Below are 57,671 nucleotides of genomic sequence, written 5' to 3' on the forward strand. Positions count from 1 at the left end.
GCTCGTGAAACTGCAATGCGTGTTGCTGCAGGTGCAATTGCGAAGAAATACCTAAAACAAGAATTTGGTGTTGAAATCCAAGCTTACCTTTCTCAAATGGGTGATATCTCAATTGATAAAGTGGATTGGAACGAGATTGAAAACAACGCTTTCTTCTGTCCAGATGCCGACAAAGTACCAGAATTTGATCAACTGATTCGTGACTTGCTAAAAGAAGGCAACTCGATCGGTGCGAAGATTCAAGTGGTTGCGACTAAAGTGCCAGTAGGCCTTGGTGAGCCAATCTTTGATCGTCTAGATGCTGACATCGCGCACGCTCTAATGAGCATTAACGCTGTGAAAGGTGTTGAGATTGGTGATGGCTTCGATGTTGTTAATCAACGCGGTAGTGAACACCGTGACCCATTGACTCCAGAAGGTTTCAGCAGCAATCATGCTGGCGGTATCTTAGGTGGTATCTCTACTGGTCAAGATATTGTGGCAAGCATTGCGCTTAAACCAACATCAAGCATCACTGTACCTGGTGACACAATCACGAAAGATGGTGAAGCAACGCAGCTAATCACGAAAGGTCGTCACGATCCATGTGTTGGCATCCGTGCGGTACCTATTGCAGAAGCAATGCTGGCTATCGTGCTGCTTGACCACTTGCTACGTCATCGTGGTCAAAACTTTGGTGTGACAACTGAAACACCACAAATCTAATTCTGCTTCTTTTTATTTAGAATAGAATTGGTAGAAACAAAAAAGGGTTGCTTCGTAATGAAGTAACCCTTTTTCACATTAGCAGGATTATTCGTCCGGTTAGCGACTATCGTCATTAAAGACAGCTAGCAGCTTAAGGCTCTTAATCCATTAATGCACTGAACTTTCAGGATCAAGCTGGAACGAAGGCAAACTCCATTTGAATCTTACAGCCGCCATGCGCAGCAAGTAACCAACTACAAGCGTCACAATTGTCGCCGTGACGTCGTTGATGCCAAGCTCAAGCAAACCTAGGTACAAACCTGAAGCGACAAGTGCGACAGAGGCATACAGCTCTTCATGTAACACCAATGGTGTTTGACGACAGATAAGGTCACGTAACAAACCACCAAAGACACCTGTCACTAATGCCGATACCATGCAAATCATCGGGTGCAGACCTATGGTCATCGCTACTTTGGTACCAATGATACTGAATACGATTAGGCCTAAGGCATCCAAGCGAATAAACAAACCTTTTAGCTTGATAACCCATTTCGCCAACCCGGTTGTAATAACACCTGCTATACAGGTGATGGCTAGATACTGAGGGTTTTCAACCCAACCTAAAGGGTAATGGCCAAGTAAGATATCGCGTACTGTACCGCCGCCAATTGCCGTTGCGCTCGCAACCAACATTACACCAAACCAATCCATTTTTTGTTTGCCTGCACTGAGAGCGCCGGTCATGGCTTCTGCCGTGATGCCAATGATATACAAAACACTTAGTAGCATTGCTGTAGCTCTATAATTTAGGTCTATAAACTCGAGTCTTATAGGCCTTAGGGATATAAAATGAAGCGCGAGTGTAGTAGTAAAAATGCTTGTTGACGAATGAATATTTGTACCGTGAATGGGCGTTTCAGATTAGCTAAACTAATCATTCACCTTAAAGTGGTGTAATCTGGGAATGGCAATCGATTGTCACTGCAAAGTATAATGGCGAACCCGATGTCATTACGCTTGATAGGGCTTTACCGAGCGCTTAAAAAAAAGCAAAATGCCCCAGTTATTTTTACTTAAATTTGATTTTATGACACACCAATACTCAGACATTATCGATATCTTCAATCAGACCTTTTTTGAAAGCTTTAATACCAAACTAGAGCTAGGGGCTGATGAGCCGATCTATTTGCCTGCTGATGATACTATCCCACACCATCGAATCGTGTTCGCACGTGGCTTTTACGCCTCTGCACTCCATGAGATCGCACACTGGTGCGTTGCTGGGCCTGAGCGTCGTTTACTGGAAGATTTTGGCTATTGGTATGAGCCTGATGGTCGAACTGAGGCGGTTCAAGCTGAGTTTGAAAAAGTAGAAATTCGCCCACAAGCGTATGAATGGATAATTGCGATGAGTGCGGGCTTTCCTTTTAATGTCAGCTGTGACAATCTACACGGCGATTTTGAGCCAGATCGTTTGGCCTTTATGAATAAAGTACACAGTGAAGTCATGGGTATCTTTGACGCTGGTCTTCCGCCTCGAGTAAAAATGCTCTCTGAAGCATTGCGCAGCTTCTACGATGTAGAACCTTTATGTACTAGCCAATTTATTGTGAAATAAGAGAATATTATGATTATCGAATTTGAAGAAAAACTACTTGAAGTAATTGATGCTCGCATTGAAAACGCATCAGACGATGAACTGTTTGCTGGTGGTTACTTACGTGGTCATATTTCTCTTTCAGTGGCTTCATGTGAAGAAGAAGGCATTGAAGATGTGGCTGAAGTAAAAGCTCGTATTGAACAGAGCCTAGACGACGCTCGCTCTGAACTAACACCAGCAGACCGCACTATCGTTAATGACCTTTGGGTTGAGCTACAAAACCAAGCTTAATCTCGATGTATTAATACTATCCGCTCAGTCCCTTCCTTTCCCATTTTGCTGAGCGAACTGGTTTATTTGAGACTCGTTCGAAATTTTTGAATGAGTCCGTTCATTTCTTGTGATGGTTACATTTTCTTACTACGTTATTCTAATCCCACTTAACGGAATTACAGAAAGGTCACATCATGAAAGTTATCGCATTTGGCGCAAGCACAAGTTCTACCTCAATCAACAAAACACTAGCAACTTACGCAGCAAACTTGATTGAAGGTGCTGAAGTAAAAGTCCTAGACATCAACGATTACAATGTTCCTATGTTCAGTGAAGACACTGAAAAAGAGATTGGCCAAGCGGAAGGTGCTCAAGCATTCCTACGCGACCTAGCTGAAGCTGATGCGTTTGTTATCTCGTTCGCAGAACACAATGGTCACTACCCAGCAGCGTATAAAAACCTATTTGACTGGGCGACACGTATTGAGCGTTCAGTGTTTGGCGAGAAGCCGGCGGTTTACCTAGCGACTTCACCGGGCCCTGGTGGCGCACAAACGGTACTTGGTGCAGCGACAGGTTCTGCACCTTACTTCGGTGGCAACGTGCAAGCGTCAGTTTCAGTACCAAGCTTCTACGATAACTTTGATTTTGAGTCGGGCTCTATCAGCAACGAAGAGATTGCTCTACAGATTAAAGACGCGGTTGCTAAGCTGTAAATACTGCTCCATTTAGAACATCAGTTTAGATCAACACGAATAACAAAAAAACCGAGCGACTTAACTTAGTCACGTAGGGCTTTTTAGCTTTTAACTTATTAGTTTCAGATATTCAGAAATTTCAGATGTTCAAAATAGCTGAACTAGAAACTACGGCTTTGATTTAGAATGCTTGTCAGCAACCCATCCAGCCGTTAATGCCTTACCTTTACGCAGTCTGCGTACCCACATTCGACTTGGGTGAATCGCCTCAAGCACATCAACAGGCAAGGGCAGCGGATCGCCACAGATCTGTGATGCTAATACTTCAGCCAATAATGGTGCAGAGCTCAAACCACGTGAACCCAGTCCGATAAAGCAATAAAGGTTAGGGAAGCTTGTTACCGTTTCTACATCCTCAACCGAGTCACGCTGCGGGTTGAAGTTGTGGAGATCTTGGTACTGCTCCTTAATGGCTTCAAAGTCACCAACGTTTCCGACAAACGGAAGGTGGTCACGGCTTACGCTTCGGATACCTTGGCGCGCTAAGTTGTCACTGGTATCGACATCTTTTGTCCATGCTTGGTCTGGTAGTGACCCATGTAGGCGCTCGCCATTGTGCTGCTGAACCTCAATATCAAATTCTTGGTCGATATTGGTTTTGTCGTAGTTCGCACCAATACAGTGATGACCATTGTTGGGGTTCTGTGGCGTCAAATAGCCATCAAAGCACAACACGGTTTTTAGCTGGCTGAGATTTTCCGTGGTCGGAATATGGCTCACTTGGCCTTTAACCGGAGTCAGTGGTACTGGCTGAGTTTGTTCAAACTGAGTGAACTTGTGTCCGTTTGCGACAACTACTTGGTCGTGCTTGGTTTGAATCTCACCTTGAGGTGTATCCATCGTCAGTATCCATTGTTGTTCAGCTTCGAGCCACTCAAGTTGCGTTACTTGATGTTGATAGTGCGCGCTTACTTGGTTGTTCTCTTCTAACTTGCTAATCAAGCCTTGAGTCAGTTGCAGAGGGCTTAGCCAACCACCCAGCGGAAAGTAAACACTCTCTTTATCGACGGGTAAGCCAATCTTTTCGTTGGCTTGCTCTGGCGATAAACGCTGAATCAGGTCGGTGTGGAAGTTGCCTTCCAACATGCGGTTGAGCTTTTTAGTGGAGCCTTGATCCCACATCAAGATGTTCACGCCACACCAACTGTGATCAAATTGAATAGACTGAGCCGCTTGATTAATAAATTGACGAGCAAACAGTAATCCCGGGCCAAACACGCGAGACACGTTCGAGGTCGCTTCGCTTAATAGCGGGTAAATCGCACCTTGGTTGTTACCTGAGGCATTGCCCGCAGCTTGTGGATGTTCACAATAAAGGGTGATGTTTTTACCACGACGGCTTAGCGTTTTGGCTAATGCAGCACTGGCGACACCACCACCAATGATCGCAATGTCTTGGGATTCAGTGTGTTGAGCGAGGCCATACCAAGGTTTGATGTTGGTGTGAGCGTGCTTTTCGCCAAGTCGGCCGGCGATCATTTCTCGCTTAGTACCAAAGCCTTTGACCTTTTTCATTTCAAAGCCAGCTTCAATTAAGCCACGGCGAACAAAGCCAGCAGCGGTGAAGGTGGCGCAGCTACAATCTTGCTTAGCGAGCTTAGCCATGCCGTTGAATAGGTTTTGATTCCACATCTCTGGGTTCTTGCTCGGAGCAAAACCGTCTAAGAACCAAGCATCAACCAAACCTTCACGCGGGGTTGGTACGTTGGGCATGCAATCTTTAATATCGCCAAACCACAAATCAAGCGTGATTGCACCGTCGCCCAGCACAATGCGGTGACATTCAGGTAGAGCAATAGGGTAGTGTTCTTGGAGTTGCGTCGCATACTCGGCTAATTCTGGCCACGATTGGTGTGCTTTGATGAGATCCTCTTTATTTAAAGGATATTTTTCAAAACTGATGAAATGTAACTCTTTGGTCATCGCTTGTGGGTTATCTTTAAGAAAAGCATCGAACCATTGCCAAACTGCAAGAAAGTTCAAACCTGTGCCAAAGCCGGTTTCAGCAATCACAAAGCGGCGTTGTTCATGTTCAAGCCAACGCTCTGGAAGGTGGTTTTGCTTTAAAAAGACGTAGCGAGTTTCTTCTAAACCGTTAACATTGGAGAAGTAAACGTCGTCAAATTGGTCTGAAACTGGCGTGCCAGACTCATTCCATTCCAGTTCTGCATTAGTAATTGAAGTCATAAAATCTATCATTTTGTGATTTGAAGCGATATGTTGGTAGGGATTGTACGAATTTCTAGGAAAGCTGACCACTTTTGTTAGGCTTCTTAGTTATCATCTAGCTGAATTTAGAATTATAGGAATGTCACATGAAACGAGTCGTAATCACCGGTATGGGTATTGTTTCAAGTATCGGTAACAACGTCGAAGAAGTTTTAGCATCACTGAAAGAGGGTAAATCTGGTATTACCGCTTCAGAGCAGTTCAAGGAAAATGGCTTGCGCTCTCAAGTATGGGGTAACCTAAAAATGAACCCTGCTGACCATATCGATCGCAAAAAAATGCGCTTTATGGGTGATGCAGCGGCATTCGCTTATCTTTCAATGGAGCAAGCAATTGCTGATTCTGGCTTAACTGAAGATCAAGTATCTAATGACCGCACGGGTATCGTTGCGGGTTCAGGTGGTGCTTCATCTCTAAACCAAGTAAACGCGGTAGACATCATCCGTGAGAAAGGCGTGAAGCGCGTTGGTCCATACATGGTTCCACGTACAATGGCTTCTACGGTTTCTGCTTGTCTAGCAACTCCTTTCAAAATCCGTGGTGTGAACTACTCTATGAGCTCTGCATGTGCGACATCTGCACACTGTATTGGTCACGCAATGGAGCTTATCCAACTTGGTAAGCAAGACGTTGTATTCGCTGGTGGCGGTGAAGAACTGGATTGGTCTCTGACTATGATGTTCGACGCAATGGGCGCACTTTCTACTAAGTACAACGATACGCCAGAGCTGGCTTCTCGTACCTACGATGCAGACCGTGATGGTTTCGTTATCTCTGGTGGCGGCGGCATGTTAGTTATCGAAGAGCTTGAGCACGCTGTTGCTCGTGGCGCAAAAATCTACGGTGAAATCGTAGGCTACGGCGCAACTTCAGATGGCTACGACATGGTTGCTCCTTCTGGTGAAGGTGCGGTTCGTTGTATGAAGATGGCGATGCAAAACGTTGATGGCGTTGATTACGTGAACACTCACGGTACTTCAACTCCAGTTGGTGACGTTAAAGAACTTGGCGCTATCCAAGAAGTTTTCTCTCAAGGCAATGGCGGTGGCAACAGCCCAGCAATTTCTGCAACTAAAGCGATGACAGGTCACGCTCTAGGTGCTGCTGGCGTACACGAAGCTATTTACTCAACGCTAATGCTAGATAACGGCTTTATCGCTCCAAGCATTAACGTTTCGAACCTAGACGAAGCTGCTGCTGGCCTAGACATCGTAACTGAAGCTCGTGATCAAGAGCTAACTACAGTTATGTCTAACAGTTTTGGTTTCGGCGGTACGAACGCAACGCTAGTAATCAAAAAGTACCAAGCTTAACTTAAGCTTGAGTTACAGAGACAAGGTTAATCGTTAAAGGGTTGCGCTAGTGCCGATTCAACACGCACAGGTCACCCAGTAATAATGACCATCAGAACAAAGTTTTTAGACGCAGGTTGGTAAACGTGTTTTTTGAACATAGTTTTTAAATCTGGGTTTAGAGATTGAAAGGTTTCCAGAGCTTGACCAGTACTGACTTTGGTTAGTACTGGTTGAACAGACGCAAGACTCTGTCTCCTGGAGAGCGAGATAGGATCCTTTTGTTCTGGATGTTTGCCCGATTGTTTATTCAATCGGGCATTTTTCGTTTTAGCCGTTTGAGATTTGGGTATGGAATCTTATGCCTGTTGTTTGTGCAGACTCAGTGATTCAGCCCTTTATTTATAATGTATTCCAATTGCTACTCGACACCGTGTGTGGAATTTTGCACAATCATTTCAATTCACATTTAGGTCGATAGACCCCAACAAAAGTACTCGCCAAATGAAAATCTTAATCGACGAAAATATGCCTTACGCTGAAGCGCTTTTTAGCCAGCTAGGGGAAGTGACAATGAAGTCTGGTCGCACATTAACAGCTGACGACCTAGTTGACGTAGACGCATTGATGATTCGCTCTGTTACCAAGGTAAACGAGTCATTGATCAGCAAAGCCAATAAGCTGAAGTTTGTTGGTACTGCGACGGCTGGCATGGATCACGTTGACCAAGAGTTGATGAAAGAGCGTGGTATTTTCTTTACTGCGGCACCTGGTTGTAACAAGGTGGGTGTTGCTGAGTACGCGTTCAGTGCGATGATGGTGCTTGCGCAGCAACAAGGCTTTTCTGTTTTTGATAAAACGGTTGGTATTATCGGCTGTGGTCAAGTGGGCAGTTACTTAGCGAAGTGCCTTGAAGGTATTGGTATCAAAGTTCTGCTGAACGACCCTCTAAAACAGCAAGAGGGTGATACTCGCGAATTTACTGAGTTAGAGACTTTGCTTGAACAATCAGACGTTATTACATTACACACGCCAATCACTAAGACGGGTGAGTATCCAACGCATCACTTGATCAGTGAGCAAGTGCTGAACAACTTACGTGCTGATCAAATCCTGATTAATGCAGCTCGCGGTCCTGTGGTTGATAACCAAGCGCTAAAAGCTCGCCTGCAAAAAGCCGATGGTTTCACTGCAGTGCTTGATGTGTTTGAGTTTGAACCTGAAGTCGACTTTGAGCTTCTTCCGTTACTCGCTTTTGCAACGCCTCACGTAGCGGGCTACGGTTTAGAAGGTAAAGCGCGTGGTACCACGATGATCTTCAACAGTTATTGTGAATTTTTAGGTACTGAACAGCGTGCGTATGCAAGCGACTTATTGCCGACAGCGCCTGTACCTCAAATGAAATTAGATAGAGCTTGGGATGAAGCAACACTGCACAATTTGACTCAGTTGATCTATGATGTGCGCAAAGACGACGCCTTATTCCGTCGCAATATCGTTACGCCGGGTTCTTTTGACAAGATGCGTAAAGAATATTGGGACCGCAGAGAGTACAGTGCAGTCGAGTTAACGGGCGACGAATCTTGTAATTTAACGCCGTTATCTAAACTCGGTTTTATGGTAAAGCCAACTTTATAAAAGAGAGAAACAATGAGCCAAGAATTTAATATTGCTATTTTAGGTGCGACTGGTGCGGTTGGTGAAACCATTCTTGAAGTACTTAAAGAGCGTAAATTCCCTGTCGGTGAAATGCACTTACTAGCAAGTGAACGTAGTGAAGGCAAAACTTCCCGTTTTAACGGCAAAACAATACAAGTACAAAACGTAGAAGACTTCGATTGGTCTCAAGTACATATTGCGTTTTTCTCTGCAGGTAGCGAGCTTTCAGAGCGTTGGGCTCCAATTGCGGCTGATGAAGGTGTGGTTGTCATCGATAACACATCACGCTTCCGTTACGAATACGATGTTCCTCTGGTTGTGCCTGAAGTGAACCCTGAAGCGATTGCTGAGTTCCGTAACCGTAACATCATCGCGAACCCTAACTGCTCGACTATCCAAATGGTAGTAGCGCTAAAACCAATTCACGATGAAGTGGGCCTTGAGCGTATTAACGTTTCAACTTACCAATCTGTGTCTGGTGCAGGTAAGCCGGGTATCGATGAGCTAGCAGGTCAAACGGCTAAGCTTCTTAACGGCATGCCAGCTGACAAGTCAGCATTCTCACAGCAGATCGCGTTCAACTGTATTCCTCAGATTGATGAATTTACAGAGAACGGCTACACACGTGAAGAAATGAAGATGGTTTGGGAAACTCAGAAAATCTTTGCTGATTCGTCAATCACGGTGAACCCGACTTGTGTTCGTGTTCCTGTGTTCTACGGCCACGCTGAATCTCTACATGTTGAAACTCGCGCGCCAATCGGTGCAGAGCAAGTTATTCAGCTTCTAGAGAACACGGAAGGCGTTGAAGTATTCCAAGCGCTAGACTTCCCAACTCAAGTTCGTGATGCAGGTGGTAAAGACCACGTAATGGTTGGTCGTATTCGTAACGACATCAGCCATCACAGTGGCGTAAACATGTGGGTTGTCGCTGATAACGTTCGTAAAGGCGCAGCAACAAACGCAGTTCAAATCGCTGAAGTTCTGATTCGCGATTACTTCTAAGCTTTATTGCTTTGATAAAAAAGCCTCACTCTTTAGTGGGGCTTTTTTAATCGATTAAAAATATTGTTAGTCAAATTGTGTGAAATTGCTGCGAATATTGTTGCTGCAACACATTTTTTGTTTTCATCTCTATAGTTTTACGTCATTTATCCGATATATTTAATAGATCATCACTTTTCCGAATTTAAGCACCTAGCTGAGCCTTTTATGTTTCAAATTTTCAAGCCGTGGTTAATGCCTTTTGCCTTTATCATTGCGACTCAGATTTCCGTTGTTCGTGCAGATTCCATTCGAGTTGTAGGGCCTAATGGCCAGATACAATCAGCGCCTACGTTTTCAGAACCACTTCAAAGAGCGCAATCAAATAGCGCTGAGCCTTCACGTTTCTATGGTCCAACTCGCGGCTCAGAAACATTGTGGTCTATTGCCTCAAAGTTACGCCCTGATAACTCCGTTTCAGTCCAACAAACTCTGTTGGCTATTTATCGCTTAAACCCACAAGCGTTTGAAAACCAGAATATCCATAGCCTGCTGCCTGCGAGCAATCTACGCGTGCCTTCTTTAGAGCAAGCACGTGCAAGCTCGACGCAGCAAGCTATCAACATCATGAACTCACATCTTGCTAAGCTTGATGCTCCTGCAAGTAAGCCTGTCGCTTCAAAACCCAAAGCGCCGAGTTCTGATGCAAAAAATGTTACTCCTGCTAAGCAAGTAAGCACTACTGAAACTGCTAAAAAGCCATTGTCTCCAACTCAATCATCTCTAGCTCAATCTGCACCAACCCAAGAGATGAACAAGTTAGAGAAGCAGCTAGAGCTTTCAGAAACTGAACTGCTGTCACTTGAAGAGAAAAATCACCAACTTCGTTTGATGTTATCGAATGTTCAATCGGAAGTGGATGAGCTAAAAACAGAGCTCAGTGATGAAGACCGCATTCGTAGCGAAGTGGAAAAGCTGCTTGATGAAGAGCGCAGAAAGAACGCCGAAATTGAAAAGATGGCACCAAGTGTCATGGACGAACTGTTATCGAATGCTTGGTTAGTGGCGGCTCTTGCGATTATTCCAGGTCTGCTCATTGGTTTGATCGTTGTGATGCTGTTAGGCCGTCGTTCTAAAAATGATGAGCAACAGCAGACGACTCAAGAACAACCGCTCCAGCCAGAACCAAGTACCGTTGCACCTATTACATTGGGCGACGAGATGGACGACCTTAACGAGCTGTCTTTAGATGATGACTTGTTTGGTACGGAAGATGACGCCAACAAGCTGTTTGACGATCAAGCGCTAGCCGAAGAGGATGATGTCTTTGCTGGTTTAGATGAATCTGATCTCGATTTCAATCTAGATGGTGAAGACGATGACCCATTTGCTAGCATTGGCGAAAACGGTGATTTAGACACCAACTTCGACGATCTAGATTTAGACAGCAGCAACGGCATTAGTGTTAATGGCGAAGAGAAAGCGCTTGGCCTTGAAGAGATGGAACGTGCGCTAGACAAAACAGCGGAAAGCGCCGTCGATACTGATGATGTCGACTTTGATCTTTCTGATGATAACGCAATGTCTGCTGATGACATTGAAGCTTTACTATCTCAAGAGTCTGAAACTGAAGATCTCGGTTCCAACGAGCTAGACCAATCTTTATTAGATGATCTGTTTGCTCTTGATGACGAAGATGACGACAGCTTCGATATTGATGCTCTGATTTCGGAAGAGCAAAGTAATTCGCCGTCTAACACTGAAGCACCAGCAAGCGATGATTTTGACATCGATGCGCTTATCTCTGAGCAACAAAGTGAGACTAAGCCTGTTGATTTGAGCAATGACGATTTTGATATTGATGCTCTAATCTCTGAACAACAGTCCCCTGAGCCAGCTTCACCGACAGCGAATGATGATATTGATGACATCTTTGCCCAAGTTGCTGCTCAGAACGATCAAGCGAATGACCCTTTCAACCTCGATAGCGACGATGAGATTGCCACTAACCTAAACAGTGGTTTGGCGTCTGATGATGATATCGAAAACATTCTGTCTCAGTTCGATAAGCCCATCGTAAATGAAGAACCTCAAGACAGCGTTGATCTGCTTGATGAGCAACTGGCAGGCGATGACGTAGACCTAAGTAACTCGACAGACCTTCTTGATGAGATGCTAGGGGACGATTCGGATGATGAGTCTGAAAGCGAACCTCTTGGCTTTGATTCTCTGTCTGAGCTTGAAGAGCTTTCTGGTTTATCGACCGATGATGACCTCAACATCGCAGAAGACAGCACGGAAACCTTGGATGAATTAATAGGTGACTCTGACGAGGATGATTTCGAACTCGACGCCGAAAGTACCGACTTATTGGATGATTTCCTTGATAGTGAATTGTCAGATGATGAGCTTTTAGCGGATGCATCAAAATCAGAATCTCTAGACCCATTTGATGACTTACTGACAAGTGGCATTGAAGACGAGCTTGAATCTGAAGATAAGACGTTTGATAAAGAGTTAGACGCAGCCTTTGGTTTGGACAACGCCAATGAGGAGCCTGAAAAGGACTCAGACGTTGAGCTTACTCCGTTAACCTCTGAAGGTGAGCCTGAGCAAGATCCGGACATTAGTGAAACACCACAACCTGAAGTCGTTACTGATGAATCGTTAGATTCTGAAATGACTCAAGAAAGTTCTGACATTAAGCCAGAAAATGATGAAGCCTTTAATCGTGATGGTTTTATCGATGATTTGTTCGGTGTCGCACCGGCAACGGATGCTTTGCTTGATGACTCGCTAGAAACAACAGACGAAGCGTTGATTGATGAGTTAATGACTTCTGATGACAATGATTTGTTGCCAGCAATAGAAGAGCCTGTTGAACCATCAATTGACAATACGGTTGAACCAGAGCAAGCGTCTCTTTTAGACAGCGACGAAGTATCAGCGCAAGAAACCGCATCATCGGTTGAAGATGATGAACTGGATATCGACTCGCTGTTATCTGAGAATTCTGATTTTGACAAACCAGATTTTGAAGAGCGAGTTAAAGAAGAAACCGCACAACAAGAACCAGAGCCGAAAGAAGCCGACGTACAAGAGCAAGCTTCGCCATCGTCTTTGAACGATATCTCTGAAGATGAAGAAGAAACGGTTGAAGACTGGTTAGCTGAAGCCATCGACGATGTAGAGTCGCCAGCGAACATTGACTCTGATTTTGACTTTGAACCGAAAATCCAAGGTAGCGATCAGCTTGAAGATGTCGTTGAATCCTTGCCAGAGCCAGAGCCAGAGCCAGAGCCAGAGCCAGTTCGTGCTGCAAACATGCCAGAGATCATTCCAAATGAATTTGGTGTGCCAGAAGACGATGATTGGCTGATTGAAGATGAGGCGTCTGAACCAGAAGCATTAGCGGAAACTGACGTAACACCAGAGCTAGTGACACCTGTCGCTGAACCGAAAGTTGAAGCTACACCACAAGCGGAAGTAGCAGAACAAGCTGAAGTTCTAGGACAAGAAGGCGAAGAAGAATTCTCGTTTGATGACTTCGAATTGCCAGAGTTTAATGAAGAAGATGCACTAGCGGAAGCTGATGCTGAATCACCATCGGAATCAGTAGTACCTGCTGTTGAGACTCAAGCTGAAGCTGAAGCTAAGGGTCAAGACGACGAAGAGTTCTCGTTTGATGATTTCGACTTACCAGAGTTTAGTGAAGAAGACGCACTAGCGGAAGCTGATGCTGAATCAACAACAGAGCCAGCAACGCCTGCTATAGACTCTCAATCAAGTGTTGAATCGCAACCTACCGCTGAGCCTCAGTTAGATGCTGCACCACAAGTTGAAACTGCGAAACCAGAAAGCGAAGAAGAATTCTCGCTTGATGACTTCGAACTACCAGAGTTTGGTGAAGACGATGCGTTAGCGGAAGTGGTGAGTGAACCAGATGAAGCACAGTTAGAGCAAGACTTAGCGCCTGACACAGAGAAGTTCGAGTTCGATGACCTTGATCTTCCGGAGTACGATGAAGAAAGCGCAAAAGCAGACTCTGTTTTAGATGATATTGAGCAAAGCAATGCCGAGCCGGTGGCGGAAGCCCAAGGCGTAGAGTTCGATGAGTTTGATTTACCGGAATATGGTGAAGATGAAGCCATCTCTGATGCGTTTGCTGAGAAGCCAACACCACTGACTTCTTTCAGCCCACAAGGCGAAGAGCAAGATGCGTTGCATGATCTGTTCTCAAATCCGCAGAGCTATAGTCAGGCTGATGATTTCTCGAATGCTGAAGACTCTGAACCGGCTGGTTTTGCACAGCCAGAACAATCACTGAGCGCGGCTTCAGAGCCAAACTCAACGCCTGCAGCGGTTCAAGACGAGCCACTAGAAGGCTTTGATGACTTTGATGAGACAGCATTAGCTGAGTTGCTTTCTGAAGATGTTCAAGACTCTGTCGACAACATGTTCGATAAGCCATTGGACGCAACTTCGATTGATAGCGCAGGGTTAGATATTGACGCCATGCTTGAAGTCGGCGGCGAAGACTGGAAAGGCTTTAACCTAGCGCCAGAACAACAATCGAGCATGCATAATGATGTGCCTGATGACCAACAAGAGATTTGGGCATCGGCTGAACAGCAAGCTGAACCGAAAATCAAAGAAGAGAATTGGGCTGAACAAGACAATCTAACCGAATCAGGCAACAGTCGTGATAAGCAGTACATGACGATTGATGAGCTAATGGCTCAAGTCGAGCAAGAAGGTGAAGAAGTCATTAATCCAGACGATGAAGAGCTTAAACTGGATGTGGGTCTTAACGAATTCCCTGATGTTATCGGTGATATTGGCAATTATGATGTCGACAGCAATGCAGAAGCTGCGGGTAAGCTTGATTTGGCCAAAATCTACATCGAGATGAGTGACTCGCAAGGGGCAATTAAGCTTCTAGAAGAGGCAATCGTTGACGGCAGCGATGATATTCGTCGAGAGGCAAAAAATCTTATCGATACGTTAAACGGTCGATAAATTTACAAATCAGAAAGGGTAGCGTTGGCTACCCTTTATTTTAAGGCGATACAGAGCGCTATCGTTTCATTTGGTTTTTCAACAGCATCGTCTCGGTCGATGCTGATTGTTTATTGAAGTTTTAGCCCCATCCTATTTGGGCTAGCACTGATTTCCGTATATAATTCTCGCCCATTTTCAAAGAGAACAAGAACATGAAAATTGCTTTAGGTATTGAATATAACGGTACCCACTACTTTGGTTGGCAGCGCCAACGAGACGTGAAAAGTGTCCAAGAAGAATTGGAAAAGGCTCTTTCAGTTGTCGCGAATCACCCTGTAGAAGTTATGTGCGCAGGTCGTACAGATGCCGGTGTTCACGGTACGGGACAAGTCGTTCACTTTGAAACTAATGTTGATCGTAAAATGGTGGCATGGACAATGGGCGCGAATGCCAACATGCCAAAAGATATTGCGGTTCGTTGGGCGACAGAAGTGAATGAGGATTTCCATGCTCGTTTCTCGGCTACTGCCCGCCGTTATCGCTACATTATCTTTAACCATGCACTACGCCCAGGCATTTTGAATTCAGGTGTGAGCCATTATCATGGTCATCTTGATGAGAAAAAAATGCATGAAGCGGGTCAGTACTTACTTGGTGAGAATGACTTCACTTCGTTCAGGGCAACACACTGTCAATCTCGTAGCCCATGGAGAAACATGATTCACTTGAACGTGACTCGTCATGGACACTACATTGTGATCGATATTAAAGCGAATGCGTTTGTTCACCACATGGTGAGGAATATTACGGGTAGCCTTATTGCCGTAGGTAAAGGTGAGCAGAAACCAGAGTGGATCCAGTGGCTTTTAGAAGCTAAAGATCGAAAAGTAGCCGGCGCAACTGCAAAAGCGGAAGGTTTGTATCTGGTGGATGTTGATTATCCTGAACATTTTGAGCTACCACGAGAGCCAATTGGTCCTCTATTTTTACCGGATAATTTGAACTAAATGTGAGACTTAGGTTCAAAAATTATTACGGTTTAGTGCGTAAGATAGTTCCAGAAAATAGGTACAACCAGTTTTTTATCTACAGTCGCTGTTTTATGTGCTTTAATTCCCACGCATAATTCCCAAATTTATTTCTTTCGCAATCAAGCGGAAGAATCGAAACAAAAAGGTCTTCCATGAGTTGGCTTGAAAAGATTTTAGAAAAAAGCAACATCGTAACATCTCGTAAAGCGTCTATCCCTGAGGGTGTTTGGACGAAATGTACTTCTTGTGAGCAGGTTCTGTACCATGCTGAACTAGAGCGTAACCTAGAAGTATGTCCAAAATGTGACCATCACATGCGCATGAAAGCACGTCGTCGTCTGGATACATTCCTAGACAAAGGTGAGCGTGTTGAACTAGGTGCTGATCTTGAGCCACAAGACAAGCTGAAGTTTAAAGACTCTAAGCGTTACAAAGAACGTATCTCTGCTGCTCAAAAGAACAGTGGTGAAACAGACGCATTAGTTGCAATGAAAGGCGAACTATTGGGTTTACCTATCGTAGCGTGTGCTTTTGAATTCTCATTCATGGGCGGCTCAATGGGTTCTGTTGTTGGTGCTCGTTTCGTGAAAGCGGTAGATGCTGCTATCGAGAACAACTGTGGTTTAGTGTGTTTCTCTGCAAGTGGTGGTGCTCGTATGCAAGAGGCATTGATGTCTCTAATGCAAATGGCGAAAACCAGTGCTGCGCTTGAGCGTTTATCTGCGAAAGGCCTACCGTTTGTTTCAGTTATGACTGATCCAACAATGGGTGGTGTTTCTGCAAGTTTGGCAATGCTTGGCGATATCAATATTGGTGAACCAAAAGCACTGATCGGTTTTGCTGGACGTCGTGTAATCGAACAAACGGTACGTGAAGACCTTCCTGAAGGTTTCCAACGCAGTGAGTTCCTACTAGACCACGGTGCTATCGACATGATTGTTGACCGTCGTGAGATGCGTCAGCGCGTTGCAAGCCTTGTTGCTAAAATGACCAACCAGCCTTCACCATTAGTAGTTTCTGTGAACGATTCACCGAATGAAGCTACTTATGAAGTACCAGAAGCGCCAGAAAAAGGGTAAAGTACCTTCTAACAAACCAACTTAATTATGGTTATGAGTTAGATGAGTCAACAACCTATTCCTCAAGCCACATCCTCTTTGGAGATGTGGCTTGATTATTTATCAAACATCCACACAAGCGCTATTGATCTTGGATTAGACCGAGTTCAGGCCGTCGCCTCTAAGGCAAACCTCACCAAACCTGCTCAACATGTTATTACTGTTGCCGGAACCAATGGCAAAGGCTCAACATGTGCACTGATGGAAGCGATTCTATTGGACGCTGGTTACTCAGTTGGTGTCTACAGCTCTCCTCACTTAATTCGCTATAACGAACGTGTTCGTATCAACGGCCAAGATCTATCTGATGAAAAGATGGTTCAGTCTTTCGATTTCATTGAGAAAGAGCGTGGCGAAATCAGCCTGAGTTTTTTCGAATATGGCACTTTAGCGGCGTTACGTGCATTTCAAACTGAAGCGGTTGATGTTGTGCTTTTAGAAGTGGGTTTAGGCGGGCGTTTAGACGCGACCAATATCGTTGAGCATGATGTTTCTGTGATTACTAGTTTGGCTGTCGACCATGTTGACTGGCTAGGTGATGACATCAATGTGATTGGTTTTGAGAAAGCGGGCATTTATCGTAGCGGTAAACCCGCTATCTGTGGTCAACCCAAGCCACCGGCTACGGTTGCAGCGCACGCTGATGACATTAAGGCTGAGTTCTACCAAGTCGGTATTCAATACACTTATGATGTTGACGGTGATACGTGGAACTGGCGCAGTGGTGCATTCCAACTAGAATCGCTACCTATTCCAAGCCTGCCGTTACCTAACGCTGCAACAGCGTTGATGGCATTGGGCACATCAGAGCTTAGTATTAGCGACGTGAACGTGGTTAACGGCATGAAGAATGCGCAGCTTCCTGGGCGTATGCAGCAAATTAGCGAACAACCGGTGATTGTGCTTGATGTAGCACACAACCCGCATTCTGCTGAGTACTTTGCGCAGCAAGTCGCGAAGAAGTATGCAGGCAAAAATTTACACGTTGTAGTCGCCATGCTTCATGACAAAGATATCCCCGCGACATTGGAAGTATTAGCTCCAATAACAACACATTGGTACCCAGCTTCGCTGAACGGCCCACGAGCCGCAACAGCCGCTGAATTGTGTCAAAGCTTACCTGAAGGTGTAGAGCGGTATTCAAACCCTGTTGTAGCGTTTGAAGCGGCTTTAGCTTCTGTTAAAGGTGACGATGTTGTGTTGGTTGTCGGTTCTTTCCATACAGTGGGTGAAGTGTTGGAGCATTGGCAGAAAAAAGGAAACTAAATGGCAAGTAAATTCCAAAGCCGGTTAGTCGGCACCATCATTTTAGTGGCCATTGGCGTGATTGTATTGCCCGATGTACTAGATGGTAAGAAGCTCCACTACAAAGAAGAGTTTGCAAGCATTCCAATTAAGCCTGAGCTTGATAGTAATGTTGAAGTGTTTGAAGTACTCGATCCCGTTGAAGATCAGATAGCGCTACCGGATTCTCCGGTTGAGCAAGTGGTTGAAAGTGGTCGTACTGATAATTCAAACACGCAAACCGCGTCTTCTTCTAATGATAAAGAAGCAGACAAAGTGGCAGTTGTGGTTAAGCCGGTACCTGAAAAAAATGAATACCAAGACAGTGCTTGGATTATTCAATTGATGGCTTTGAAGAATGCTGACAACGCAAAAAACGTTGTTAAGGATCTGCAAAAGCGCGGTTATCAGGCTCACACCAAGCAAGAAAAAACTTTTACGCGAGTAATTATTGGCCCGGATGTCTCTAAATCCAAACTTGAGCGACAAATTAAGGAATTAGAAAAAATTACGGGTTCAAAAGGCCAGTTGCTCAAATTTAAACCGTTAAATCCATAAGAAAACGTTTGCGTCTGCATTTTTTCTGTTAAAATGCGCGCCAACTTAAGATGAAGAATTCATGAATTGGTTAGATTTTGTCATTTTAGGCGTGATCGGCTTCTCTGCCGTGATCAGTTTAGTTCGTGGTTTCGCTAAAGAAGCCTTGTCACTCGTTATTTGGTTTGGAGCATTTTTTATTGCTAGCCAGTACTACGCTAAATTAGCGATGTACTTCACCAATATCGAAGATGAGATGTTTCGAAACGGAACTGCGATAGCAGCATTGTTTGTTGCAACGTTAGTTGTGGGTGCCTTAGTTAACTATGTCATCGGTCAACTAGTTCAGAAAACAGGCCTGTCAGGTACAGACAGAATCCTCGGTGTCGTCTTTGGTGGCTTACGTGGTGTTTTGATTGTTTCTGCAGTGTTGTTTTTCATGGATGCGTTTACTGCATTCCCAAGTTCTGAGTGGTGGAAGAATTCGCAATTGGTTCCAGAATTTAGTCGAATCATTGCGCCGTTCTTCGAGCATTTACAAGCAACATCTAGTTTCTTATCTGGCGCGCTCTAGCGCCAGTTAATGTCGAAAAATCGAGGATTAGGACATGTGTGGTATTGTTGGAATCGTGGGTTCAACACCTGTAAACCAGTCTATTTATGACGCTTTAACGGTATTGCAGCATCGTGGCCAAGATGCCGCTGGTATTTGTACCATAGAAAGCAATCGTTTCCGTCTGCGTAAGGCGAACGGTTTAGTAAAAGATGTTTTTGAAGCAAAACACATGCAGCGCCTACAAGGTGAAGTTGGTATTGGCCATGTTCGTTATCCTACTGCGGGTAGTTCAAGTGCGTCTGAAGCTCAGCCTTTCTACGTAAACTCTCCTTTTGGCATTACGTTGGCGCACAACGGTAACCTGACGAACGCAAACGAAGTTCGTGAGAAGTTGTTCGAAAAAGACCGTCGTCATGTAAACACAACCTCTGACTCTGAAGTTCTACTGAACGTATTAGCTCATGAGATCGATACTGTTAAAGGTAACGTAACTTCAGATGATGTTTTCCGTGCTGTGGCAAACGTGCACCGTACAATTCGTGGTGCTTACGCCGTAACTGCGATGATCATCGGCCACGGTATGATCGCATTCCGTGACCCACATGGTATTCGTCCACTGTGTCTTGGTAAGCGTGAAGTTCAAGGTAAAACAGAGTACATGGTTGCGTCTGAATCGGTAGCACTCGATGCTGTTGGTTTCGATTTCATGCGCGACGTAGCGCCAGGTGAAGCTATCTACGCAACGTTCGACGGTGAGCTTTTCACTAAGCAATGCGCAGACAACCCACAACTGAACCCATGTATCTTTGAGTTTGTATACTTTGCACGCCCAGATTCATTCATCGACAAAATCTCGGTTTACAGCGCACGCGTTGAGATGGGTGAGATGCTTGGTAAGCGTATTAAAGAAGAGTACGCAGACTTAGACATTGATGTGGTTATCCCAATCCCTGAAACATCAAACGATATTGCGCTAAGAATCGCTCAAGCGATCAATAAGCCATACCGTCAAGGTTTCGTGAAAAATCGCTATGTTGGTCGCACGTTCATCATGCCAGGTCAGCAACAGCGTAAGAAGTCGGTTCGCCGTAAGCTCAACGCAATTCGCTCTGAGTTTAAAGGTAAGAACGTTCTTCTGGTTGACGATTCTATCGTTCGCGGCACAACATCAGAGCAGATCATTGAGATGGCTCGTGATTCTGGCGCAAATAAGGTCTTCATGGTTTCAGCTGCTCCAGAGGTTCGCTTCCCTAACGTTTACGGCATTGATATGCCGAGCGCGACAGAGTTGATTGCTCATGGTCGTGATAACGAAACGATTTGTAAGCAGATTGGCGCAGACGCCTTGATTTTCCAAACGCTACCAGATCTGATTTCTGCAGTGGGCATGGGCAATCAAGACATCTCTCGTTTTGATACTTCTGTATTTAACGGCGAGTATGTAACGGGCGATATCGACCAAGTGTACCTAGATTTCCTAGACTCTTTGCGTAATGACGACTCAAAGGTTCAGCGTGAGATTCAACAAGATCTTGCTAACTTAGAGTTACACAACGAAGGCGCTTAACTAGCGTTTCGTTAGTCATACAGAGTTTCGCTAGCGATACAGAAAATAAAAAACCAGAGCATCGGCTCTGGTTTTTTGTTTATAGAGAAGGGGATTGACCTTAATGAATGTGGTATGCGATCACAAAATCAATAAACAATCTCACTTTCTCTGGTAGATGGTCTTTGTGGTTATAAAGCATGTAAATATCACGAGGGTTAGCGCTCCAGTCTTCTAAGACTTGCACTAAGCTGCCATCTTCAATGTATTCACGAATCATCACGTCAGGCATCAGGGTGATACCTAGGCCTTCTGAGCACGCTTGTCTCACGACATTAAGCGCATTGGCGTTGAAACGGCCTTTCTCGCTATTCACCACCGTCTCTTCATTCGAATTACTCAGCTGCCACTTAATCAGCGGGTAGCCTTTGAGTAGCGAATGGTTCGCTAGCTCTTCAGCATGGCTTGGAGCTGGGTTCTTCGCTAAGTACTCAGGGCTCGCGATAAGAATATCTTTGACTTCACTGATTTTTCGAGCGATTAGGCTTGAATCACGCTGAGGGCCGACTCGGAAAATTACGTCCCACTCCGTTGGATCCAGCTGATCCGCTTGGTTGTTCATCATCAGCTCAATATTGATATCAGGGTATTGAATCATGAATTCACTGAACATTGGCATCATCATGCGCTTGGTCAGGTTTGAGGGTGCCGTAATACGAATCTTACCGGAAGCGCCTTTGCACACGTCAGTTAACTCTTCTGCAGTAGAAGAGAGACGTTGCAACAGCGGAGAGCATTCATTGAAGAAACGTTCGCCTGCCTCTGTTAAAGAAAGTTTACGCGCGTGTCTATTGAGAAGCCTAAGGTTCAAAGAATCTTCTAAGGCTTGGATGCGTCGTGTGATGGTCGCAACCGGAATCATAGTCTTGCGCGATGTTGCGGTGTAGCTCCCATTTTCAACGACGAGTCGAAAGAGGTTTAAATCATCTAATTTCATAAATCCAGACACATTTGTTTACAATCTCATCTAATTTATACGTAACAGTGAGATCAATGTTTGCGTTACGTCAACTCGTTGCACTATTTACAAGTATTCCAACCCTCGTCACGAATTACCAGTAAAGAGTGCAAATTTGTGTATTTAGCATTTTATTACTAAGTTTTATATTAGTTCTTAGAACAGATAACAATAATAATTCGACTTAGTTTTGTGAGGTTATAGATTATGTACAAAACTCACAGTCAGCCAGTAATGACCTCGGCTCAGGAAGTAATTAACCAAAAATGCGTGATGTTGGTTGATGATGATCCTATTTTTCGCCGTATAACCAGCGCTTACCTAGACAAGGTCGGTTATAAAGTGGTTGAGGCTGAAAATGGACTGGACGCTTTGCAGAAACTTAGAGACTCAACGCCAGATTTAATTGTGTGTGACTTATCAATGCCAATACTTGATGGCATAGAGCTTGTGGAAGAGCTCAGTTTAGAGTACCCGTCACTGCCTATGATCGTTGTGTCTGGCACTGATGATATGTCTGACGTGGCGAAAGCCTTGCGATTTGGTATTAAAGACTTCTTGGCGAAGCCGTTAGAGGATCACCGTCACCTAGGAAGTGCGATTGCGAATACATTGACAGATTCGTTCGATAACATTTCAGACCAACGAGATTTTTCGAGCCAATGGTTCTGTGTGGATGATGGGGGAGAGATCCCTGAAGACCAAGAACTGCATTGGCACCTGAATTACCTTCAAGATAACCCAAGCGCAGCAAAAGACTTACTGCATGCGCTGCTTCCAGAGAAAGATACGCGACAAGGCTCATGGCGTTGCAGTTACCGGTTACTGCAATCAACAGAGATGATGCCACTTGTGTTTGACTATGCGTGGATGATGAACGGGCAGTTTGCTTTTTACCTCGTCGATTCATCGTCGTCTGATAATGGCGGCTCCGCGACAACATTGTTAGTGAGAGCGCTGTTCCACGATTACATAAGAAACAGAAAAGATTTTAATGTTGATCTCAAAGATATTGCTGAAATCTTAGAGAAGGGGATTCGTTGCTCTAAATGCTCCACCCCAGTGAATGCCTTGTTTGGTGTTGCTGACCTTGCCGAGGGAACCATCTCCATTTTGCCTGCGGGTCTAGACGGGCAATGGTCGAATGGTGAATTGAATCAATATATTGCAGCAGGTGAGCGCTTGGGTGAGAACTGCAAGAAGAACTTTATTACGCGGGACCTTCCGATCGAACAGGGCTGCCAACTGTCGTTGAGCCTACTTGGAGCGGCAAGTTTTAGTTTAGACATACACCAAGGGTCTACTGATTAACCCTATATTTCCTCGGTTTTTGTGAATAATTGATTAAGGTATAGTTGCGCAAATGGTGTGGCTATGCCTTTTTTGTTAAATGTCGATTTGGCAAAGCGGGTTTGGTTCGCCGGATACTTACCTTCACTAACAAAAACAAGAAGCAATCATGGCAGATAACAAAGACTTTCAAGACCCGTTTAATGTATTCTACTTTTTAGGATTTTTAGCCGCATTTTTAATGATTCCATTGCTACCAGCAACACTTACGTTGATCCGTGTATTCAATGGTTACGCAACATTCTAGTTAAGCTGTCGTCGCCGATTGGTGATAGCTAACTCAAGGAGGCCACAATTAGCGTTCGAGTTTTAAGCCTCAATATTGCTGGTGGCCTTTGTATATTTCTCGCAGTTCTAGGGATAGTTTTGCCCGTTCTGCCAACCACTCCTTTTCTCCTTCTTGCCAGCGCATGCTTCATGCGAAGCAATCCGAAAGTTCATAAATGGATGCATGAGCACAAAACGCTGGGTCCTTTGCTGAACAATTGGTATCAACACGGTGCCGTCACCAAACAAGTTAAAACGCGTGGCGTATTCTTTATCTTGTTGAGTTTTGCGTTATCCATCTACTTTGCCCCTATCATTTGGGTCAAGGCTTTCCTAATTTGTGTACTTGTTATTCTTCTCACATGGTTTATGCGACTTCCAACCCATGAGTTGGTTGCTGACAGCAAAGAAAATCACTACCATTAAGCCAGTGTGCCTGCTTGTATAGCGGGCGTTTATTATTTCAGCAATCAGAGTTATGACTCTCGTTGCAATGAATACCAATCGTACCTTTCCTTAATTCCGAGCGTTGATGTTTGATTCGTTAACGAGAGTTTGGAAAGCGGCCTAATGAAGTGCATAAGATTATGAACACAGAAAAAATCTCTCTGATCAAAGCAAGCATCAAAAGCATTCCTGATTACCCTAAAGCGGGTATTTTGTTCCGTGACGTAACAAGCTTGATGGAAGATCCAGTAGCTTACAAAGCGACTATCGACCTGCTAGCGGAAACATACAAGGACATGGGCTTTACTAAGATCGTTGGTACTGAAGCTCGTGGTTTCCTATTTGGTGCGCCTTTGGCACTTGAGCTAGGTGTTGGCTTCATTCCTGTTCGTAAGCCGGGCAAGCTGCCTCGTCAAACTGTGGCACAATCTTATGAGCTTGAGTACGGCACCGACACTCTAGAAATCCATACTGATGCTATCGTTGAAGGCGATAAAGTGCTTATGGTTGATGACTTGCTAGCAACGGGCGGTACGATTGAAGCAACAACAAAGTTGATTCGTCAGCTTGGTGGTGTGGTAGAACACGCTGCATTTGTTATTAACCTTCCAGAAATCGGTGGTGACAAGCGCTTACAAGGCTTAGGTCTAGAAGTGTTTAGCATCTGCGAATTCGACGGTCATTAATCCTTTTCGGAATTATTCATGAGCTATCTTGCGTTAGCGCGAAAATGGCGACCAACCAAATTCAAAGAAGTGGTTGGTCAAGCCCATGTTTTAACAGCATTAGAGAATGCCCTTAGCCAGAATAGGTTGCACCACGCATACCTGTTCAGCGGTACACGAGGTGTTGGTAAAACAACCATCGGTCGTTTGTTTGCTAAGGGACTCAACTGTGAAGCAGGCATTACCTCAACACCTTGTGGTGAATGTGCAACCTGTAAAGAAATCGATGAAGGTCGCTTTGTTGACCTGCTCGAGATCGATGCGGCATCACGAACTAAGGTAGAAGATACCCGCGAGCTTCTGGACAATGTTCAGTACAAGCCTGCACGTGGTCGCTTCAAGGTTTACCTAATCGATGAAGTTCACATGCTTTCTAGGCACAGCTTTAATGCGCTTCTAAAGACCTTAGAAGAGCCGCCTGAGTATGTGAAATTCTTGCTCGCAACAACGGATCCACAGAAGCTTCCAGTAACGATCTTGTCGCGTTGTTTGCAGTTCCATCTTAAGCCGATCAGCGTTGATAATATTCACGAGCAGCTCGATCATATTCTTGAACAAGAAGATGTGACGTCTGAATCTCGTGCGCTTGGAATGATTGCTCATGCTGCTGATGGCAGTATGCGTGATGCGCTAAGCCTTACAGACCAAGCTATCGCATTGGGTAACGGCAATGTCGTAACAGATACTGTTGCTCACATGCTCGGAACACTGGATACCGACCAAGCTATCCACTTGCTTGAAGCGATTAGCAGTAAGCAGCCACAGCAAGCGATGGCGTGTATCCAAAGCCTTGCTGAGAACGGTGTTGAGTGGGATGGTTTGCTGAATCAGCTTGCGGCCCAACTGCATCGTCTTGCGATGTTCCAAGCTTTGCCATCTACATTAGATAAGGCACAGCCTGACGCTGAGAAGCTTGAACTACTGAGCAAAGCGCTTAGCCCACAAGACATTCAACTCTACTACCAGATCGTGTTGAAAGGTCGTGAAGACTTACCGTTATCGCCAACTGCTCGTGTTGGTATTGAGATGGTAGTTTTACGCATGTTGGCCTTTAGACCTGCTGAACAAGCGGTTGCTACTGCAATCTCGACTCAGTCGGCAAGCCCAGCGCCAGTTCCAGCAGCTCAAGCTCAGAACGTTGCTCAGTCAGTGAGTCAACCTGCGCCAATGGCAGCTCCGAGACAGCCTCAGATGCAACAACAGGCGCCTCAACAGCAAGCTATGCAGCAGCAACCGGTGCAACAGGCTCCGCAGCAGAATCCAGCACAGTATTCAGATTCGCAAGGTTACGCTGATCATTCAGGTAACCAAGGTTATCCAGAACAGGATTACCCGCATAGCCAGTATGACGCGCCTCCTGCTTATGATGAGCGTCCAAGCTACGGTGCAGATCAGCCTCAGCAGCAACAAACGAATTATCAAAACCAGAGCCCGGTTCAACAGCCAAGCGCTGCACCTTCTGCTCCGCAAGAGCAGCCAGCGCGTGCAACTTCGCCTATGAGTGGTTTACGCCACCAATTACGTTCTCAACGTAGAGGCAGTTCGGCAACAGAAAACAAAGGCTCGGCGCCAAAAAAGGCTAAAGCGACACCAGCTAAAACTTCAGTTCTTGATCGAGTTGCTCAGCAACACGGTGGTTCTGAGCGGGTGTCGCCAGCTTCTTTATCAGCCTCTTCGACAGAAAATGTGACCAACGATAATGAACCTTATCGCTGGAAACCGTCTAAACCTGTAGTGAAAGAGGTGAGCAAAGAGCTTACACCTACTCAGATCAAACGTGCGTTGGAGCATATTAAGACACCAGAAATGGTCGATAAATTGCTTCAAGAGTCGATTGCTCAAGATGAATGGTCAGCCACGATTCAAAAGCTAGAGACAGCCAAGCTTGTTGAACAGTTAGCATTGAACTCAGTGTTTGCTAAAAACGACACATCAATCACTTTAACGTTAAGAGCGAGCCAAGCTCATTTGAATACCGACCGTGCGCAGAGTGAGCTATTGCAGTCTCTCAATACTGTGCTTGGAGAAGAGTGTCATTTGAGTGTTGAAATCGGTGATGGTGGAGAAACGCCGCTAGAATTACGAGAACGACTGTATCAAGGTAAGTTGAAAGACGCGTTTACCGCTTTAGAAAACGATGCCAACGTACAGTTCATTGAAAGACGTTTTGCCGCTGAACTCGACAGAGACAGCGTTCGTCCTATCTAGAACGTTTTCTTGTTTAGTGACCGGCATATCATCCCAGATAAGCAAATCTGAGAACTGAACATCGAGGGGTTGAATCACACTGTTTTAACCCCCATTTAAGCTCGTATAGCTTAATTAATTTTAATAAACCAATTAGACCAGAGAGTATTAACATGTTTGGTAAAGGCGGTATGGGCAACATGATGAAGCAAGCCCAGCAAATGCAAGAGCGCATGCAAAAGCTTCAAGAAGAAATCGCAAATATGGAAGTTACAGGTGAGTCAGGTGCTGGCCTTGTAAAAGTAACGATCACTGGTAGCCACAGCGTTCGCCGTGTTGATATCGATGAAAGCCTAATGGAAGACGATAAAGAGATGCTTGAAGATCTTATCGCTGCTGCTTTCAACGATGCGGCTCGTCGCGTTGAAGAAACTCAAAAAGAGAAAATGGCTAGCGTAACTGGCGGAATGCAACTTCCACCAGGTATGAAGATGCCTTTCTAAGTAACTTATTCTTAAAGGTTAATTCAGGTGGTGGTTTGTGTTGAACAGGCTATTACCTGAACATTAGAACGGTTAAATATGCGTACCAGTCATATGCTGGAGCATTTGATGGAGGCCTTACGTTGTCTACCTGGGGTTGGCCCCAAGTCGGCGCAGCGTATGGCCTTTCATTTGTTACAGCGCGATAGAAAAGGCGGCCTACAGTTGGCTGAAGCTCTTAGCCAAGCAATGACCGAAATTGGTCACTGTAATGAGTGCCGTACTTTTACTGAAGAAGATACTTGCCACATTTGTACCAATCCTAAACGTCAGGAAAATGGTCAAATCTGTGTAGTAGAGAGCCCTGCAGACATTGCAGCTATCGAAGCAACTGGCCAATATTCAGGTCGTTACTTTGTATTGATGGGTCATCTTTCACCACTTGATGGTATTGGTCCAAGTGACATCGGTCTCGATGTTTTGGACTACCGCCTGCGTCGTGGTGATATCTCGGAAGTAATCCTAGCGACTAACCCAACAGTTGAAGGGGAAGCGACAGCGCATTACATTGCTGAGCTATGTAATGCCCATGAAGTGAACGCAAGCCGTATCGCTCATGGTGTTCCCGTTGGTGGTGAGCTAGAGCTGGTGGATGGCACCACGCTTTCGCACTCCTTACTCGGTCGTCATAAGATCTAAAAAAGCCGCTTGGTGAAGTATCACTAAGCGGCTTTTTCTTTTATTGCTTTAGACGTTTTTCAGCGCTTAATCTGAACCTCTTACCGCTTTGTATATCATCGCGCCAATTACAGCACCAATAATCGGTGCAACCCAGAATAGCCACAATTGCGAAACGGCCCAATCACCGACAAATACAGCCACGCCGGTACTTCGAGCAGGGTTCACAGAAGTATTGGTTACGGGAATACTGATAAGGTGAATCAAGGTCAAACAGAGACCAATTGCGATCGGTGCAAACCCAGCAGGGGCTTTTGAATCGGTTGCGCCCATGATCACGAATAGAAACACCATGGTCATGACCACTTCACAGACCAGTGCAGCAGTTAGTGAGTAGCCGCCCGGTGAGTGTTCACCGTAACCATTTGAAGCAAAGCCAGATGCCGCAGCGTCAAAACCTGCTTGGCCTGAAGCAATCACAAATAACACTCCACCCGCGATAATACCGCCAATGACCTGGGCAATAATGTAAGGTGCGACGTCTTTGGCATCAAAGCGGCCACCGCTCCAAAGACCAATTGTAACAGCAGGGTTGAGATGACAGCCGGATATATGGCCAATAGCAAAAGCCATGGTGAGTACGGTTAAACCAAACGCGAGGGAAACCCCGAGTAAGCCGATACCTACATCGGGAAAAGCAGCGGCTAAGACGGCACTACCACAACCACCTAACACCAACCAAAATGTACCGAACATTTCTGCGATATACTTATTCATAACTATCCTTATTAATCTTTACCAGTATCAATAAGATAGTTTAGTTCTATCAAAGTTGTGAAATCTTGGGCATATATAAGAAGAAAAGTATTGTTAAGTTATTGCTTCGAGCTCAATAAGGTTATCAAGCGCTTCTTGGTCGGTTTTACCACAAATGACAGGGCAAGCTTTGAATTGGTGACATACCTTCGGGCGTGAAGGTTGACCAAATAATTTGCAGAGATCTTGCTCATTTAATTGGATGCAGCGTACCCCAGCAGGCTTACCATTAGGCATTCCAGGAATAGCAGATGTAATACTTGGAGCGATACAGCATGCTCCACAACCTAGGCGACATTCCATCAAATTAAACTCACTAAATAACAGGGTGCGCGATAGTAGCAAAAAATGATGAGAGTGACAGCTGTTGATTGAATCAAAGAATGAACAATTATTATCCTTGAACTTTTTATGGGCTAGCGGTATAACACGCACCCCAGTAAAAGAGTAAGAAGTAATCCTATGACGAATCCATTTTGGCAAGAAAAGACACTAGAACAGATGACCGAGAATGAGTGGGAATCACTTTGCGACGGTTGTGGTAAGTGCTGCCTACATAAACTAATGGATGAAGATAGCGATGAAGTTTACTACACCAATGTGGCGTGTAGCTGGTTAAACGACAAAACATGTTCGTGTAAAGATTACCCGAACCGCTTCACTTCAGGTGAAGAGTGTTTGAAGCTGACTCGTGACAAGATCGATGAGTTTCACTGGCTACCAGACACTTGTGCTTACCGCCTTTTATCAGAATCTAAGCCGATTCCTGAATGGCACCCGTTGATCACCGGATCAAAAACAGAGATGCATGCAGCAGGTGAAAGCGTTCGTAACAAAGTGGTATACGAAATCGATGTTGTCGATTGGGAAGATCACATCTTGAACCACCCGAACCGCTAGTTAACGAAGACTAGTCAATCACCCGAATAAAAAAAAGGCTCACATTTCTGTGAGCCTTTGTCGTATTTAGGAGGGTCCAAATCAATGGACTGTGTCATGGCTAATGTCAAGCAAGCGGTAAGTCTGCAACCACCTGATTGAACGTGATACGAGTATTCTGAGCTTGCTCAGATAACTCGATCTTTTTCGCTTGTGCGGCACTAAGATTACTCTCGGCCTGCTCAAGTGCTTGTTGTAGGTTCTCTGGTAACTCGTGAGTTTCCATTTGTGAACCTTGTTCTAACACATAAGCGCGAATTTCTTTCTTCACTGCGGCAAGTTCTGTGTAAGCAACACGCTCAAGTTCTGCGGCTTCTTGTGCTGCATCTCTTTCTTTCTCAAACTGAGCCAACGCCATACCTTCAGCAGACCAAGGGTCCATGTCTGGCAGTTCTTCGATGTTGATCGTTGGCTCGATATACGCATCTTGATGGCGTAGGTCGAGGTTAGTCGCACGAACCGCTGAAATCATCAGCATCACAGAGATAGCAAGCAGTGGTAAGCCACCAACAATCGCCGCCGTTTGTAGCGTACTTAGACCGCCTAAGAACATTAGAATCGTTGGTAAGAACGACAGAGTAAATGCCCAGAACATACGGTTCCAGCGCATTGGCTCTTCGGTCACGTTGTTTTGTACAACAGACGCTAGGATGTATGAGATAGAGTCAAATGTTGTTGCCGTGAAAATGATACACAGCATTGTAAATACAGCGATAACCAGCGTGCTCATTGGCAATTGTGCAAGCATCGAGAAGATAGCTTTGGTTGCGCCTTCCGCATTCAAAATGGCAACGACATCTAGCTCACCAGAAAGCTGCAGTGATAGGCCGTAGTTACCTAAGATCATGAAGAACAGGAAACAACCTAGAGAACCAAAGAAGATCGACCCTGACACCATTTGTTTGATGGTTCTGCCGCGAGAGATACGCGCAACAAACAGACCCATACTCGGTGCAAATACTAGCCACCATGCCCAGTAGAAAATCGTCCAGTCTTGTGGGAAGTGAGTGTTTTCGAATGTACCGTAACCACCAAATGGTTCAGCCCACGTTGCCATCACGAAGAAGTTAGACAGTAGACGACCAATTGAGTCTAAGCCTGTTTCTAACATGAAGATTGTTGGACCCGCGATCAGAACGAAAGCCAGTAGACCCATCGCACCCCAGAAGTTGATGTTACTTAGGATCTTGATGCCTTTTTCCAATCCAGCATAAGATGAGTAAGCAAAAATCGCAGTACACACTAAAAGCACCATCACTTGCGTTAGGTTATTTTTAGGTAGACCAAATAGGTGATTTAGACCTTCAGTGATCAGAGGAGCGGCTAAACCTAATGTTGTTGCAGCGCCGCCTAATAGACCGAAAATGAATAGGATATCAACGATCTTTCCTGGTACGCCTTTACTACGGTGTTCACCAAGAACAGGCATTAATGCGCTTGAAATCTTTAGAACAGGTTGTTTACGTACGTAGAAGAAGTAAGCGATAGGAATTGCCGGGATTAGGTAGATAGACCATGCGATTGGTCCCCAGTGGAATAGGCCGTAGGTCGCAGCCCAGCGTACTGCTTCTTCACTGCCAGGTTCTAGTTGGAAAGGCGGTGATTGGTAGTAGTAAGCCCACTCAATACAGCCCCAATACAAGATACTTGCACCGATACCGCCACAAAATAGCATGGCAGCCCATGATGCAGTTTTAAACTCAGGCTCTTCATCAGCTTCGCCCAGTTTAATTTGTCCCATATCACTGAATACTACGTACACCATAAATGCACAGGCTGCGAGACCTAGAGCAAGATACAGGAATCCGAGTTGATCAGTCATGAATGTTTTCGCAACCGCAATCCAGTCTGCGCCCTGTGCAGGGAACAAAATGAGCGGGAAAACTATCGTGAGTAGGAGTGCTATAGCACCAAAAAAGGTTGGCTTATCGATAAGCTCAAAAGTGTTTTTCACGAGTATTATTCCATTAAAATGAGAGCGGAATTATGGAATGAACTCGTTTTTTAGACCTAATCGGGTCTATTGTCGTAACGATAAATCGCTTTTATTCTAGAGAATGCGATAGGTTGGCAAGGCTAAATGAGTGCGAGAAGAATACCGCCTACGGTTGCCGCTGCGGACAGGTATTGCCCCGCTGAATAAGAACCATCATCTTCTTCTTCAATCTTATCTGGGTGATCCATACCCAAGGCACCATGAGCGAATGACTCAACTTTATCGGTAACTGTCGCGTTTTCTGCTTCGACTTTCTTCGCTTCTTTATCAATTTCTTTTAGGGCAGATAAGAGTGCTTTGCCTTCATCAGAAAGCCTAACCGTATTTTGCTCAACCTTAAGCGGTGTAGGCTTTTCAGCTTCGTTAGCTGAACTCTTAGCGTTCATCTGCGAAGGCGAATACAGCTGAGTATTACTCGTTCCTACTGGCGTCATATAGCTCTCCTTACCTATCCTTAAATATAGTATCGGCAGAGGTGTGAAAAACTTGTGCAATTAATCATCGATAGTGATGTTTTTTTATTCGCACATTACATTTTCGTCTGCTTGGTTAAATCGTCTATTTACTAAGCAAGTCTTGTGCCGATAAGAATGTTTGATTTTAGATAGAGTTAGGATGAATGACGGGAACGTGATCAAGTTGTGACGATGGGCTAATTATCTAGGATTAGCCCATCGACTCTTTAGCTTAGAAGAGTGGATCAACAGATCCTACTCACACTCTAGGCTAGCGCTACGTTTTGACAGATGCTTGTATGCCTTCATTCGGTTCTCTTTCTTTACAAAGCGAGCCGGCGGCGAAAGCACTTCAAGCTGATAATCACCGCTATCCGATGAGATCGCTTCAACCGGGCTGATGATGGCGATTTTTAAATCAGGGTTACGACGTAGAATTGATGCCGCCGTCCCTAAACCACCCTCGGTGTGGAACTTGCCAGCCACGTGAATCACTTGTTTATCAGGGTTTGATGCTAGGTAATCCACAATCGACTCAGCCATGGTTTCGTCCCAGGTAACCTGAGCGGCAAACTGCTTTTCTGTTTGCTCTGGCGTACCGTGATGCATAGAAGCCATGAACTTTTCTTTGTAAGGGCTATCGCCAGTATCCACTTCGGCAGCAATCCATTGGCGTTGCTCGGTCGATAATTGGTCTAGGTAAGGCAATCCTTTACGGCCAATACACTGCACGAATGGCTTTGGTGCATTTGCCGCAATAACATCGACGTCGTTGGCTTTTGCGAACTCAACTAACGCGCGGTAATCACTTTCGTAATTTGGCCAAGCTGCCGCTTGAGACATGAGAATTTGTTCGCCAATTTCGCCGTTTAAGTATTGGTCAAGTGTGGCTTGGTGCTCTCGAGTGAACTGTTCCATTGAAAGCGCAATGTTTGATGTTGCGTTGCGGCGCGCTTTTAAGAAGTCGGTTTGGAAGCGGTGAATGGCAGAATGCGTGTGCCATTCGCCAATTAGAACCACATCAGCGTCAATCAGCTGCTCGGGTAATGCATCGAGAGAAAGTGTTTCGCCTTGTGGAGAAGCGAACTGGTAGTCATAGAATGTGGAAACGGATTCCGTTTGAGCCACTTTTTGAGAAGTGTCTTTTGCAGGTTGACTAGCACAAGCCGTGAGAAGAGTAGCTAATCCGATAAGAATAATACGTTGCATGAAATGCCTCCTTGAAGAACACGCATACTAAAGGAGGCAAGATAAGATTTCAATGCAAACGATAATCAATATCAATTAAATTTGTTTGCGGTACACTCGCAGCATAAAGTCAGCTTCACAGTTGAATTGCTCTGCCTCGGTGAGTTGTAGTTTAAACTCTTCACTCGCCTTCCAAGCAAACGGCGTCATCTGTAGCAGGTCGAATGCATCTGACCCCGATAGTTCCATCATATAGTTTAGTTGCTCTTGATGCTCAAGCGTAAAACCTTCGATCACTTCTGGATCTTCGTCGTGCAAGCGAACGCCATCATAAATTGCATCACGCAGTTGATACAGGTGTCGGCTAGCTGGTGTCACGGTGATCACCACACCATTATCTTTGATGGTGCGTTGTAACTCTTCAGCCTTGCAAGGCGCGTAAATGCGTAGAATTCCGTCTAAGCTGTTTTCAGCAAAGGGTAGGCGATGGCTTGATGCAACTGAGAAGTCGACAGCAGGGTAGCGTTTAGCGGCGTATTTGATAGCAATCTTAGAAATGTCTAGGCCAAAAGTAGCCCCTTTCTTTTCTTGAAGATTCACAGCAATTTCGTTGGTGTAATAACCTTCGCCACAACCAATATCCAATAGGCTAGGCGTCTCTTCTGGTAGATAGCGAGAACACAACGTCACCACCGCTTGGCGCATTGGGTCATAGTGGTTACCTTCAAGGAAGCGACGACGTGCCTGCATCATCTCTTTGTTGTCACCTGGATCTTTTGAGCGTTTGTGGTGCGCAGGCATCAAATTGACGTAGCCTTCTTTCGCTAGGTCGAACTGATGGTTCTTTTCACACTTAAACGTACGATCGTTTTGAGATAAAGGTTGGTGACACAAAGGGCATTGGTAAGTCATGGAGACCTCTAAAGGAGAATAGACAGCGCAAGTGTAACGAGCTAAAACCAAAAAGTAAAAGAGCGACATAAAGCCGCTCAAAAATCGTTTTTTATAACTGTATTTATACGGTTATTGGGCACTAATCACAGTGATCAGTTGGTGGTTTTCACCCGGCCGGAGTGTTTTACCGGCTTCTAGGCTTGGCGCGTGCAGTGTTGATTCTACGCACATCATAGTTAGGTAACCATCGTCTTGCATGTCGCCCATACTTGCAGCGCCTTCTGCCCACGGGTTCCACAGTACTGCAGAGTTATGACCGTGGTTTTCAACTGTTAGCGTGCGATCCAGCTTCTTGTCAGCAACAAAGATTTGCGCTTCTGGTTGCGTGTAAACGCGGTCAATCGTGTCGGTCAGTACCAGTTCAGATCCACCTTGGCAGTTCTTGCCACCTTGCAGGCTATCAATGTACTCAGCACCCATACCAGTGGTGGTTGTGTTGTGGATATCGCCAACGTTTAGGTAAGTGTGTAGTGCACCAGAGAAAGTCCATGGCTGAGAATCAGTGTTCTTCACGTCCAGCGTTACTTTTAGTTGTTCGCCGATCTCAACATTCAAGCGAGCATCAAACTGATGAGGCCATACTGCTAGCGTCTCTTCGCTTGGCTTCAGACCTAAGCTAACAATCACGCCAGCTTCGCTTTCACGGTGTTCAACCAATTGCCATTCACTTGAACGGGCAAAACCATGTGCTGGTGCTGCAATGCGACCAAACCAAGGCCAACATACTGGAATACCACCACGCAGAGCCGTTTTACCATCGAACTTAGCTTGTTGGCTCATCCAAATTAGGTCTTCTTGACCTTGCGGTTGGAATGACACCACATGGCCGCCAAACAGTGAAATCGCTGCGTTTGCTTTATCGTGGATAACGCGAACCAGTTTTACACCTTCGTGTTCAACGATAGTGACGTTGTCAGAAAGTACCGCCAGTGCAGGTAGAGTAGATAAATCCATTACATGATCCTTCTAAGGAAATTGAATTCAAATGCTGACTAGAGTGATGCTTGTGTTTTCATGAGTAACAAGCAGAGTCAGTATTAGAATTGAATTTTGCGTTTGGGCTATCTTGATGAGCTTAGACAGACGCGGTTTAAAAGATAGCAGGCATTAAAAAGGCGACACTAAGGTCGCCTTTTTCAAAGTCTGCTCAAAACAGTCTTCACTAATGCTTATCTAAAGCGATTTCTAAAAAGAAATTACTTAGAGATGTGAGCGATTAGGTCTAGAACTTTGTTTGAGTAACCGATTTCGTTGTCGTACCAAGATACAACTTTAACGAATTTGTCAGTTAGAGCAACACCAGCTTTAGCATCGAATACTGAAGTTTGAACTTCACCGATGAAATCTTGTGATACTACTTGGTCTTCAGTGTAACCAAGAACGCCAGCCATTTCGCCTTCAGAAGCTTCTTTCATTGCAGCACAAATTTCTTCGTAAGATGCAGCTTCTTTTAGGTTAACTGTTAGGTCAACTACAGATACGTTAGCAGTTGGTACACGGAAAGCCATACCAGTTAGAAGGCCGTTTAGTTCTGGAAGAACAACGCCTACAGCTTTAGCAGCACCAGTTGAAGATGGGATGATGTTTTGAGAAGCACCACGGCCACCGCGCCAGTCTTTAGCAGAAGGGCCATCTACAGTTTTTTGAGTTGCTGTAGTAGCGTGAACTGTAGTCATAAGACCAGACTCAATGCCCCACTTATCGTTAAGTACTTTAGCGATAGGTGCAAGACAGTTAGTAGTACAAGAAGCGTTAGAAACGATGTCTTGACCAGCGTAAGATGCTTGGTTAACGCCCATTACGAACATTGGAGTTGCATCTTTAGAAGGACCAGTAAGAACTACTTTCTTAGCGCCAGCAGTGATGTGCTTACGTGCAGTCTCGTCAGTTAGGAAAAGACCAGTTGCTTCAGCAACTACGTCTACGTCGATAGCATCCCACTTAAGGTCTTCTGGGTTACGCTCAGCTGTAACACGTACAGTTTTACCGTTAACGATTAGGTTACCGCCTTCAACTTCAACAGTACCGTTGAAACGGCCGTGAGTTGAGTCGTACTTAAGCATGTATGCCATGTACTCTACGTCGATTAGATCGTTAATACCTACTACTTCGATGTCTGCACGCTCTTGAGCTGCGCGGAATACGAAACGGCCGATACGGCCAAAACCGTTAATACCTACTTTGATAGTCATTGTAGTTGCTCCACAACTTAATTTCTGATTAAAGATAACTGGTAGTAAAATTACAGAATCCAGTATACATCTGCAATAGATAATCCGACTTAACTTGTTTAATGTCAAAAAAAAGCGACGCTTTTCTTAACAATTGGGTGTAAGTGATTGAAAATTGACCGTTGCAAGTGGCTCTGTACCCTTCCAGTTGGGTAAAATACCCCTAAATGATGATTCACTTATGAGTGTATATGTACAATGTTTCCTGGTGAGAAAGTATGTGCTACAAAACGACTCATATGCAAGCCTTTATAGAAAAAAGTAAATATAATAACTGAGAATGTGGAGAGATATTAACGTGATTCAAAAGGGAGGAAATATGATAAAGCCTGATGAATACTGGCGTGAGCGCCTAACGGACGACGAATTTTCAGTGTGTCGTGAGCGTGGTACTGAAGCCCCATATAGCGGCAAGTTACTGCACAACCATAAGACTGGCGTCTATAGCTGCACATGCTGTGAAAGCCCTTTGTTTCTGTCGGATAACAAATATGACTCTGGGTGTGGTTGGCCAAGCTTTGATGCCCCAGTGAATGATGAAGCAGTACGCTATATAGAAGATCTAAGTCACGGAATGAAGCGTGTAGAGATCCGTTGTACCGCCTGTGATAGCCATTTAGGTCACGTTTTTCCAGATGGCCCGAAGACCACAGGTGAACGGTTCTGTGTTAATTCAGTGTCGTTAATTTTCAACAAAAATGACGAAAGTACGAAATAACTTGTAACTATTGTCTAATCCTTACAGGTCGCATTTGTCGATTTAGGAATGCTGAAACGCCCAAGATTTCAGATTTAACTCTAGTACAAATAAAAACAGCTACCAAAAAGGTAGCTGTTTTTATTTGAAAGCAGGTGAATAAGAAGCTTAAGTAAGAACACTATAAATGAAGCGATCAGTAACTCGGGACGATTGAAGGGCTGTAAATTCCATCCTCAATCGCTTCGACGATGTTATCTGCGTCTTTATTTAGCTTCTTATAGGTTGCCTTGTCGAAATGGTACAACACCGTGAGCTCGGCTTCAGAAGCAATCGGCACGTCAAAGTCTTTGGCAACCATTGCCCAAACGTACGCTTTTTCCATATGTCCCAGGCTGTGGTTGATACTGGCCATCGACTTGAAGATTTCAGTGTTGGCTACCGAGCCATTAGAAAGCGTTAGCGCATTATTGAGTAGCTTAAGTGTCTTTATATGATTGCGGGTGGTATAGAAGGTTGCCAAGGCATATTGCATCTCAGCTGTGTTTAACGCTTCAGAGCCTTCTAGTTGTAGGAAACTGCGTCTGGCATTGGTGTCCCCAGTTTGCGACCACAAGAAGTAAAGCGTTTCCGGTGTATCAGATTTCGATAGCTCATCAACAATGCGCTCAGACTCTTCGATACTGTGCATTAAAGAGGTAAAGCGACGCTCTTGCAGCTTAGATTGATCGATCGTTTCGATCTGTGCCGCGAGCTCTAGGCACTTTTTGTAGGCAGTGACTAATTCGAATTCTTTAATTTTGTTGATTTCGGTGGGTTGCTTCTGAACTTCAAATCGATGCCAGATGAGGTCGGTACGTGCGACACGACATTGCCCATCGTTCATGTTCAATTGTTCACACTGAAGACCCGGATTGCTTTGGCACAGTTGATCGGTATTTTTGTTCCCTTCAAGACACCCAACCAGAGTGAAAGGCAATAGGCTAATCGCCAACCATTTCATAATTTTCATATTCCTTCACTTGTGATCAGATGCACTTATTATTGGTCAGGTTCTTGACTCAATTCTGTTACGGGTTATTTTCTGGTGAAAATTGTTAAAACTAAGGCTTTACCATGGATGCAGAACAACTTCTTAGCGCAATGACACCCGAGGTCTACGAACGTTTAACCTACGCAGTTGAAACGGGTAAATGGCCAGAAGGTACGGCGCTCTCAAAAGAACAGCGCGACTCGTGTATGCAAGCGGTTATGTTATACCAATCTAAACATAACTCTGAAGCTCAACATATGACAATTGCAGCTGGTGGTGAGATTAGCTTTAAATCTAAGTCTGAACTAAAGAAACAGTTTAAGTCAGATCAAGAAGACATTGTTAGGGTTAACCCGAATCATTAAGCTTAAATTACAACAAAGGGGTGGCAATGTGCCACCCCTTTTAGTTTAACTCGTTTATTTATAAGCAATAAAACGATTTAGTTCACGTTAAGCCGCCGTTACTTTCATAGAATAACTGGCTTTAACGTGAATCCTTGAACAGGTTATAAGCTCATCTCACCGCGCAATACTTGTTGCATCTGAGCCTTCACTTCTTCGTAGCCTAGGTTTTGGCTTAATAGATAATGCAACTTCGCCAGTGCCGCTTCTGGTGTCATATCGTAACCACTCACCACGCCCGCTTCTGCTAGTGCACAACCTGTCGCGTAACCACCCATGTTGACTTTACCAGCCAAACATTGAGTTAGGTTCACCACAATAACACCGCGCTCTGAGGCATCTTTCAGGTGCTGAAGCAGTTCTGGGTTTTGTGGTGCGTTACCCACACCGAAAGTAAGCAGAATCATCGCGTTAACAGGTTGTAATAGCGTGTTACGGATAACTTCGTGTGAGATGCCTGGGTACATTGTGATTACGCCGATAGGTTGCGGAGTAATGTTATGAACCTTGAAAGCACCTTTAGGTTGTTCGTTTACCTTTACGTTATTGCTAAGTTGGATATTGATACCCGCTTCTAGCAATGGATTCAGGTTTGGAGAGGTAAACGCATTGAAGCCATCTGCGTGTGATTTTGTGCTGCGATTACCACGCATCAACTTGTTGTTGAAGAACAGTGTCACTTCGTTGATTGGGTAGTTTGCTGCAATGTGTAGCGCATTCAGCAGGTTTGCTTGTCCGTCTGAACGAAGCTCTGCTAATGGGATCTGAGAGCCCGTAACAATCACAGGTTTGCCGAGGTTTTCAAGCATGAAAGACAGTGCAGAGGCAGTGTAAGCCATAGTGTCTGTGCCATGCAGGATAACGAAACCATCGTACTTATCGTAGTTCGCGCGAATGTCATCAGCGATAGTTTGCCAATCAAGTGGCGTCATATCTGAAGAGTCCATTAATGGAGAGTATTCATGAATGGTGTACTCAGGCATTTCTGGGCGATGGAATTCAGGCATGCCAGCTAGCTGCTTATCCATAAAACCTGCGACAGGGACATAGCCGTGGTCCAAAGACTTCTGCATGCCAATTGTGCCGCCGGTATACGCGATATAGATGTGTTTTCTTTCCATGGCGATTAATACTTAGTGTGATATAGGGAACAGGGGGGCGATTATAGCGAATTATCATGCAATAAAAAGAGGCGCCTCACACAGAGGCGCCTCTTGATAACAAAGCGTTGAGCTTATCTTATTGAACTTGGCAGTTTAAGCAAAAAGCGTATCGGCCTTGTGGGTCGTTAAAGTTGCCTAACAGCTGGCTATCTTGAGCTAACTGCTGAGTAACAGGTTGTAAACTGCTTGGAATCATTGATTGGATATCAAAGCCTATCGACATCTGAACTTGATTCATAAACTCTTGAATAAATTGTTCAGTCGTTGAAAGTGGTTCTTCTACCCAGTAGATGTTGTAGGTTTCAAGCGCTGCAAGTGAAGCCGCTGCCGCAATCGCATCATCAAAATCACCAATTTCATCGACTAGACCTTTCTGGATTGCATCTTGGCCAGTCCATACTCGGCCTTGAGCGATCTTGTCGACAGCATCGACTTCTATGCCGCGATTCTCTCCAACTAGGCTGATGAATCGGCGGTAACCGTTTTCAATGCCCATTTGGAACGCATCTTTCGCGCCGTCGCTAAGCCCAGTCGTAATACCAAGACCAGAGAAAGGTGACGTACCAACGCCATCAGTGTAAACACCAATATCGTTCAACCCTTTTTCGAAAGTTGTGATAACACTAAAGATACCAATCGAACCAGTTAAGGTCGTTGGTTGAGCCAGGATCTTGTCCGCACCCATCGAGATCCAGTAACCACCCGAAGCGGCAAGGCTAGACATAGAGACAACAACCGGCTTGCCCGCTTGCTTGATCGCTTCAATTTCATTGCGAATCACTTCTGAAGCAAAGGCACTGCCGCCCGGGCTGTCTACACGAAGTACAACGGCTTTTACTTTGTCGTCGTTGCGCGCTTGGCGAAGTAGTGCTGCTGTCGTATCACCACCAACGGTGCCACGTGGCTGCTTACCATCCATAATTGCGCCGCTAGCAACAATCACAGCAACATCGTGCGATTCACTTGTTAGGTCGGGAAGCATGGTTGTGCGGTACTCGTAGTACCCAAACGCGTTATAGCTGTCTTGACCATCACTGCCGAAGACGTCAGCAAGCTCTAGTCGTACTTGCTGGCGAGTTGCCAGTTCGTCAACTAAACCAAGCTTCTCTGCCAGTTTTGCGATATCGCCATCAACCGACTCAAGGTCTTTTAAGAAAGAGTCCATGCTTGGGTTCAAGGTTTTAGCATCGATCTGACGGTTGTTGCTAACGTCATCAACATATGCGCTCCATAATTGGCCTAACCAACGAGAAGCAGATTCTTTCGCTGCATCTGACATGTCGTCACGAATGAAAGGCTCGATAGCTGACTTATAGGTACCCACCCGGAACACGTGCGTGTTGACGTCTAGCTTCTCTAATAACGTTTTGTAGTAAAGCGAATAGGCGCTGTAACCTTTAAGAAGAACCCCACCATCTGGTGATAGGAAGACTTTAGTTGCGTAGCTGGCTAGGTAGTATTGGCTTTGGTTGTAAAAGTCACCCACCGCATAAATTGGTTTGCCAGTTGCTTTGAACTCGTTGAGTGCTTTAGCAATGTAGCGAAGCTTGGTCAGATTGGTTTCTGGCAGTTCTTTGAGTGCTAAAACGATACCAGTAACGTTGTCATCGTCTTTGGCGTAGCGAATCGTTTCAACAATATCAAACAGGATGTTCTCTTTTGGAAGGTCTTTGCCAAGTAGTGAACCTGTGACCGAATCCATCGGATTGATATAGCGGCTTTGTTCCACAATAGGGCCAGACAGATTAAGCACTAAAGCCGAATCCTGAGGAACCGTCGGTTGAGCCGTATCTGAATGGAAGTACACAAAGTAGATGATGGCGATACTGAGTAAAAAGACTAGGTTAACCAGCGCAAGACGTACAAACGTAATGAGCTTCCAAATCCCTTTAAAGAACATGCCTATAAATTTGAATATTTTTTTCATTCTGTCTCCGCAGTGAGATCACGTCGCTTTAACAAGCCGTAGTACCATTAATCTCAATAATATGAACTGCTTAGTATCCTACGATAATTCCCAAGCTCAAACTACACCAAGAATTGTTAATCGATATATATTCTCATTAAGTGTAGTCAAATTAAGGGCTTCTGAACGATTAATACGTGCAGCATTATGATCGGTGTTACAAAAATGTAAACGGTTGTTTGAACTTTTGGTAATTGAACTATACTGTGGTCAGACCACAAGGATAAAATAATAGAAGTGATGTCTGCCATGTACCCACATTTACTTGAACCACTCGATCTTGGATTTACCCAGTTACGTAACCGTGTATTGATGGGATCAATGCATACAGGTTTAGAAGAAAATAAAGAAGGTCTCCACAAACTCGCCGCGTTTTATGAAGAGCGAGCACAAGGAGGCGTTGGCCTTATTGTTACTGGTGGTTTCTCTCCTAATTTACGTGGCAGATTAACCCCATTCAGTGCTGAATTCAGTAAAGTAAAGCACGCTAAAGCGCACCAAGTTGTTACCGAAGCCGTCCACAAGCACGGCGGTAAAATTGCGCTTCAATTGTTGCATGCAGGTCGTTATGCGATGCACCCATTTGCGCAAAGTGCGTCTGGCATTAAAGCGCCTATCGCTAAGTTCGCTCCAAGTGAGATGAGCCCTCGTCAAATTAAAAAGACCATCGGTGCTTTTGCCAACAGTGCAGAATTAGCTCAGGTTGCTGGCTATGACGGCATAGAGATCATGGGCTCGGAAGGCTACTTGATTAACCAATTTATCTGTAAACGTACCAACATGCGTTATGACGAATGGGGCGGTTCTTATGAGAAGCGTATGCGTTTCCCGCTAGAGATCGTTAAATCGATTCGCGAAGCGGTGGGTAAAGATTTCATCATTATTTTCCGCTTATCGATGCTGGATTTGGTTGAGCAAGGCAGCACGTTCGAAGATGTTGTACTTTTGGCTCAGAAGCTAGAAGAAGCGGGCGTGACCATTATTAATACCGGCATTGGTTGGCATGAAGCTCGTGTTCCTACGATTGCGACACAAGTTCCAAGAGGGGCATTCTCTTGGGTGACGGAAAAAGTGAAACCATACGTGTCGATCCCAGTGGTGACATGTAACCGTATCAACACGCCAGAAGAGGCGGAACGTATCCTCAGCTCAGGACAGGCCGACATGGTATCAATGGCTCGTCCATTCTTGGCTGACCCTGATTTCGTTAATAAAGCGGCTCAAGACCAAGCTCAGTTCATTAACACCTGTATCGGTTGTAACCAAGCTTGTCTTGATAACGTATTCAAAGGCAAAAGAGCGAGCTGTTTGGTTAACCCTCGTGCTTGTTACGAGACTGAAATTGTTGTTCAGCCTGCCGAAGCGACCAAAACTATTGCCGTGGTTGGTGCTGGGCCTGCTGGTTTAGCCTGCGCGACGACGTTGGCACAGCGTGGTCATAATGTTGATCTAATTGAGAAAAATGACCGTATCGGTGGGCAGTTTAGATTGGCAATGCAGATTCCGGGTAAAGAAGAGTTCAGAGAAACGATTCGCTACTTTGCTAATCAAATCGATGCATCAGGCGTGAACTTAAAACTGGATACTGAAGCGACGTTTGAGATGTTGTTGAAGTACGATGAAGTCGTGATGGCTGCCGGTGTTGAGCCAAGAAAGCTTGATATTGAAGGGATTGACCAAGAAAACGTAATCGATTATCAAACCTTGATTCGTGAAAAGACACCAGTAGGCGAAAAAGTCGCGATTGTTGGTGCCGGTGGTATCGGTATTGATGTGGCAACTATGCTGACAGAGCCGACTTCTCACAGCTTGGATGACTGGCTGCATGAGTGGGGCATTGATAAGAATATGGAACACCCTGGTGGACTTTATCCTTACCCTGATTCGTTCAGTGACAAAACGGTTTGGGTGATGCAGCGTAAAGCGGGTCGTGTCGGTAAAGGTCCGGGTAAGACTACAGGTTGGATTCATAAACGCACATTAGAAAAACGTGGTGTGAACTTACTTGGTGGCGTGAGCTACAACAAGATAGACGACCAAGGTCTGCATATCAGCGTTGGTAAGAAAGATCAGGTACTCGATGCCGATTCCGTTATCGTGTGTGCGGGTCAGGTTTCTGTTCGTCCATTCGAAGACATGTGGCAAGAGTTTGGTGGCAAACTACACGTGATAGGCGGTGCCGATTACGCAGGTGAATTGGATGCAGTACGCGCAATTCGTCAAGGTGTTGAGCTAGCGATTAAGTTATAGAATCAGCTATCAAACTGTAATCTTATCAGTAGATATTGTTACTTAATTTGCTGAGTTAGATTTTGAACAAGGCTCCTAAGTCATAGATTTAGGAGCCTTTATTGTTTCTAATCTAGCCTAAATGGACAGCCGTTGAGATTTATTATCGTTTGTATTCTGTGCTAAAGTTCAAGTATACAAATAATAAAGAAATAGTAAGGACTTCAAATGGATGCTTTGGATCTATTGCTCAACAGACGCTCAATCGCAAAACTCTCTGATCCGGCACCTGAAGGTGTGGCGTTAGAAAACATCATCAAAGCAGGGCTGCGTGCTCCAGACCACGGTGCACTAACACCATGGCGCTTTGTTATCGCGCAAGGTTCAGGCCTACAAAAGCTTTCAGACATCTTGGTGCGCGCCGCTGAAGCGGATGACAGCGAAGAAGCGGTTATCGAGAAAGTAAAAAAAGCGCCGTTCCGAGCTCCAATGGTGATCACCGTGATTGCAAAAGTCACCGAGCACGAGAAAGTGCCTGCTATCGAACAACATCTGTCTGCGGGGTGTGCTGTACAGGCGATGCAAATGGCTGCAGTCGCACAAGGTTTCCAAGGCTTTTGGCGCTCAGGTAAATGGATGTTCCACCCAGAAGTACACCAAGCATTTGGCCTAGAAGGCGACGATGAAATTGTTGGTTTCCTATACCTAGGCACTCCTGGCTGTACACCAATGAAAGTGCCAGAGCGCGACTTCTCTAAGTTTGTTGAGTTCTTATAAAGAAAGCAGAAGCTTGAATAGTGGAATGCTAACTGTATAAACAACCAGTTTTTCTTGATTTATTAGAGCCACATTAGATAATGTGGCTCTAATTGTTTGTAGCATCTGGAAAAACATGTCTCGCCTTATTATTGCTGAAAAACCAAGCCTCGGCCGCGCGATTGCCGCCGCACTACCTAATCCACAGAAGAAAGACCAAGGGTTTATCAAATGTGGTAATGGAGATGTGGTGACTTGGTGTATTGGACATTTATTGGAGCAGGTTGAGCCAGATGCTTATGATGATCGTTATAAGAAGTGGAATTTAGCCGATCTTCCTATTCTGCCAGAGCAATGGCAACTAAGACCTCGTAAGACGTCAAGCAAACAGCTCACGGTGATCCGAAAGCTATTGAAGGACGCCACTCAAATTGTTCACGCCGGAGACCCGGATAGAGAAGGGCAGTTGCTGGTTGATGAAGTGATTGATTACTGCAAAGTCTCTAAGGCTAAGAAAGAGTCGATGGACAGGCTACTGATCAGCGACTTGAACTTACCTGCCGTAAAACGTGCACTTTCTCAAATGCGCAGCAACCGTGACTTTATTCCGCTTTCTATTTCCGCATTAGCGCGCTCTAGAGCCGATTGGCTGTATGGCATGAACATGACTCGTGCTTATACCTTACTCGGTCAAAAGGCTGGCTACCAAGGTGTGTTGTCGGTCGGGCGAGTACAAACGCCTGTACTTGGTTTGGTGGTAAGGCGCGATGAAGAGATCGAAAACTTTATTCCGAAAGATTACTTCACTTTGCACGCTTTGATCCCTTATCAAAATCACGGCCAGAGCTTTGATATTCGTGCGCGTTGGAAGCCAAGCGAAGCATGTAAACCATGGCAAGATGAAGAAGGGCGCGTGCTCAATCGAAAGCTGGTTGAGAATGTGGCTAACCGAATTGCGAATCAACCCGCGACGGTGACGGAATCAGAGCAAAAGCAAAGTAAACAAGCTGCGCCACTGCCTTACTCGCTGTCAGCCTTGCAGATTGATGCGTCTAAGCGTTTTGGTATGAGTGCTCAACAGGTGTTAGATACGTGTCAGTCATTGTACGAGAAACACAAACTCATCACTTACCCACGTTCTGATAGCCGCTATTTGCCTAAAGAGCACTACTCACAGCGAGAGTCGATCGTAGACGCTATCGCTAACAATGCCAAAGAGCTGCAAAGTGGTGCTCAAGGTGCGGATCTTTCTCTTAAATCCAAAGCATGGAACGACAGTAAGGTCGATGCTCACCACGCAATAATTCCAACACCGAAGAAATCATCGGTGAACGGCCTGTCTGCCAACGAGATGAAAATCTATCAGCAAATCGCTCGTCAGTATCTAATGCAGTTTTACCCACCTGCGGTTTTTGCTGATGCTAAGCTGGTCTTTGATATCGCTGGTGGCGTGTTCATCGCAAAAGGGCGTCAGCTTATCAACCCGGGTTGGAAGGTGTTGATGGGTAAAACGGATACCGAAGAAAAAGGCGATGGCACGGATACGGTTCCTCCATTGGATAAAGGTACGGTGTTGACGTGCCGTGAAGGCGTGATTGGTGATAAGAAAACTGAGCCACCAAAACACTTCACGGAAGCGACATTGCTTCAAGCGATGACAGGTATCGCGCGTTTTGTTGCGAACAAAGATCTCAAAGCCATTTTGAAAGAAACCGATGGCCTTGGCACAGAAGCAACCCGTGCGGGTATTCTAGATACTCTATTCAAAAGGCAGCTGCTAACGCGCCAAGGTAAGAGTATTCACAGTAGCCCTGCGGGCAGAGGCTTGATTCATGCCTTACCTGAGGATTCTACCTTCCCAGACATGACGGCACATTGGGAGCACCAGCTGCAAGGCATGGCAGAACGAAATCAAGCGTATCAGCCTTTCATGCAAGCGTTAGAAAGCAAGATTGATGGTTTAATGGGTAAAGTAAAAACGGGAGAAGTTCCTGAATCACTCCGCCACCTTCCTAAAGTCGAGAGACCTGCCTTCAAACGCCGTAAAGGCGGTGGGGCGAAGAAGTCTTACGCCAAGACAGGTACGTATGCTAAGAAAGGTACTTCCGCTAAAAAGAGCACTAAAAGCTAAGACTTATTGAGGTTAGGATTAGCGACCGACTTTACGGCCACAACGTTTAAACAGTTGCTGCCAATAGTCAACATGGCGACGAGTGGATGATCGAAAGGCTTGATGTGCATCTTGGATGGGAAAGTAATAACTGTGCAGTTCAGGTTGCGCGTCAAACATTCCTAGTTGCGGGGCTATGTGCTGATAGTAGCCATCCAGTTGCGCCATGTAAGGCTGAACCTTACCTATGTATTGTTGCTCGAACACATTGTTGAGATAGCGGAACTTAGTGGTGTCTCGTTGTTTACCACAGATGATCTTGTCATCAAAAGTTGTCAGCTGTTTGGTGATGGTATCAAGCTCAACTGACGCCCGAGCGAGCGAGTAGTATAAATCCCCAAGGGTCGAACTCTTCTCTAATACTTCTTGAACCTCAGTGGTTTTGCCGGAAACGAGCGATGTGTTTAACGCTTGATTGATGTGTTCTAACGCATCACTGGTTTGTCGTACCTGATCGCCTATATCAGCGCGTAACCACTGACTACCCCGCATTTGTGACTGCATAGCATCGCTGGCATAGATGAGATTCCATTGATGCAGTGGAAACTGTGCGAGTTTCTGTTGCTCAATTTCTCTTAGTAATTCTACGATCTCTGGGTCTAATTCATTACTGGATAAACATTTGCCCACGCCTTCAAGTAGCGCGACTTGATAATCGTAATTACGAAACTCATCCGCGACCTTGCCCAGAACCGAATTTCTTTCTGCAATCAGATTGAACAATCCACACTGACGAAGCTGGTAGCTGTCGATGAGGCCGATAGAGAGTGAGGGCACGTCAAGCAGCAGTTCTCGTTTTCTCGGTAGGCTTTCAAATTCCCATTCCTCTATTATCTCGTCAGCATCTTGTACTCTGGCTATCTTTGTTTGATAGTCGTCGAACAAGTCGCCGGGGCCATCACTGAAACAGCCAGCTAGCATCACTGTTAGACAAAACAGCGTTGAGTGCTTAACTAGGTTTGAGAGATGCCCTGCATTCATCTGTGGATTACCAGTCAATTTCGCTGCCATCGAAATTGAAGAAGTGACCACTCACTTCGGTATTCGCTGACTCGATGACTTCAATCAGGCCGGAAGCTGAAGTGTCGGTGTCGATCAGAGCATTAGGGCCACCCATTTCAGTCTGCACCCAACCTGGATGCAGTGCTAACACCGTAAAGCCATCATCGGTTAAGTCGTTGCTTAGGCTCTTCACCACGGAGTTTAGAGCGGCTTTAGAGGAGCGATAGATGTAACCGCCGCCTGAGGTGTTCTCTGACATACTGCCGACTCTAGAGGATAAACAAGCGACCTTTTTGATATCGCTGTCTTTGAGTAAAGGCAATAGCGTTTCGACAAGCTTTAGTGGAGCGATGGTGTTGACTTCGAATACACGACGCCACTCTTCAACATCGGTATTACCCAGCCCGTAGCCTTTAGGGCCATAGTAGCCAGCGTTGTTGATCAAGATATCAATCGACTCTATTTGCGAAGGGAGTTGGCTTACTGCTTGGTAATCGGTTATCTCTAATTGAATACAGGTAAGGTTGGTGTTGTGGTCTGCGAGTGAGAGCAGTTCTTTTGCTGAATTGTCATCACGATAAGTCGCGTACACCTTGTGATTACTTTCCAAGTATTGTCGAGTCAGGCTTAAGCCAATGCCGCGGTTCGCTCCAGTAATAAAAATAACGCTCATGGTGATTCCTTTTCAGTTCAATTAGTTAAGTTTGATGGCTTAACACGAGAAAATCAACGCTCCACCAACTGGCCATTAGCATTCCTACAAAAATCATTACTGCTGCCGCTGAGCCGCAGATCACCCCAAAGATGAGTATTACGTTTTTCATTATGGTCTCTACTTTATAATTAATAGCAATGATAACCATTATCATTAATTAAGGTTGTCGCCAAGTTTGAGGCTGTTATGATTTTGAGAAAGATACGCAATTAGCCTGATTATGATTCCTTTAATTTACCACCCAATCTATTCACAGTTACCTTTACCAGAAGGTCATCGCTACCCAATCAACAAATATCAGTTGTTGCATAGTGCTGTTGAGGCGCTGATGAATAGCGAACCTCGATGGAAGTGCAAGTTTGAAGTGTGCCAACCAACGCCGGTTTCGGTTGAGCAAGTAAAACAGGTACATGATAGCGAATATGTTGATTTGCTCGTGTCTGGTAAGTTACCTGCAGCAAAGATGAGACGTATCGGTTTCCCGTGGAGCGAGCAACTTATCGAAAGAACACTCTACTCAAGTGGTGGAACCTGCTTGGCCGCTGAAATGGCAATAGAGACTGGTTTAGCGATTCATTTGAGTGGTGGTTATCATCATGCGCATCATGATTTTGGCAGTGGCTTTTGTTTGTTGAACGATTTGGTTTTAGCGGCAAAACACGCGCTGACCTTTGAACATATCGATAAAGTGCTGATCGTTGATAGCGACGTTCATCATGGTGATGGCACAGCAACTCTTTGCCAAGACAACGACGACATCATTACTCTGTCGTTCCACTGCGATAAAAACTTCCCTGCACGAAAGCCGCTATCCGATTTAGATGTACCGTTAAGTCGTGAAACAGAAGATGAAGAGTTCTTACGTTGTTTTGAACAAGTCACTAAGTTAGCGATTGCTCACCATCAACCTGATCTGATTATTTATGATGCGGGGATCGATATCCATCAAGACGATGAATTGGGTTACTTGAATGTCTCGACACAAGGGATATTCGAGCGCGACTGTTTGATGATTGAATTAGCGAAATCAGAGTCTATTTCGATGGCATGCGTAGTCGGTGGCGGGTACCGCACTAAACACCAAGATCTGGTGCCGATTCACATGCAGCTGTTAAAAGCGGCTTATCATGTTTACGGTTAACCTCTCAAATTAGCGCCTGATAGCTCATTGAAATGATGGTGTGAAATAAGCGCCTTTTGCACCATAAAAGACACGCTTGCACCATTGTGACTCATATAAAGTACTTTTTTATTAATTAGTTACGTATTTGTGTGGTTAATTGTGGTTTGTAAATTGCTTGACCCATGTGTCTATAAAAACACAAGGGATAAAAATGAACCTGACGGACAAGGAACGTAGTTGGCTTAATTGGTTTGGCGCAACAGGAAAACTGGCTATGCGCAGAGCTTGTTTCCTCAATCGAAGTAGGACGGAGGAGCTTGAACAAGCTTTTGAAAGTATTGCTCACACGCGAGTTCAACTTCTGCATAACTGGGTCAAGAATCAATGGGACTTTTTAGAAGACTCTGCTGTTTATTTGGCAAGTCGAACGGAAGAGCAAGCACAGGGGACGTTATCTAGCCTTCTTAAACGCAGTACGGATTTTTCTGAGTTGGCGATCGTCGATGCTAAGGGGATAGCACAAGCATCGAGTTATCATGAGCATGTAGGGGTTAACCTTGGAGACAAGAAGGCTTTAGTTGAAGGGGCTTCAAAGCGTTATCTGCATGGGCCGTATATGGATCAGCGCACGTTGAACGTAGGGGCTTCGAGTTCATCGTTTCATGACCAAGTAACGCTGATGTTTTATGTCCCCTTTTCTCGGGATGAAGGGGCGCCGCAATTCCTATGTGGTCGTGTTCCAAATGATGTTATTGGTGACATTATTCAAAGAGAAGCGGGGCATATTTATAGCGAGTCGGGTGATAACTATATCTTTATGGTCGACTCCATTCATGATCCTAATACTCAGCCGGGTGTTGCGCTCTCTCGTTCTCGCTTTGAAGATAATACCTTTTCACACGGCGAGAACTTAAAGCAAGGGATTCATACTGATTGGGGAACGGTTAAGATCCAGCACCACACCGAATTTGAGATTCGCTTTACAGACCCAGCCACTAATCAGCTTCACCCAGGCGTAAGAGAAACCATTAAAAATGGCAATAACTTGTTTATTGGTTATCCGGGGTATTCTGACTATCGCCACATACCCGTTATTGGCAAAGGTATCACTTTTCAATTGGATGGTTCACCAGATACCTTTGGCATGATGTGTGAGTCCGATTTAGAAGAGGTCTACAGAGACCGAAGTCTAAGTTATACCTTATCTAAGCACTTTATCAGCTGCATGCTACTGCCTCTATTTGTTCCATTACTGTTTGCCAACCTTTATACACTCACACCTTTTATGCAGAGTGGCATTATGTTCGCTTGCGCGTTGCTTTCATTGGGCTTATTCCGTTTAGTTAGCGCCAAACCACTAGCGAAGAAGATTCATGAAATGACCGGGGTAATGCAGACCTTAGCTGAAGGTGATGGCAACTTAAGTCGGAGACTTGATCCCACCACATTCAGTCATAATGAACTTGGCAACTTAGGGCGCTGGACTAACAGTTTTATCGACAATTTAGATAACACGGTGAGTGAGTTGATCCATGCGAGTCACGAAGTTAGAGAGGTTTCGGAATCGATGTTTCGTCGCAGTGTCGTGATGAAGCAAACCAGTGATGATGCATCACAAGCGTTAAGCAATATGCTTCAGTTGAGTCAGTATCAACAGAGCGAAATTACTCATGCGAGTGTCTCAGCAACGCAAATGGACACGGTGATGAAACAAGCCGTCCTGAGCGCAGAGAAGGAGTACAATCAGTCCGTCGAAGGCATGGAGATTGTTCGCAATATCGTAGAAAGCTCGGCGCATAGCGTGAATGAGGTGAATAATGAAATGACTAAGGTGTCTGACATTATAGATATCATTACTGACATTACCGCGCAGACTAACCTTTTGGCCTTGAATGCGGCCATTGAGTCGGCAAGAGCAGGTGAACACGGGAGAGGGTTCTCTGTCGTCGCTTCTGAAGTAAGAACTCTGGCTGACCGAACTTCACAAGCTGCTAACCATATTAGTGACCTAATGAAAGAGCTGCATAGTAAGTCTCGCAGTGCTGTTGAGTCCATGGAGCGAGGTGTCGAGAATGTGAGTAAAGGAAACTTAACAGTCGACTCAAATGCTCGCAGTGAGCAAATTCAATCAGCGGTGAGTGACCTCTTTACCACGATGTCTAACTTAGATGAAAACAGTCAGAAAAATGGACAAACGGCAGATAAAGCCCAACGTTCAATATCTGACTTACAACTGTCTACTAAGCAACTCGCACGTCGAGTGTCCTTGATGGGCAATGCATTGAGCCGTTTAGACCAATTGATTGGGCGTTTTGAAGTGAGCCGAAAGGTGGCGTAGTGGAAAATACGTAAGTTCTTTACGCAAACGCCAGATACAAAAAAGCCGCTGATTTCTCAGCGGCTTTCTTTAATGTGGTGGAGGGATAGGGATTTGAACCCTAGAACCGCTATTAACGGTTGCCGGTTTTCAAGACCGGTGCTTTCGACCACTCAGCCATCCCTCCAGTGGCGCGTATAATATAAGGGTGGCTTTCGCTTGTAAATACCCTTATTAACTGACTGCTTTTTTTATGAACGCTTTTTGGTATTTTTGTTCTGAATGATTATTTATTGTTCGGTTTATTAAGAAGCCGACAAAATCTAATATTCAATAAGCCAAGTATTCCCAACTTTTGTTATACGTGAAGTGTTTCTGTGCTATTAAAAAAGAAAGTATCTAATTGGCTTGCAGGTAAAGTTATGAGGGGAGTGGCTTAGGCGCATGAACTTTTAGTTTAGAACGGTGAGATCGGAATTTAAAACTAGGTATAAAGTGAATGGGTTTGAAACTGGGACTGTAGAGAGTTTTGTTAGATGAGCTTTATATTTTAAAAAGCTTCAGATGCAAAAAAGCCGCTGATTTCTCAGCGGCTTTCTTTAAAGTGGTGGAGGGATAGGGATTTGAACCCTAGAACCGCTATTAACGGTTGCCGGTTTTCAAGACCGGTGCTTTCGACCACTCAGCCATCCCTCCAGTGGCGTGAATAATATAAGGGGTGGAGGATCTTGTAAACCCTTAATTTTCATAATTTTGTTTTGTTGCTTGTTTTCTAATCATTCACGGCAATAAAAAAGGGAAGCCATTGGCTTCCCTTTGCTGTTTGCTGATTATTTAGTCATTTTTTGTGTAGAAACGCTGTAGCTCTGTCAGGCCTTGCATCAACACAGGTAAGCGAGGGCTTACGTTTTTCAGGCGCTTGTAATTTTGGTCGTACAATTTGTAGTTACCAAATTTATCCAACACCGTTGTTTGCTGGTCAGTAACAAGAGCAAGTTCACGAGAGTCGCCCGCGAGAATCCACTTTCTGTTACGTTCATTAAACAGGCTGCGACCACTACTAAAATCTGTTGGGTTCGAAGATACACCCAATAGCTCTTGCATCAGTGTTACTGACACGTCTAGATGACTAGAACGGTGGGTGTATTCAGAAGCAGACTTGCCAGGCCAGCTGATAAACAGTGGTACTTGTAACTGATAACGACTGTAGTTGGAGTTTGCACCCCAGCTGTTGGTTTTGGTTTCGTTAAACTCAGTACCGTGGTTAGAGGTAATGATAACCACCGTGTTATCGGCAAGCTCTAAGCGTTCCAGTTCAGCGTAGATAGTTGCTAGCTGAGCATCGGCCGCTGTCGCCGACTTTTGATAGTCTGCTGCAAAACGCTCTGCTGTCGTTAGCGTAGAGTCCGACTCTGAACTTGAATCGTAGCTGGCGAAGTTATCCAGTGTGGTTAATTCAATAAAGTTAAACCAAGGGCGTTTAGCTTGCGGTGATTGAATCCAGTTAGACCAAGCTTTTATGGCACTCTGGTCATCATAAGTTGCTTGCTCTGGCATCACATCACGGCCTCGGAAGATAATATCCGAGTAAAGTGCATCGCTAAAGTTGTCGCCACTGAAAGCAGCGAACTTGTAATCGTGATTCTCTAAAACATCGAGCAATACTGCGCTTGACCCCTGAGCTTCAATGCTGCTTGCGTAGCTGCTCGGTAGGCCGTAGAACAAGCCAAAAATACCGAACATATCGTTACTTGAACTGTAGTGGTTGGTGAAGTTGATCGACTGTTGCGCGTAGGCATAGCTGTTTGGCATCGCCGTCGCATTAAGTGCGTCAGAGCGAAGGTTGTTCACACTCACCATCAGGATATTAAGATCATCACTGCGGCGGTTGTATTGAATTTTTTCTAGCGGGTAGCTAACTAGGTTTACGTTCTCTTTGTTCGCTTCTAAACGCTCAAGGTACTCTTCACGGTCTAATAGGCCATGTTTTTCCATAAAGCTTTTCGCTGTCATTGGGTAAGACAGTGGGAAGTTCGCTTTCTGGCTAGTAATTGGGCTATAGAAGTACGCATCAGCCCACATGTAGGTCAAGTGGCTGCTGATGAAACACAAGAAGAAGACGGCAGTAATCGGACGGCCAATGTGTTTATGAGACAGTTTACGCTGCTTACGCCAAACCCACTCAGACAGACCAAGCTGTAGTAAGAAGATAAATGGCATAACAATGAAGAGGTGCTGCAAATCAGACGTGAATGCAGATTCCTCTCCACTGAATAAAACCTCCCACACGACAGGCGTCAGGTGGAGGTTTATATTTTGATACGTTTGGGTATCAATCAGTAGGACAGTTAAACCTATGGTCGCGAAGATAACGGCAACCAAACGTAATAACTTCCTCGACGGAAGAATAAAAGTGAGCGGGAACAGCACTAATAGATAGAGCGCGAACACTAAAAAGCCAAAATGACCAACCCACGATGCAGCCAAATAGAATTGGCCTAGCAAGGTTTCTGGCCAAGCAGATTGAGTAATATAACGAGTACCAATCAACATCGCAGCAATGATGTTGAAAAATGCAAACCAGTGACCCCAACCAACCAGTCGAGATACACGATCGCTATATGAGTTTGCGCTGTCTACCATTTATAATTCTTTTATCCGTCAATCAAATTTAGTGAGACTTTTTATCTTCAAGAGAAGAAATTAAAGCCTCGGCAAATTTTTCAGCAATTCCTTTGCGTTGTGAAGCAGCAACATTCTGATTTAAGACATTGGTTGCGATATTTCCAGCGATCATCAGTGAAAGTTCTGGCGAAGCTTTGTGCTTAGTTAGTACAGCACCTACTTCAGCTAGGATTTTTTCAACTTGATCATCTGTGTATTTAGATATAATCGGCATAAGGACTCTAATAATGATAGTAAAAGCGGCTTATGATAACCTACTATGCACGACAACTGAAACCTGAACGGTAATATTTTCACTATGAGCCTTCACCTTTCCAACGTAATTTTACACCAGCTGAGCAAGAACGATCAGGATGAGCTGATTGTTAACTATCGTGCTGAATCTCTAGAAAACGATGCTTCATCTGAAAGCCTAGTTGCTGAACTTCACCGTGTTTTTAATTCAAAAGCAGGCAAAGGGTTTGGTTCTTTCAAATCTGACAGCGAATTCCAGCAGTGGTTGCATCAACTTCGTGCTGGTGAGACAAACTTTTACGATTTTTCTCAAAAGAGTGCGCAACGTCTAAAAGACGAACTATCAAAGTACCCATTCGCTGACGAAGGTATCTTGGTAATGGCTGAATATCAGTCACTTGCAACAGATTACCTTTTCATTGGTTTATTGCCTTCAAACCAAAGCCTAAAGGTAACTGAAGGGCTTGATATTAGTGCGACTGACTACCTTGATATCTCAAAAATGGATATCGCGGCTCGCCTAGACCTTTCTACTTATGAGACTGATAAAGAGTCAAACCGTTACTTAACTTATATTAAAGGACGTGTTGGCCGTAAAGTCGCGGATTTCTTCTTAGATTTCTTACAAGCTGAAGTCGGTTTGGATGCGAAACAGCAGAACCAAGTACTGATGCAAGCGGTAGAAGACTTCGTTTCTGACTCTAAATTAGAGAAAGAAGAAGCGATCAGCTACAAAAAGCAGGTTGCGGATTACTGTAACGAGCAGCTTAAAGCGGGCGATGAAGTACAAGTTCGTGAACTTTCTGGTGAGTTGCCAGCAAGCACAGATGGCACAAGCTTCTTTGACTATACTAGTGAGCAAGGCTACGAGTTAGAAGACAGCTTCCCAGCCGATCGCGCAACTATGCGTAAACTAACAAAATTTGTTGGTGCTGGTGGCGGTTTGAATGTTAGTTTTGATAGTCTGCTTCTAGGCGAACGTATCTTTTACGATCCGGAGACAGACACGCTAACGATTAAAGGCACTCCACCGAACTTACGTGACCAACTGACTCGCAATAAGTCATAGTCCGAAGTTAACGGATAAAAGCGGCAGCAGGACGTTGTCGCTTATTTTGTGCTTAATCTTTTAGCTACGGTCATGGCTTCAAGTTAACACGCACAAGGAATATAGATGGAACAATCAGTAGCAAAGCCCAAACGCTTTAAAAAACCAGCCACCTTTTTGGTTGTGCTCTTGGCTCTGTGGTTACTTCCTTCATTGGCTCTTCTTAATCTAAGCCGTTCCTACACCAATTCTCTAGCTCAAATCGAAGAGCTCGGTATTCGAGTCAACGAATTGAGGCAATCGCTTTATTTCTCAGAACCGCTTCGAGTCTCTCGTATCAATGATCTCGCACTCGATGCTCAGTTGGTTTATTCGATCCGACTGCAGATTGAATCTGATTTCCAACACGCCTTGTTTCGTCCTGATGTCAACCAACTGTTGTACGTAGCTGATCAGTTCCTAGAAAAGTTCGATGAGTTCATTCCAATAGAAAGCCAAGTTCAAGACATCGTTGATAACATTAAGATCTTGCGTGCTGATAAAGAGCTTTCCCCTCAGCTAAAACCGCTCCTCAACGAATTCGGTGTTGTGGTATTTGAAGCCATGTATTCTGAAAATCAAAGTTCGTCAGCGACTTATCGCGCCTTTGATTCCATTCTAGAAAAATCTTATTCCTTAGAAAACGAAGAACAAGATGCACTCCAACAACTACTGGCTGATGCGTCAGCATTGTTGAGTGATTACGCTCAGCTTAACTATTTGGTTGATAAGATTAAGAAAAACTCAGTAAATGAACAGATCATAAAACTCGAAGCTGAGTTCCATGATCGTCAATTCAACCTATTGTTGGTGATGCTAGGCTTAAGCTTGGTGGCGATGAGCGGGATAGTGTTTTGGGGCGTTAGGTCCACAAAAACGATGAAAGAAGCAGACCAAGAACTCAGCTCTGAACTAGAAATTAATTCAAGTAAGGAAGACGCTTCTTATAGCGATGTTGTTTCCTCAGCAGTGAAACAAGCAGATAGTGACGCTTATGTATCCGAGAACAGGCCAACGCGCCAGTCTTCCGACTCTCAACCTCCGCAGAGCGTTAACGTTACAAGCCAACCCGTTGTACCGCAATACTCTATTCAGCAAGTCCCTGAACAGGCGCCAGTAGTAGAGAAACACGTTGCCAGTGTCACAGATTCAAAGCCTGCGATTGATATCGAAGACATGTTAGAAACGCTCGATGGTGATGCTGAGTCTGTCGAACTCTTGCTTGGTGTGTTTGTACAAGACCACGCAGGTGACTACGAGAAGTTTAAGTCTTTGTTGACCAAAGATGAAACCTCCGCGGCTCGCATTGTACATAGCTTAAAAGGCGTGGCTGGCAGTATTAAAGCGTCTCGGTTAGCCATCATTGCCGCAACCATTGAAATGACAATGAAGCAGTCCAGAGCAATCAGTGAACATGATTTAGCTGAACTAGAGCAGGCTATAAAAGCCTCTGTGGATTCTGCTCATGAATATTTAGACAGTCAGCGTTAACTTTTACAGGATTTTTGACAATACTATGACGAAGCGCTCATACAATCAGCGCCCTTAGTCTTTGTCAGAGGTTTATATGTTACGAGTTTCGAGTCGAAGTTGGATGGTGTTGGTGCTTAGCATTGTGCTAAGTGGTTGTTCTCTCTTAGAAGTTAAGTTAGATAGTCAAACGACGCCTCTCACTCAACAAGAGTTAAATGCTCGGATCATGACGCGTGAATACGCCAAGATGTTCTTTACACGAGTAGAAGATTCGGCCGATCTCATCGCGCAATCTTACCCTGCTGATGACACCTTACATCAATCTT

Annotated in this window: 50 protein-coding genes and 2 tRNA genes (2 of these 52 only partly in view); 32 read left to right on the forward strand and 20 right to left on the reverse strand. The window is 44.9% G+C overall.

Annotation, left to right across the window (positions count from 1 at the left end):
* Positions 1-705 carry the 3' portion of a chorismate synthase gene (gene aroC, locus AB4249_RS08760; protein WP_029235357.1) on the forward strand. Its footprint begins 381 nt before the window's first position, so only the last 705 of its 1,086 coding nucleotides appear in the window; its start codon lies off the left edge, out of view; its stop codon occupies positions 703-705.
* A gap of 150 nt (positions 706-855) precedes the next feature.
* Here aroC and AB4249_RS08765 read toward each other — a convergent pair whose 3' ends face one another.
* Positions 856-1,479 (reverse strand): trimeric intracellular cation channel family protein, encoded by a 624-nt coding sequence (locus tag AB4249_RS08765; RefSeq protein WP_372102843.1) that lies wholly within the window; start codon positions 1,477-1,479, stop codon positions 856-858.
* Positions 1,480-1,777: 298 nt separating this feature from the next.
* On the opposite strand from AB4249_RS08765, the gene AB4249_RS08770 reads away from it, so the two are divergent.
* From AB4249_RS08770 to AB4249_RS08780, 3 genes are all read left to right on the forward strand, one after another.
* On the forward strand, positions 1,778-2,308 hold the full coding sequence (locus AB4249_RS08770) for an elongation factor P hydroxylase (protein WP_065584847.1): 531 nt from the start codon (positions 1,778-1,780) through the stop codon (positions 2,306-2,308).
* Positions 2,309-2,317: 9 nt separating this feature from the next.
* Positions 2,318-2,581 (forward strand): YfcL family protein, encoded by a 264-nt coding sequence (locus AB4249_RS08775; RefSeq protein WP_017063425.1) that lies wholly within the window; start codon positions 2,318-2,320, stop codon positions 2,579-2,581.
* A 176-nt stretch (positions 2,582-2,757) separates the two neighbouring features.
* Positions 2,758-3,279 (forward strand): NADPH-dependent FMN reductase, encoded by a 522-nt coding sequence (locus AB4249_RS08780; protein ID WP_017070306.1) that lies wholly within the window; start codon positions 2,758-2,760, stop codon positions 3,277-3,279.
* A 150-nt stretch (positions 3,280-3,429) separates the two neighbouring features.
* Here the strand turns inward: AB4249_RS08780 and mnmC are convergent, their stop codons facing one another.
* On the reverse strand, positions 3,430-5,508 hold the full coding sequence (gene mnmC / locus AB4249_RS08785) for a bifunctional tRNA (5-methylaminomethyl-2-thiouridine)(34)-methyltransferase MnmD/FAD-dependent 5-carboxymethylaminomethyl-2-thiouridine(34) oxidoreductase MnmC (protein ID WP_206360671.1): 2,079 nt from the start codon (positions 5,506-5,508) through the stop codon (positions 3,430-3,432).
* Positions 5,509-5,636: 128 nt separating this feature from the next.
* On the opposite strand from mnmC, the gene fabB reads away from it, so the two are divergent.
* From fabB to purF, 10 genes are all read left to right on the forward strand, one after another.
* The gene (fabB, locus tag AB4249_RS08790; protein WP_017070308.1) at positions 5,637-6,863 is read left to right on the forward strand and encodes a beta-ketoacyl-ACP synthase I; all 1,227 of its coding nucleotides are present in this window, start codon (positions 5,637-5,639) and stop codon (positions 6,861-6,863) included.
* Positions 6,864-7,346: 483 nt separating this feature from the next.
* Positions 7,347-8,480: a 4-phosphoerythronate dehydrogenase gene (locus tag AB4249_RS08795; protein ID WP_017062351.1), complete on the forward strand. Its 1,134-nt coding sequence runs from the start codon at positions 7,347-7,349 to the stop codon at positions 8,478-8,480.
* 12 nt (positions 8,481-8,492) lie between these two features.
* Positions 8,493-9,506 (forward strand): aspartate-semialdehyde dehydrogenase, encoded by a 1,014-nt coding sequence (locus AB4249_RS08800; protein WP_076674391.1) that lies wholly within the window; start codon positions 8,493-8,495, stop codon positions 9,504-9,506.
* A 207-nt stretch (positions 9,507-9,713) separates the two neighbouring features.
* Positions 9,714-14,504 (forward strand): FimV/HubP family polar landmark protein, encoded by a 4,791-nt coding sequence (locus AB4249_RS08805; RefSeq protein ID WP_372102846.1) that lies wholly within the window; start codon positions 9,714-9,716, stop codon positions 14,502-14,504.
* Between the two features lie 194 nt (positions 14,505-14,698).
* A complete protein-coding gene (gene truA, locus AB4249_RS08810; protein WP_004734161.1) occupies positions 14,699-15,493 on the forward strand; it encodes a tRNA pseudouridine(38-40) synthase TruA in 795 nt (264 codons plus the stop codon).
* Between the two features lie 176 nt (positions 15,494-15,669).
* Positions 15,670-16,596, forward strand: coding sequence for an acetyl-CoA carboxylase, carboxyltransferase subunit beta (accD, locus tag AB4249_RS08815; RefSeq protein ID WP_017062348.1), 927 nt, complete (start codon positions 15,670-15,672; stop codon positions 16,594-16,596).
* Positions 16,597-16,638: 42 nt separating this feature from the next.
* On the forward strand, positions 16,639-17,901 hold the full coding sequence (folC, locus tag AB4249_RS08820) for a bifunctional tetrahydrofolate synthase/dihydrofolate synthase (protein WP_017062347.1): 1,263 nt from the start codon (positions 16,639-16,641) through the stop codon (positions 17,899-17,901).
* Positions 17,902-18,477 (forward strand): SPOR domain-containing protein, encoded by a 576-nt coding sequence (locus AB4249_RS08825; protein WP_017063432.1) that lies wholly within the window; start codon positions 17,902-17,904, stop codon positions 18,475-18,477.
* A gap of 61 nt (positions 18,478-18,538) precedes the next feature.
* Complete coding sequence (locus AB4249_RS08830) at positions 18,539-19,030, forward strand: CvpA family protein (RefSeq protein ID WP_009848678.1); 492 nt, start codon at positions 18,539-18,541, stop codon at positions 19,028-19,030.
* Between the two features lie 34 nt (positions 19,031-19,064).
* Positions 19,065-20,579, forward strand: a complete 1,515-nt coding sequence (gene purF / locus AB4249_RS08835) for an amidophosphoribosyltransferase (RefSeq protein ID WP_102428820.1) — start codon at positions 19,065-19,067, stop codon at positions 20,577-20,579.
* A gap of 100 nt (positions 20,580-20,679) precedes the next feature.
* Here the strand turns inward: purF and AB4249_RS08840 are convergent, their stop codons facing one another.
* Complete coding sequence (locus tag AB4249_RS08840; RefSeq protein WP_017062344.1) at positions 20,680-21,555, reverse strand: LysR family transcriptional regulator; 876 nt, start codon at positions 21,553-21,555, stop codon at positions 20,680-20,682.
* Positions 21,556-21,783: 228 nt separating this feature from the next.
* Here AB4249_RS08840 and AB4249_RS08845 point away from each other — a divergent pair, with 228 nt between their 5' ends.
* The 7 genes from AB4249_RS08845 to recR all read left to right on the forward strand — a co-directional run bounded on the left by AB4249_RS08845 (position 21,784) and on the right by recR (position 27,733).
* Positions 21,784-22,887 (forward strand): response regulator, encoded by a 1,104-nt coding sequence (locus AB4249_RS08845; RefSeq protein WP_102428821.1) that lies wholly within the window; start codon positions 21,784-21,786, stop codon positions 22,885-22,887.
* A gap of 148 nt (positions 22,888-23,035) precedes the next feature.
* Positions 23,036-23,173 carry a hypothetical protein gene (locus AB4249_RS08850; protein ID WP_017067606.1) on the forward strand — a complete coding sequence of 46 codons (138 nt, stop codon included), beginning with the start codon at positions 23,036-23,038 and terminating at the stop codon, positions 23,171-23,173.
* Between the two features lie 74 nt (positions 23,174-23,247).
* Positions 23,248-23,619 carry a YbaN family protein gene (locus AB4249_RS08855; RefSeq protein ID WP_029225617.1) on the forward strand — a complete coding sequence of 124 codons (372 nt, stop codon included), beginning with the start codon at positions 23,248-23,250 and terminating at the stop codon, positions 23,617-23,619.
* A gap of 161 nt (positions 23,620-23,780) precedes the next feature.
* Positions 23,781-24,326: an adenine phosphoribosyltransferase gene (gene apt / locus AB4249_RS08860; RefSeq protein ID WP_017062340.1), complete on the forward strand. Its 546-nt coding sequence runs from the start codon at positions 23,781-23,783 to the stop codon at positions 24,324-24,326.
* 18 nt (positions 24,327-24,344) lie between these two features.
* Positions 24,345-26,573, forward strand: a complete 2,229-nt coding sequence (gene dnaX, locus AB4249_RS08865) for a DNA polymerase III subunit gamma/tau (RefSeq protein ID WP_372102849.1) — start codon at positions 24,345-24,347, stop codon at positions 26,571-26,573.
* Positions 26,574-26,725: 152 nt separating this feature from the next.
* Positions 26,726-27,055, forward strand: coding sequence for a YbaB/EbfC family nucleoid-associated protein (locus tag AB4249_RS08870; RefSeq protein WP_017062338.1), 330 nt, complete (start codon positions 26,726-26,728; stop codon positions 27,053-27,055).
* A 78-nt stretch (positions 27,056-27,133) separates the two neighbouring features.
* Complete coding sequence (recR, locus tag AB4249_RS08875; protein ID WP_019823189.1) at positions 27,134-27,733, forward strand: recombination mediator RecR; 600 nt, start codon at positions 27,134-27,136, stop codon at positions 27,731-27,733.
* A gap of 66 nt (positions 27,734-27,799) precedes the next feature.
* Here recR and aqpZ read toward each other — a convergent pair whose 3' ends face one another.
* Positions 27,800-28,489 carry an aquaporin Z gene (gene aqpZ / locus AB4249_RS08880; protein ID WP_372055179.1) on the reverse strand — a complete coding sequence of 230 codons (690 nt, stop codon included), beginning with the start codon at positions 28,487-28,489 and terminating at the stop codon, positions 27,800-27,802.
* A 93-nt stretch (positions 28,490-28,582) separates the two neighbouring features.
* Positions 28,583-28,831 carry a YkgJ family cysteine cluster protein gene (locus AB4249_RS08885; protein ID WP_017059389.1) on the reverse strand — a complete coding sequence of 83 codons (249 nt, stop codon included), beginning with the start codon at positions 28,829-28,831 and terminating at the stop codon, positions 28,583-28,585.
* 159 nt (positions 28,832-28,990) lie between these two features.
* Here AB4249_RS08885 and AB4249_RS08890 point away from each other — a divergent pair, with 159 nt between their 5' ends.
* A complete protein-coding gene (locus tag AB4249_RS08890) occupies positions 28,991-29,428 on the forward strand; it encodes a YcgN family cysteine cluster protein (RefSeq protein WP_017059388.1) in 438 nt (145 codons plus the stop codon).
* A 106-nt stretch (positions 29,429-29,534) separates the two neighbouring features.
* Here the strand turns inward: AB4249_RS08890 and AB4249_RS08895 are convergent, their stop codons facing one another.
* From AB4249_RS08895 to gap, 6 genes are all read right to left on the reverse strand, one after another.
* Positions 29,535-31,421, reverse strand: coding sequence for a BCCT family transporter (locus AB4249_RS08895; RefSeq protein WP_372102851.1), 1,887 nt, complete (start codon positions 31,419-31,421; stop codon positions 29,535-29,537).
* 122 nt (positions 31,422-31,543) lie between these two features.
* Positions 31,544-31,897: a hypothetical protein gene (locus tag AB4249_RS08900; protein WP_017059386.1), complete on the reverse strand. Its 354-nt coding sequence runs from the start codon at positions 31,895-31,897 to the stop codon at positions 31,544-31,546.
* A 276-nt stretch (positions 31,898-32,173) separates the two neighbouring features.
* The gene (locus tag AB4249_RS08905) at positions 32,174-33,127 is read right to left on the reverse strand and encodes a ChaN family lipoprotein (RefSeq protein WP_017059385.1); all 954 of its coding nucleotides are present in this window, start codon (positions 33,125-33,127) and stop codon (positions 32,174-32,176) included.
* Between the two features lie 75 nt (positions 33,128-33,202).
* On the reverse strand, positions 33,203-34,018 hold the full coding sequence (rlmA, locus tag AB4249_RS08910; RefSeq protein WP_017059384.1) for a 23S rRNA (guanine(745)-N(1))-methyltransferase: 816 nt from the start codon (positions 34,016-34,018) through the stop codon (positions 33,203-33,205).
* 111 nt (positions 34,019-34,129) lie between these two features.
* A complete protein-coding gene (locus AB4249_RS08915; RefSeq protein ID WP_017059383.1) occupies positions 34,130-35,014 on the reverse strand; it encodes a D-hexose-6-phosphate mutarotase in 885 nt (294 codons plus the stop codon).
* A gap of 242 nt (positions 35,015-35,256) precedes the next feature.
* Entirely contained in the window at positions 35,257-36,252 is a 996-nt protein-coding gene (gene gap / locus AB4249_RS08920) for a type I glyceraldehyde-3-phosphate dehydrogenase (RefSeq protein ID WP_017059382.1), read from the reverse strand.
* Between the two features lie 319 nt (positions 36,253-36,571).
* Here gap and msrB point away from each other — a divergent pair, with 319 nt between their 5' ends.
* Positions 36,572-37,009, forward strand: coding sequence for a peptide-methionine (R)-S-oxide reductase MsrB (gene msrB, locus AB4249_RS08925; RefSeq protein ID WP_080582205.1), 438 nt, complete (start codon positions 36,572-36,574; stop codon positions 37,007-37,009).
* A 175-nt stretch (positions 37,010-37,184) separates the two neighbouring features.
* On the opposite strand, the gene AB4249_RS08930 is transcribed toward msrB, so the two are convergent.
* Complete coding sequence (locus tag AB4249_RS08930) at positions 37,185-37,991, reverse strand: DUF2989 domain-containing protein (RefSeq protein ID WP_017059380.1); 807 nt, start codon at positions 37,989-37,991, stop codon at positions 37,185-37,187.
* Between the two features lie 113 nt (positions 37,992-38,104).
* Here AB4249_RS08930 and AB4249_RS08935 point away from each other — a divergent pair, with 113 nt between their 5' ends.
* Positions 38,105-38,386, forward strand: coding sequence for a YeaC family protein (locus tag AB4249_RS08935; protein WP_010437067.1), 282 nt, complete (start codon positions 38,105-38,107; stop codon positions 38,384-38,386).
* 143 nt (positions 38,387-38,529) lie between these two features.
* On the opposite strand, the gene ansA is transcribed toward AB4249_RS08935, so the two are convergent.
* The gene (gene ansA, locus AB4249_RS08940; RefSeq protein ID WP_372102853.1) at positions 38,530-39,546 is read right to left on the reverse strand and encodes an asparaginase; all 1,017 of its coding nucleotides are present in this window, start codon (positions 39,544-39,546) and stop codon (positions 38,530-38,532) included.
* Between the two features lie 118 nt (positions 39,547-39,664).
* The gene (sppA, locus tag AB4249_RS08945) at positions 39,665-41,515 is read right to left on the reverse strand and encodes a signal peptide peptidase SppA (RefSeq protein WP_372102855.1); all 1,851 of its coding nucleotides are present in this window, start codon (positions 41,513-41,515) and stop codon (positions 39,665-39,667) included.
* Between the two features lie 279 nt (positions 41,516-41,794).
* Here sppA and AB4249_RS08950 point away from each other — a divergent pair, with 279 nt between their 5' ends.
* The 3 genes from AB4249_RS08950 to AB4249_RS08960 all read left to right on the forward strand — a co-directional run bounded on the left by AB4249_RS08950 (position 41,795) and on the right by AB4249_RS08960 (position 46,670).
* Positions 41,795-43,804 carry an FAD-dependent oxidoreductase gene (locus AB4249_RS08950; RefSeq protein WP_372102857.1) on the forward strand — a complete coding sequence of 670 codons (2,010 nt, stop codon included), beginning with the start codon at positions 41,795-41,797 and terminating at the stop codon, positions 43,802-43,804.
* Between the two features lie 207 nt (positions 43,805-44,011).
* On the forward strand, positions 44,012-44,560 hold the full coding sequence (locus tag AB4249_RS08955; protein ID WP_372055168.1) for an NAD(P)H nitroreductase: 549 nt from the start codon (positions 44,012-44,014) through the stop codon (positions 44,558-44,560).
* Between the two features lie 115 nt (positions 44,561-44,675).
* Positions 44,676-46,670, forward strand: coding sequence for a DNA topoisomerase III (locus AB4249_RS08960; RefSeq protein WP_372102859.1), 1,995 nt, complete (start codon positions 44,676-44,678; stop codon positions 46,668-46,670).
* A gap of 18 nt (positions 46,671-46,688) precedes the next feature.
* On the opposite strand, the gene AB4249_RS08965 is transcribed toward AB4249_RS08960, so the two are convergent.
* Both AB4249_RS08965 and AB4249_RS08970 read right to left on the reverse strand, forming a co-directional pair.
* On the reverse strand, positions 46,689-47,720 hold the full coding sequence (locus AB4249_RS08965) for a DUF3080 domain-containing protein (protein WP_017063445.1): 1,032 nt from the start codon (positions 47,718-47,720) through the stop codon (positions 46,689-46,691).
* Complete coding sequence (locus AB4249_RS08970) at positions 47,698-48,384, reverse strand: SDR family oxidoreductase (protein ID WP_017059372.1); 687 nt, start codon at positions 48,382-48,384, stop codon at positions 47,698-47,700. Before AB4249_RS08970 ends, AB4249_RS08965 begins: the two co-directional genes overlap by 23 nt.
* A gap of 262 nt (positions 48,385-48,646) precedes the next feature.
* On the opposite strand from AB4249_RS08970, the gene AB4249_RS08975 reads away from it, so the two are divergent.
* Both AB4249_RS08975 and AB4249_RS08980 read left to right on the forward strand, forming a co-directional pair.
* Positions 48,647-49,567 carry a histone deacetylase gene (locus tag AB4249_RS08975; protein WP_372058203.1) on the forward strand — a complete coding sequence of 307 codons (921 nt, stop codon included), beginning with the start codon at positions 48,647-48,649 and terminating at the stop codon, positions 49,565-49,567.
* A 193-nt stretch (positions 49,568-49,760) separates the two neighbouring features.
* Complete coding sequence (locus AB4249_RS08980; protein WP_372102861.1) at positions 49,761-51,887, forward strand: methyl-accepting chemotaxis protein; 2,127 nt, start codon at positions 49,761-49,763, stop codon at positions 51,885-51,887.
* Between the two features lie 75 nt (positions 51,888-51,962).
* Here the strand turns inward: AB4249_RS08980 and AB4249_RS08985 are convergent.
* The 4 genes from AB4249_RS08985 to AB4249_RS09000 form a co-directional block, all read right to left on the reverse strand.
* Positions 51,963-52,053, reverse strand: a tRNA-Ser gene (locus AB4249_RS08985).
* A gap of 418 nt (positions 52,054-52,471) precedes the next feature.
* Positions 52,472-52,562, reverse strand: a tRNA-Ser gene (locus AB4249_RS08990).
* Between the two features lie 138 nt (positions 52,563-52,700).
* On the reverse strand, positions 52,701-54,509 hold the full coding sequence (locus tag AB4249_RS08995) for a DUF3413 domain-containing protein (RefSeq protein WP_372102863.1): 1,809 nt from the start codon (positions 54,507-54,509) through the stop codon (positions 52,701-52,703).
* Between the two features lie 28 nt (positions 54,510-54,537).
* Positions 54,538-54,765 carry a YejL family protein gene (locus AB4249_RS09000; RefSeq protein ID WP_004734063.1) on the reverse strand — a complete coding sequence of 76 codons (228 nt, stop codon included), beginning with the start codon at positions 54,763-54,765 and terminating at the stop codon, positions 54,538-54,540.
* Between the two features lie 84 nt (positions 54,766-54,849).
* Here AB4249_RS09000 and yejK point away from each other — a divergent pair, with 84 nt between their 5' ends.
* The 3 genes from yejK to AB4249_RS09015 all read left to right on the forward strand — a co-directional run.
* Positions 54,850-55,854, forward strand: a complete 1,005-nt coding sequence (gene yejK / locus AB4249_RS09005) for a nucleoid-associated protein YejK (RefSeq protein WP_017061190.1) — start codon at positions 54,850-54,852, stop codon at positions 55,852-55,854.
* A gap of 105 nt (positions 55,855-55,959) precedes the next feature.
* Positions 55,960-57,363, forward strand: coding sequence for an Hpt domain-containing protein (locus tag AB4249_RS09010; RefSeq protein WP_102398080.1), 1,404 nt, complete (start codon positions 55,960-55,962; stop codon positions 57,361-57,363).
* A gap of 76 nt (positions 57,364-57,439) precedes the next feature.
* Positions 57,440-57,671, forward strand: the 5' end (the start) of a protein-coding gene (locus tag AB4249_RS09015; RefSeq protein WP_017065980.1) for a hypothetical protein. Its footprint extends 947 nt past the window's final position; only the first 232 of its 1,179 coding nucleotides appear in the window; it begins with the start codon at positions 57,440-57,442; its stop codon lies beyond the right edge, outside the window.

This window comes from Vibrio sp. 10N.261.55.F4, from assembly GCF_041470465.1.
In the GTDB taxonomy this organism is placed as follows: Bacteria; Pseudomonadota; Gammaproteobacteria; order Enterobacterales; family Vibrionaceae; genus Vibrio; species Vibrio crassostreae_C.

What these genes read in the sequence shown, in the direction of transcription:
- AB4249_RS08915 (WP_017059383.1), bottom strand. Translation starts at nt 35,014, where the DNA reads ATGGATTTATCTACTCTACCTGCACTGGCGGTACTTTCTGACAACGTC.
- AB4249_RS08765 (WP_372102843.1), bottom strand. Translation starts at nt 1,479, where the DNA reads ATGCTACTAAGTGTTTTGTATATCATTGGCATCACGGCAGAAGCCATG.
- folC (WP_017062347.1), top strand. Translation starts at nt 16,639, where the DNA reads ATGAGTCAACAACCTATTCCTCAAGCCACATCCTCTTTGGAGATGTGG.
- AB4249_RS08935 (WP_010437067.1), top strand. Translation starts at nt 38,105, where the DNA reads ATGGATGCAGAACAACTTCTTAGCGCAATGACACCCGAGGTCTACGAA.
- AB4249_RS08830 (WP_009848678.1), top strand. Translation starts at nt 18,539, where the DNA reads ATGAATTGGTTAGATTTTGTCATTTTAGGCGTGATCGGCTTCTCTGCC.
- AB4249_RS08960 (WP_372102859.1), top strand. Translation starts at nt 44,676, where the DNA reads ATGTCTCGCCTTATTATTGCTGAAAAACCAAGCCTCGGCCGCGCGATT.
- AB4249_RS08890 (WP_017059388.1), top strand. Translation starts at nt 28,991, where the DNA reads ATGACGAATCCATTTTGGCAAGAAAAGACACTAGAACAGATGACCGAG.
- AB4249_RS08950 (WP_372102857.1), top strand. Translation starts at nt 41,795, where the DNA reads ATGTCTGCCATGTACCCACATTTACTTGAACCACTCGATCTTGGATTT.
- AB4249_RS08975 (WP_372058203.1), top strand. Translation starts at nt 48,647, where the DNA reads ATGATTCCTTTAATTTACCACCCAATCTATTCACAGTTACCTTTACCA.
- AB4249_RS08775 (WP_017063425.1), top strand. Translation starts at nt 2,318, where the DNA reads ATGATTATCGAATTTGAAGAAAAACTACTTGAAGTAATTGATGCTCGC.
- AB4249_RS08900 (WP_017059386.1), bottom strand. Translation starts at nt 31,897, where the DNA reads ATGACGCCAGTAGGAACGAGTAATACTCAGCTGTATTCGCCTTCGCAG.
- AB4249_RS08905 (WP_017059385.1), bottom strand. Translation starts at nt 33,127, where the DNA reads ATGCAACGTATTATTCTTATCGGATTAGCTACTCTTCTCACGGCTTGT.
- recR (WP_019823189.1), top strand. Translation starts at nt 27,134, where the DNA reads ATGCGTACCAGTCATATGCTGGAGCATTTGATGGAGGCCTTACGTTGT.
- AB4249_RS08850 (WP_017067606.1), top strand. Translation starts at nt 23,036, where the DNA reads ATGGCAGATAACAAAGACTTTCAAGACCCGTTTAATGTATTCTACTTT.
- AB4249_RS08795 (WP_017062351.1), top strand. Translation starts at nt 7,347, where the DNA reads ATGAAAATCTTAATCGACGAAAATATGCCTTACGCTGAAGCGCTTTTT.
- mnmC (WP_206360671.1), bottom strand. Translation starts at nt 5,508, where the DNA reads ATGACTTCAATTACTAATGCAGAACTGGAATGGAATGAGTCTGGCACG.
- rlmA (WP_017059384.1), bottom strand. Translation starts at nt 34,018, where the DNA reads ATGACTTACCAATGCCCTTTGTGTCACCAACCTTTATCTCAAAACGAT.
- AB4249_RS08805 (WP_372102846.1), top strand. Translation starts at nt 9,714, where the DNA reads ATGTTTCAAATTTTCAAGCCGTGGTTAATGCCTTTTGCCTTTATCATT.
- ansA (WP_372102853.1), bottom strand. Translation starts at nt 39,546, where the DNA reads ATGGAAAGAAAACACATCTATATCGCGTATACCGGCGGCACAATTGGC.
- gap (WP_017059382.1), bottom strand. Translation starts at nt 36,252, where the DNA reads ATGACTATCAAAGTAGGTATTAACGGTTTTGGCCGTATCGGCCGTTTC.
- AB4249_RS08800 (WP_076674391.1), top strand. Translation starts at nt 8,493, where the DNA reads ATGAGCCAAGAATTTAATATTGCTATTTTAGGTGCGACTGGTGCGGTT.
- aqpZ (WP_372055179.1), bottom strand. Translation starts at nt 28,489, where the DNA reads ATGAATAAGTATATCGCAGAAATGTTCGGTACATTTTGGTTGGTGTTA.
- AB4249_RS09010 (WP_102398080.1), top strand. Translation starts at nt 55,960, where the DNA reads ATGGAACAATCAGTAGCAAAGCCCAAACGCTTTAAAAAACCAGCCACC.
- yejK (WP_017061190.1), top strand. Translation starts at nt 54,850, where the DNA reads ATGAGCCTTCACCTTTCCAACGTAATTTTACACCAGCTGAGCAAGAAC.
- purF (WP_102428820.1), top strand. Translation starts at nt 19,065, where the DNA reads ATGTGTGGTATTGTTGGAATCGTGGGTTCAACACCTGTAAACCAGTCT.
- fabB (WP_017070308.1), top strand. Translation starts at nt 5,637, where the DNA reads ATGAAACGAGTCGTAATCACCGGTATGGGTATTGTTTCAAGTATCGGT.
- AB4249_RS08770 (WP_065584847.1), top strand. Translation starts at nt 1,778, where the DNA reads ATGACACACCAATACTCAGACATTATCGATATCTTCAATCAGACCTTT.
- accD (WP_017062348.1), top strand. Translation starts at nt 15,670, where the DNA reads ATGAGTTGGCTTGAAAAGATTTTAGAAAAAAGCAACATCGTAACATCT.
- truA (WP_004734161.1), top strand. Translation starts at nt 14,699, where the DNA reads ATGAAAATTGCTTTAGGTATTGAATATAACGGTACCCACTACTTTGGT.
- apt (WP_017062340.1), top strand. Translation starts at nt 23,781, where the DNA reads ATGAACACAGAAAAAATCTCTCTGATCAAAGCAAGCATCAAAAGCATT.
- AB4249_RS08885 (WP_017059389.1), bottom strand. Translation starts at nt 28,831, where the DNA reads ATGGAATGTCGCCTAGGTTGTGGAGCATGCTGTATCGCTCCAAGTATT.
- AB4249_RS08980 (WP_372102861.1), top strand. Translation starts at nt 49,761, where the DNA reads ATGAACCTGACGGACAAGGAACGTAGTTGGCTTAATTGGTTTGGCGCA.
- AB4249_RS08970 (WP_017059372.1), bottom strand. Translation starts at nt 48,384, where the DNA reads ATGAGCGTTATTTTTATTACTGGAGCGAACCGCGGCATTGGCTTAAGC.
- AB4249_RS08845 (WP_102428821.1), top strand. Translation starts at nt 21,784, where the DNA reads ATGTACAAAACTCACAGTCAGCCAGTAATGACCTCGGCTCAGGAAGTA.
- AB4249_RS08825 (WP_017063432.1), top strand. Translation starts at nt 17,902, where the DNA reads ATGGCAAGTAAATTCCAAAGCCGGTTAGTCGGCACCATCATTTTAGTG.
- AB4249_RS08995 (WP_372102863.1), bottom strand. Translation starts at nt 54,509, where the DNA reads ATGGTAGACAGCGCAAACTCATATAGCGATCGTGTATCTCGACTGGTT.
- dnaX (WP_372102849.1), top strand. Translation starts at nt 24,345, where the DNA reads ATGAGCTATCTTGCGTTAGCGCGAAAATGGCGACCAACCAAATTCAAA.
- AB4249_RS09000 (WP_004734063.1), bottom strand. Translation starts at nt 54,765, where the DNA reads ATGCCGATTATATCTAAATACACAGATGATCAAGTTGAAAAAATCCTA.
- AB4249_RS08930 (WP_017059380.1), bottom strand. Translation starts at nt 37,991, where the DNA reads ATGAAATGGTTGGCGATTAGCCTATTGCCTTTCACTCTGGTTGGGTGT.
- AB4249_RS08955 (WP_372055168.1), top strand. Translation starts at nt 44,012, where the DNA reads ATGGATGCTTTGGATCTATTGCTCAACAGACGCTCAATCGCAAAACTC.
- AB4249_RS08780 (WP_017070306.1), top strand. Translation starts at nt 2,758, where the DNA reads ATGAAAGTTATCGCATTTGGCGCAAGCACAAGTTCTACCTCAATCAAC.
- sppA (WP_372102855.1), bottom strand. Translation starts at nt 41,515, where the DNA reads ATGAAAAAAATATTCAAATTTATAGGCATGTTCTTTAAAGGGATTTGG.
- msrB (WP_080582205.1), top strand. Translation starts at nt 36,572, where the DNA reads ATGTGGAGAGATATTAACGTGATTCAAAAGGGAGGAAATATGATAAAG.
- AB4249_RS08965 (WP_017063445.1), bottom strand. Translation starts at nt 47,720, where the DNA reads ATGGCAGCGAAATTGACTGGTAATCCACAGATGAATGCAGGGCATCTC.
- AB4249_RS08840 (WP_017062344.1), bottom strand. Translation starts at nt 21,555, where the DNA reads ATGAAATTAGATGATTTAAACCTCTTTCGACTCGTCGTTGAAAATGGG.
- AB4249_RS08870 (WP_017062338.1), top strand. Translation starts at nt 26,726, where the DNA reads ATGTTTGGTAAAGGCGGTATGGGCAACATGATGAAGCAAGCCCAGCAA.